The sequence below is a fragment of the Brachybacterium sp. J144 genome, from assembly GCF_036321705.1.
In the GTDB taxonomy this organism is placed as follows: domain Bacteria; phylum Actinomycetota; class Actinomycetes; order Actinomycetales; family Dermabacteraceae; genus Brachybacterium.
The window spans coordinates 225,176-280,996 of the sequence record NZ_JAZDCG010000031.1; the positions used below are offsets into that span (position 1 = coordinate 225,176).

The 55,821-nt window shown below is 72.8% G+C and carries 54 protein-coding genes (2 of these 54 only partly in view); 29 read left to right on the forward strand and 25 right to left on the reverse strand.

Features of this window, described 5'->3' with window-relative positions:
* Nucleotides 1-19, reverse strand: the 5' end (the start) of a protein-coding gene (locus tag V1260_RS12580) for a DUF2079 domain-containing protein (RefSeq protein WP_329747162.1). The gene continues 1,436 nt to the left of window position 1, outside the view; the window shows 19 of its 1,455 coding nt (coding positions 1-19); its start codon is at nt 17-19; its stop codon lies beyond the left edge, outside the window.
* A 49-nt stretch (nt 20-68) separates the two neighbouring features.
* On the opposite strand from V1260_RS12580, the gene V1260_RS12585 reads away from it, so the two are divergent.
* Nucleotides 69-938, forward strand: a complete 870-nt coding sequence (locus V1260_RS12585; protein ID WP_329747163.1) for a hypothetical protein — start codon at nt 69-71, stop codon at nt 936-938.
* A gap of 24 nt (nt 939-962) precedes the next feature.
* Here the strand turns inward: V1260_RS12585 and V1260_RS12590 are convergent, their stop codons facing one another.
* Nucleotides 963-2,552 carry an aspartate:alanine exchanger family transporter gene (locus V1260_RS12590; RefSeq protein ID WP_329747164.1) on the reverse strand — a complete coding sequence of 530 codons (1,590 nt, stop codon included), beginning with the start codon at nt 2,550-2,552 and terminating at the stop codon, nt 963-965.
* A gap of 230 nt (nt 2,553-2,782) precedes the next feature.
* Between V1260_RS12590 and V1260_RS12595 the strand changes: the two genes are divergently transcribed.
* Nucleotides 2,783-5,533 (forward strand): S8 family serine peptidase, encoded by a 2,751-nt coding sequence (locus V1260_RS12595; protein WP_329747165.1) that lies wholly within the window; start codon nt 2,783-2,785, stop codon nt 5,531-5,533.
* 104 nt (nt 5,534-5,637) lie between these two features.
* On the opposite strand, the gene V1260_RS12600 is transcribed toward V1260_RS12595, so the two are convergent.
* Nucleotides 5,638-5,844, reverse strand: a complete 207-nt coding sequence (locus tag V1260_RS12600; protein ID WP_329747166.1) for a hypothetical protein — start codon at nt 5,842-5,844, stop codon at nt 5,638-5,640.
* An 84-nt stretch (nt 5,845-5,928) separates the two neighbouring features.
* On the opposite strand from V1260_RS12600, the gene V1260_RS12605 reads away from it, so the two are divergent.
* The 3 genes from V1260_RS12605 (at nt 5,929) to V1260_RS12615 (ending at nt 9,301) form a co-directional block, all read left to right on the forward strand.
* Complete coding sequence (locus tag V1260_RS12605; protein ID WP_329747167.1) at nt 5,929-6,561, forward strand: DUF6318 family protein; 633 nt, start codon at nt 5,929-5,931, stop codon at nt 6,559-6,561.
* 517 nt (nt 6,562-7,078) lie between these two features.
* Nucleotides 7,079-7,576 (forward strand): PKD domain-containing protein, encoded by a 498-nt coding sequence (locus V1260_RS12610; protein ID WP_329747168.1) that lies wholly within the window; start codon nt 7,079-7,081, stop codon nt 7,574-7,576.
* Nucleotides 7,577-7,756: 180 nt separating this feature from the next.
* The gene (locus V1260_RS12615; protein WP_329747169.1) at nt 7,757-9,301 is read left to right on the forward strand and encodes an HNH endonuclease; all 1,545 of its coding nucleotides are present in this window, start codon (nt 7,757-7,759) and stop codon (nt 9,299-9,301) included.
* Between the two features lie 150 nt (nt 9,302-9,451).
* Here V1260_RS12615 and V1260_RS12620 read toward each other — a convergent pair whose 3' ends face one another.
* From V1260_RS12620 to V1260_RS12650, 7 genes are all read right to left on the reverse strand, one after another.
* Nucleotides 9,452-10,000 (reverse strand): hypothetical protein, encoded by a 549-nt coding sequence (locus V1260_RS12620; protein ID WP_329747170.1) that lies wholly within the window; start codon nt 9,998-10,000, stop codon nt 9,452-9,454.
* A complete protein-coding gene (locus tag V1260_RS12625; RefSeq protein ID WP_329747171.1) occupies nt 10,000-11,352 on the reverse strand; it encodes a DUF58 domain-containing protein in 1,353 nt (450 codons plus the stop codon). The genes V1260_RS12620 and V1260_RS12625 overlap by 1 nt, the downstream gene beginning before the upstream one ends.
* Nucleotides 11,349-12,404, reverse strand: coding sequence for an AAA family ATPase (locus V1260_RS12630; protein ID WP_329747172.1), 1,056 nt, complete (start codon nt 12,402-12,404; stop codon nt 11,349-11,351). The genes V1260_RS12625 and V1260_RS12630 overlap by 4 nt, the downstream gene beginning before the upstream one ends.
* A complete protein-coding gene (locus V1260_RS12635; RefSeq protein ID WP_329747173.1) occupies nt 12,401-12,895 on the reverse strand; it encodes a hypothetical protein in 495 nt (164 codons plus the stop codon). The genes V1260_RS12630 and V1260_RS12635 overlap by 4 nt, the downstream gene beginning before the upstream one ends.
* Nucleotides 12,892-13,611 carry a DUF4129 domain-containing protein gene (locus V1260_RS12640; RefSeq protein ID WP_329747174.1) on the reverse strand — a complete coding sequence of 240 codons (720 nt, stop codon included), beginning with the start codon at nt 13,609-13,611 and terminating at the stop codon, nt 12,892-12,894. Before V1260_RS12640 ends, V1260_RS12635 begins: the two co-directional genes overlap by 4 nt.
* Nucleotides 13,608-14,861, reverse strand: coding sequence for a class I SAM-dependent methyltransferase (locus tag V1260_RS12645; protein WP_329747175.1), 1,254 nt, complete (start codon nt 14,859-14,861; stop codon nt 13,608-13,610). Before V1260_RS12645 ends, V1260_RS12640 begins: the two co-directional genes overlap by 4 nt.
* A 99-nt stretch (nt 14,862-14,960) precedes the next feature.
* Entirely contained in the window at nt 14,961-15,947 is a 987-nt protein-coding gene (locus tag V1260_RS12650; protein WP_329747176.1) for an NADP-dependent oxidoreductase, read from the reverse strand.
* A 155-nt stretch (nt 15,948-16,102) separates the two neighbouring features.
* Here V1260_RS12650 and V1260_RS12655 point away from each other — a divergent pair, with 155 nt between their 5' ends.
* A complete protein-coding gene (locus tag V1260_RS12655; RefSeq protein ID WP_329747177.1) occupies nt 16,103-17,374 on the forward strand; it encodes a molybdopterin molybdotransferase MoeA in 1,272 nt (423 codons plus the stop codon).
* Nucleotides 17,375-17,448: 74 nt separating this feature from the next.
* Nucleotides 17,449-18,054 carry a PH domain-containing protein gene (locus tag V1260_RS12660; RefSeq protein ID WP_329747178.1) on the forward strand — a complete coding sequence of 202 codons (606 nt, stop codon included), beginning with the start codon at nt 17,449-17,451 and terminating at the stop codon, nt 18,052-18,054.
* A 144-nt stretch (nt 18,055-18,198) separates the two neighbouring features.
* Here the strand turns inward: V1260_RS12660 and V1260_RS12665 are convergent, their stop codons facing one another.
* Genes V1260_RS12665 through V1260_RS12680 form a run of 4 tightly spaced genes read right to left on the reverse strand, consistent with a single transcriptional unit; the run spans nt 18,199 to nt 24,057 of the window.
* The gene (locus tag V1260_RS12665; protein ID WP_329747179.1) at nt 18,199-19,914 is read right to left on the reverse strand and encodes an ABC transporter family substrate-binding protein; all 1,716 of its coding nucleotides are present in this window, start codon (nt 19,912-19,914) and stop codon (nt 18,199-18,201) included.
* A gap of 31 nt (nt 19,915-19,945) precedes the next feature.
* Nucleotides 19,946-22,045, reverse strand: a complete 2,100-nt coding sequence (locus V1260_RS12670; protein WP_329747180.1) for an ABC transporter ATP-binding protein — start codon at nt 22,043-22,045, stop codon at nt 19,946-19,948.
* Nucleotides 22,038-23,021, reverse strand: a complete 984-nt coding sequence (locus tag V1260_RS12675) for an ABC transporter permease (RefSeq protein WP_329747181.1) — start codon at nt 23,019-23,021, stop codon at nt 22,038-22,040. Before V1260_RS12675 ends, V1260_RS12670 begins: the two co-directional genes overlap by 8 nt.
* 4 nt (nt 23,022-23,025) lie before the next feature.
* Nucleotides 23,026-24,057 carry an ABC transporter permease gene (locus V1260_RS12680; RefSeq protein ID WP_329747182.1) on the reverse strand — a complete coding sequence of 344 codons (1,032 nt, stop codon included), beginning with the start codon at nt 24,055-24,057 and terminating at the stop codon, nt 23,026-23,028.
* Nucleotides 24,058-24,347: 290 nt separating this feature from the next.
* Between V1260_RS12680 and V1260_RS12685 the strand changes: the two genes are divergently transcribed.
* On the forward strand, nt 24,348-25,565 hold the full coding sequence (locus V1260_RS12685; protein WP_329747183.1) for a ThiF family adenylyltransferase: 1,218 nt from the start codon (nt 24,348-24,350) through the stop codon (nt 25,563-25,565).
* A 3-nt stretch (nt 25,566-25,568) separates the two neighbouring features.
* On the opposite strand, the gene V1260_RS12690 is transcribed toward V1260_RS12685, so the two are convergent.
* Entirely contained in the window at nt 25,569-25,826 is a 258-nt protein-coding gene (locus V1260_RS12690; protein ID WP_329747184.1) for a MoaD/ThiS family protein, read from the reverse strand.
* A gap of 1 nt (nt 25,827) precedes the next feature.
* Nucleotides 25,828-26,961: a GTP 3',8-cyclase MoaA gene (moaA, locus tag V1260_RS12695; protein WP_329747185.1), complete on the reverse strand. Its 1,134-nt coding sequence runs from the start codon at nt 26,959-26,961 to the stop codon at nt 25,828-25,830.
* Nucleotides 26,962-27,082: 121 nt separating this feature from the next.
* Between moaA and V1260_RS12700 the strand changes: the two genes are divergently transcribed.
* The 6 genes from V1260_RS12700 to V1260_RS12725 are packed head-to-tail and all read left to right on the forward strand — an operon-like array spanning nt 27,083 to nt 32,304.
* Nucleotides 27,083-28,354 carry a molybdopterin molybdotransferase MoeA gene (locus V1260_RS12700; RefSeq protein ID WP_329747186.1) on the forward strand — a complete coding sequence of 424 codons (1,272 nt, stop codon included), beginning with the start codon at nt 27,083-27,085 and terminating at the stop codon, nt 28,352-28,354.
* The gene (moaC, locus tag V1260_RS12705; protein ID WP_329747187.1) at nt 28,351-28,836 is read left to right on the forward strand and encodes a cyclic pyranopterin monophosphate synthase MoaC; all 486 of its coding nucleotides are present in this window, start codon (nt 28,351-28,353) and stop codon (nt 28,834-28,836) included. Before V1260_RS12700 ends, moaC begins: the two co-directional genes overlap by 4 nt.
* A complete protein-coding gene (locus V1260_RS12710) occupies nt 28,833-29,411 on the forward strand; it encodes a MogA/MoaB family molybdenum cofactor biosynthesis protein (RefSeq protein WP_329747188.1) in 579 nt (192 codons plus the stop codon). The genes moaC and V1260_RS12710 overlap by 4 nt, the downstream gene beginning before the upstream one ends.
* Nucleotides 29,408-29,875: a molybdenum cofactor biosynthesis protein MoaE gene (locus V1260_RS12715; protein WP_329747189.1), complete on the forward strand. Its 468-nt coding sequence runs from the start codon at nt 29,408-29,410 to the stop codon at nt 29,873-29,875. Before V1260_RS12710 ends, V1260_RS12715 begins: the two co-directional genes overlap by 4 nt.
* 55 nt (nt 29,876-29,930) lie before the next feature.
* Nucleotides 29,931-30,785 carry a metallophosphoesterase family protein gene (locus tag V1260_RS12720; RefSeq protein ID WP_329747190.1) on the forward strand — a complete coding sequence of 285 codons (855 nt, stop codon included), beginning with the start codon at nt 29,931-29,933 and terminating at the stop codon, nt 30,783-30,785.
* A 49-nt stretch (nt 30,786-30,834) separates the two neighbouring features.
* Nucleotides 30,835-32,304 (forward strand): hypothetical protein, encoded by a 1,470-nt coding sequence (locus V1260_RS12725; protein ID WP_329747191.1) that lies wholly within the window; start codon nt 30,835-30,837, stop codon nt 32,302-32,304.
* A 24-nt stretch (nt 32,305-32,328) separates the two neighbouring features.
* Here the strand turns inward: V1260_RS12725 and V1260_RS12730 are convergent, their stop codons facing one another.
* The gene (locus tag V1260_RS12730) at nt 32,329-32,511 is read right to left on the reverse strand and encodes a hypothetical protein (RefSeq protein ID WP_329747192.1); all 183 of its coding nucleotides are present in this window, start codon (nt 32,509-32,511) and stop codon (nt 32,329-32,331) included.
* Between the two features lie 428 nt (nt 32,512-32,939).
* Between V1260_RS12730 and groES the strand changes: the two genes are divergently transcribed.
* The 6 genes from groES to V1260_RS12760 all read left to right on the forward strand — a co-directional run bounded on the left by groES (nt 32,940) and on the right by V1260_RS12760 (nt 38,861).
* Nucleotides 32,940-33,236 (forward strand): co-chaperone GroES, encoded by a 297-nt coding sequence (gene groES / locus V1260_RS12735; protein ID WP_329747193.1) that lies wholly within the window; start codon nt 32,940-32,942, stop codon nt 33,234-33,236.
* A 14-nt stretch (nt 33,237-33,250) separates the two neighbouring features.
* The gene (gene groL, locus V1260_RS12740) at nt 33,251-34,837 is read left to right on the forward strand and encodes a chaperonin GroEL (protein WP_329747194.1); all 1,587 of its coding nucleotides are present in this window, start codon (nt 33,251-33,253) and stop codon (nt 34,835-34,837) included.
* A 238-nt stretch (nt 34,838-35,075) separates the two neighbouring features.
* On the forward strand, nt 35,076-35,774 hold the full coding sequence (locus tag V1260_RS12745) for a hypothetical protein (protein WP_329747195.1): 699 nt from the start codon (nt 35,076-35,078) through the stop codon (nt 35,772-35,774).
* The gene (locus V1260_RS12750) at nt 35,762-36,763 is read left to right on the forward strand and encodes a pseudouridine synthase (protein ID WP_329747196.1); all 1,002 of its coding nucleotides are present in this window, start codon (nt 35,762-35,764) and stop codon (nt 36,761-36,763) included. Before V1260_RS12745 ends, V1260_RS12750 begins: the two co-directional genes overlap by 13 nt.
* Complete coding sequence (locus V1260_RS12755; RefSeq protein WP_329747197.1) at nt 36,760-37,548, forward strand: hypothetical protein; 789 nt, start codon at nt 36,760-36,762, stop codon at nt 37,546-37,548. Before V1260_RS12750 ends, V1260_RS12755 begins: the two co-directional genes overlap by 4 nt.
* 35 nt (nt 37,549-37,583) lie before the next feature.
* Nucleotides 37,584-38,861, forward strand: coding sequence for a threonine/serine ThrE exporter family protein (locus V1260_RS12760; protein WP_329747198.1), 1,278 nt, complete (start codon nt 37,584-37,586; stop codon nt 38,859-38,861).
* A gap of 40 nt (nt 38,862-38,901) precedes the next feature.
* Here V1260_RS12760 and V1260_RS12765 read toward each other — a convergent pair whose 3' ends face one another.
* Nucleotides 38,902-40,548 (reverse strand): inorganic phosphate transporter, encoded by a 1,647-nt coding sequence (locus tag V1260_RS12765; protein WP_329747199.1) that lies wholly within the window; start codon nt 40,546-40,548, stop codon nt 38,902-38,904.
* A gap of 271 nt (nt 40,549-40,819) precedes the next feature.
* Between V1260_RS12765 and guaB the strand changes: the two genes are divergently transcribed.
* From guaB to V1260_RS12780, 3 genes are all read left to right on the forward strand, one after another.
* On the forward strand, nt 40,820-42,319 hold the full coding sequence (gene guaB, locus V1260_RS12770) for an IMP dehydrogenase (protein ID WP_329747200.1): 1,500 nt from the start codon (nt 40,820-40,822) through the stop codon (nt 42,317-42,319).
* Between the two features lie 166 nt (nt 42,320-42,485).
* The gene (locus V1260_RS12775; RefSeq protein WP_329747201.1) at nt 42,486-43,196 is read left to right on the forward strand and encodes an exonuclease domain-containing protein; all 711 of its coding nucleotides are present in this window, start codon (nt 42,486-42,488) and stop codon (nt 43,194-43,196) included.
* Nucleotides 43,197-43,236: 40 nt separating this feature from the next.
* Complete coding sequence (locus V1260_RS12780; RefSeq protein ID WP_329747202.1) at nt 43,237-44,346, forward strand: GuaB3 family IMP dehydrogenase-related protein; 1,110 nt, start codon at nt 43,237-43,239, stop codon at nt 44,344-44,346.
* Between the two features lie 40 nt (nt 44,347-44,386).
* Here V1260_RS12780 and V1260_RS12785 read toward each other — a convergent pair whose 3' ends face one another.
* Nucleotides 44,387-44,956: a hypothetical protein gene (locus tag V1260_RS12785; protein WP_329747203.1), complete on the reverse strand. Its 570-nt coding sequence runs from the start codon at nt 44,954-44,956 to the stop codon at nt 44,387-44,389.
* A gap of 179 nt (nt 44,957-45,135) precedes the next feature.
* On the opposite strand from V1260_RS12785, the gene V1260_RS12790 reads away from it, so the two are divergent.
* Nucleotides 45,136-45,711, forward strand: coding sequence for a hypothetical protein (locus V1260_RS12790; RefSeq protein WP_329747204.1), 576 nt, complete (start codon nt 45,136-45,138; stop codon nt 45,709-45,711).
* Here V1260_RS12790 and V1260_RS12795 read toward each other — a convergent pair.
* The 3 genes from V1260_RS12795 to pta are packed head-to-tail and all read right to left on the reverse strand — an operon-like array spanning nt 45,633 to nt 49,848.
* On the reverse strand, nt 45,633-46,457 hold the full coding sequence (locus tag V1260_RS12795; protein WP_329747205.1) for a pyrimidine reductase family protein: 825 nt from the start codon (nt 46,455-46,457) through the stop codon (nt 45,633-45,635). The genes V1260_RS12790 and V1260_RS12795 overlap by 79 nt on opposite strands.
* A 17-nt stretch (nt 46,458-46,474) precedes the next feature.
* On the reverse strand, nt 46,475-47,740 hold the full coding sequence (locus V1260_RS12800; protein WP_329747206.1) for an acetate kinase: 1,266 nt from the start codon (nt 47,738-47,740) through the stop codon (nt 46,475-46,477).
* Entirely contained in the window at nt 47,737-49,848 is a 2,112-nt protein-coding gene (pta, locus tag V1260_RS12805; protein ID WP_329747207.1) for a phosphate acetyltransferase, read from the reverse strand. Before pta ends, V1260_RS12800 begins: the two co-directional genes overlap by 4 nt.
* A gap of 142 nt (nt 49,849-49,990) precedes the next feature.
* On the opposite strand from pta, the gene V1260_RS12810 reads away from it, so the two are divergent.
* The 4 genes from V1260_RS12810 (at nt 49,991) to V1260_RS12825 (ending at nt 53,385) form a co-directional block, all read left to right on the forward strand.
* Entirely contained in the window at nt 49,991-50,806 is an 816-nt protein-coding gene (locus V1260_RS12810; RefSeq protein WP_329747208.1) for an SURF1 family protein, read from the forward strand.
* Nucleotides 50,807-50,809: 3 nt separating this feature from the next.
* Nucleotides 50,810-51,208: a DUF3817 domain-containing protein gene (locus tag V1260_RS12815; RefSeq protein ID WP_329747209.1), complete on the forward strand. Its 399-nt coding sequence runs from the start codon at nt 50,810-50,812 to the stop codon at nt 51,206-51,208.
* 18 nt (nt 51,209-51,226) lie between these two features.
* Nucleotides 51,227-52,810, forward strand: coding sequence for a glutamine-hydrolyzing GMP synthase (gene guaA, locus V1260_RS12820; RefSeq protein WP_329747210.1), 1,584 nt, complete (start codon nt 51,227-51,229; stop codon nt 52,808-52,810).
* Nucleotides 52,811-52,995: 185 nt separating this feature from the next.
* A complete protein-coding gene (locus V1260_RS12825) occupies nt 52,996-53,385 on the forward strand; it encodes a hypothetical protein (protein ID WP_329747211.1) in 390 nt (129 codons plus the stop codon).
* On the opposite strand, the gene V1260_RS12830 is transcribed toward V1260_RS12825, so the two are convergent.
* Nucleotides 53,354-53,656 (reverse strand): hypothetical protein, encoded by a 303-nt coding sequence (locus tag V1260_RS12830; RefSeq protein WP_329747212.1) that lies wholly within the window; start codon nt 53,654-53,656, stop codon nt 53,354-53,356. The two genes, V1260_RS12825 and V1260_RS12830, sit on opposite strands and share 32 nt — an antisense overlap.
* A gap of 105 nt (nt 53,657-53,761) precedes the next feature.
* Here V1260_RS12830 and V1260_RS12835 point away from each other — a divergent pair, with 105 nt between their 5' ends.
* Nucleotides 53,762-54,007 carry a hypothetical protein gene (locus V1260_RS12835; RefSeq protein ID WP_329747213.1) on the forward strand — a complete coding sequence of 82 codons (246 nt, stop codon included), beginning with the start codon at nt 53,762-53,764 and terminating at the stop codon, nt 54,005-54,007.
* A 146-nt stretch (nt 54,008-54,153) separates the two neighbouring features.
* Here V1260_RS12835 and V1260_RS12840 read toward each other — a convergent pair whose 3' ends face one another.
* Both V1260_RS12840 and V1260_RS12845 read right to left on the reverse strand, forming a co-directional pair.
* A complete protein-coding gene (locus V1260_RS12840; RefSeq protein ID WP_329747214.1) occupies nt 54,154-55,251 on the reverse strand; it encodes a GNAT family N-acetyltransferase in 1,098 nt (365 codons plus the stop codon).
* A 172-nt stretch (nt 55,252-55,423) separates the two neighbouring features.
* Nucleotides 55,424-55,821, reverse strand: partial view of an MDR family MFS transporter gene (locus V1260_RS12845; protein ID WP_329747215.1) — the 3' portion only. It continues 1,333 nt past the right edge of the window; 398 of the gene's 1,731 nt are visible here — the last part of the coding sequence; the start codon falls outside the window, past its right edge — the gene reads right to left on this strand; the stop codon is at nt 55,424-55,426.

Genomic DNA, 55,821 nt, shown 5'->3' on the forward strand with positions numbered 1-55,821 from the left:
TCGGGGCGGTGGAGGTCACCCCGTGAGGGTAGCGGGGCCCTCCCGGGGAACGGACCTACACTGCGGCCATGACCACTCCCTCCCCGGCCGCGCACCGCCCTGCGCCCTTCGGCGACCCCCGTCGGCTGGTGCGCGTCGGCCTGCTGGCCGGTGCCGTCGGCGCCCTCACCCTCGTCGAGCCGCGTCGCCTCGGGCCGCTCGGCCGCGGTGCCTATCGGGTGGGCGTCGCCGCGGTGAGCGGGCTGCTCGCGGCCGACACCGCGCGCACCTCGGGCGCGCTGCTGGATCCGGTGCGGGACGGCGTGGTCACCGGCGGGGCGACCCTCGGCCTGATGGACCTCGCCGAGGCCGCCGACGGACTGCTCGTGGACTTCCTGCGCCGGGCGGGCGTCTCCCGGCCACGCCCCGTGCTGGCCGCGGTCGGGGTCGTCGGCACCGTCGCCGCGTACGCCCTGCCGGGCCCGCTCGGCGGCGAGCGCTGGGGCTCGCTCGAGGAGGTCTTCTCCGAGAGCGAGACGCAGGAGCTGCCGGCGGAGGCCCGGGCGCTGCTCGAGGCGTTGCTCGCGCCGGGGCCCGACGGCGTGGACCTCCCCGGCGCGGCGGCGCTGCGCGAGCAGCTGGAGACGGTCCGCGCGGTCGACCCCGGCTACGCCACCTCCGATCTTCCGCTCGAGGTCGCCGCGCCCCGTCGCCGCGCCGTGCCGCATCAGCAGACCTGGCCGGTGACCGGGCGCTTCCGTCGCGGCGGGCGGGACTACGCGCTCGAGCTGACGATCTCCGAGGGCGCGCTCGCGATGCTCAGCGTGATGCTCGGCGAGGAGCCGTCGGACACGTTGGACGACCCGTATCTGGACCGGGCGCTCGAGGAGATGGCGTCCCCGGGGTTCCTGCTCCCCGATCCCGGGGAGCTGGTGCTGCACCGCGAGACCGAGGGCTGAGCCCGCAGCGCTCGGCGTCTCCGCTCACCACAGCACGATCAGCTGCACGACGAGGATCTTGACCACCATGCCCACGGCGAACAGGGCGGAGTAACCGGACTCGGCGCGCTCGTCGTCGGTGAACGTGGCCACGTGCCCCATGAGCACCGGCTGCCCGATGAAGCCCGCGAGCGCCCCGAGGGTGCGCGGCGCGGACATCCCCGCCCAGCGCCCGACGCCCCAGAGGGCGAGCAACGATGCGGCGGTGAGCCCCGCGGCGAGCAGCGCGACGAGCAGGCCCGTGCGGCTCGGCGCGGTCTCGGCGAAGCTCTCGCCGCTCGCGAGGCCGACCGTCGCGAGGAAGAGCACCAGGCCGAGCTGGCGGATGGTGAGGTTCGCGGAGCCGGGGATGGTCCAGATCAGCGGTCCGGTGCGCTCGAGCCGTCCCAGCACCAGGCCCACCACGAGCGGACCGGCGGCCGCCCCGAGGGCGAGGCTCGCTCCGCCGCCCAGCGGGATGCTCACGAGGCCCGCGAGGATGCCGAGGGCGATCCCGAGGCCCACGCTGATCCAGTCGACCTCGGTGATCCGCCGCTCCGAGTCGCCGAACAGGGAGGACAGCTCGCCCATCCGCTCGCGGGGCACGACCACCCGCACCCGATCGCCGAGCTGGAGGCGCATGTCGGGCAGCGCCAGCAGGTCGCGGTCGCCCCGGCGCACCCGGGTGATGATGCCGCCGAACCGGCTGGGGATCCGCAGCTGGGCGACGGTGCGCCCGGCCACCTCGGGATTGGAGACCACCCAGCGGCGGTAGTCGACCACCGAGCGGTCGTCGGCGAGGTCCCCCGGGGCGAGGTGGCCGAGGTGGGAGACGGCCCGGTCGATCGCCTCGGGGGCGCCGACGAGCAGCAGGTGGTCGCCCACCCGGAGGTCGTCCTCGGGCAGGGCGACCCGCACCGCCCCGTCCCGCAGCAGATAGGACATGCGCAGCTGCCCGCCCCGGCCTCCCGCGCGCGCCGCGATCCCGGGGATCTCCTGGACCCGCAGCGCCCGGTCGAGCTCGACGGTCGCGGTCCGCAACCCGGCGGCGGAGGCGGGGGCGGGGTCGCGGCGGCCGGGCAGGGGGCGTCGGCCGACGGCGGAGAGCACGAGGAGGGCGACGATCACGCCGACGGGATAGGCGATCGCGAAGCCGACGGCCGGCTCGGGGGAGCCGTCGAGAGCCCGGGTCGCGGTGTCCAGCGCCGGGGAGGCGGTGGTCATGCCCGAGACCATCCCGCCCAGGAGACCGGGGGAGAGGCCCAGCAGGCTGCCGGCCCCGAGGGCGAGCGCACCGGTGAGGACCAGCAGCACGCTGGCCGCGAGCAGCAGTCGGGTCTGGGTGCGCAGATCGCGCAGCACGCTCGCCCCGGCGGCGAGCCCCGTGGTGTAGACGAAGAGGGCCAGGCCCACGGCCTGCAGCAGGTCCAGACCCTCGCCGAGGCGCGGGTCGAGGGCGCCGACGGCGAGGCCGACGAACAGGGCGCCTGCGGCACCGAGCCGGAGCGGGCCGAGGCGGAGGGCGCCGAGCGCCGATCCGGCCGCCATCACCAGGACGAGGGTCAGGACGGGAGTGGCGGCGAGGAGGTCGAGCATGCTCTGAGGCTAGTCCCGCGAGGGCTGTCATCGCAGGTCACGGGGGTGGGGTGACCGGAACGTCACCTCCGCCCGAAGGTGACGTTCTGATAACGGTCTCAGCGGATCCCCAGGTTTCCGCCCGGTCATCGATCGGAGCCGCTTGACTGCCCCCACCGGTGCGCGTCGGGACCCCGTCCCGGGCGCGAGGACGCGCGGCGCACCGACCACCCCCGACCGGAGGATCGCCGATGCCGCTCACCCCCCTCTCCCCACCCTCTCCCGACCCTGCCCCCGACGCCGCCGGGCACTCCTCCGCCGTCGGCCGCGCCCCGGGCCGCCGTCGCTGGGGCCGCGCCCTCGCCGCCGGCACCGCGGGCGGCGCGCTCGTGGCGGGGCTCCTCACCGCCCCCGCCGCGCTCGCCGATCCCGGGGACCTGACCCCGCTCGGCACCGCCTCGGAGCTCGGCGTCGACGTCCCCGTGCAGGACGAGCTGCTGGACGGCTCCGCCGAGGCCATCCCCGGCCGCTGGTTCGTGCAGGTCGCCGGCGATCCGGTGCTGCAGGGAGGCTCCGCGCGCGCGAACACCACCACGCAGGAGCAGGTGCAGCGTCGCGCCGCCGACGTGTCCATCGACCTCGAGGTCGAGCGCTCCTTCACCGGCGGCTGGAACGGCATGACTGTGAGCATGTCCGATGCCGACGTGGCCGCGCTGCGCGGCGTCGCCGGCGTCGAGGCCGTCTTCCCGGTGCTCGCGGTCGAGGCCCCCGAGCCCGCCGCGACCTCCCCCGAGGACGCCCCGGCCAACGCCATGACCGGTGCGGACGTCCTGCAGGAGGTCGAGGGGCTGAGCGGGGACGGGGTCCGCGTCGCGATCATCGACTCCGGCATCGACTACAACCATCCCGATCTCGGCGGCTCCGGCACCGACGACGAGACCGCGGACTTCCCGAACGATCGCGTCGTGGGCGGGTACGACTACGTGGGCGACGCCTACGACTCCTCGACCGGGGTGCCCGCCGAGCCCGACGCCTTCCCCGACGACTGCGGCGGCCACGGCACCCACGTCGCGGGCATCGTCGGCGCTGACGGCGAGGTCACCGGTGTCGCCCCCGCGGCGGACCTCCTCGCGTACCGGATCTTCGGCTGCGACGGCACGAGCGACACCGACGTCATCCTCGCCGCCATGGAGCAGGCCCGGGCCGACGGCGCCGACGTGGTGAACATGTCCCTCGGCGCGAGCTTCATGACCTGGCCCGACTACCCGACCGCGCAGATGGCCGACTCCCTCGTCGACTCCGGGATCACCGTCGTGATCTCCGCGGGCAACTCGGGGACCTCCGGCACCTTCTCGAGCGGCGCCCCGGGCGTCGCCGCTTCGGCGATCACCGTCGCCTCGGTCGACTCGACCCATCGCCGCTCGCCCTACGCGACCGCCGCGGGCGCCGACGTGGCCTACTCGGCGGCAACCGGGGCCCCGACGCCGCCCACCGCGGGCGAGCTCGCGCTCGTCGCCGCGGGAGCGCCCGGCACCCCGCAGGCCCGGGCCTGCGATCCCACGGGCGTGGCCCCGGCCGAGGCCGGTCAGGCGCTGCTCGTCGAGCGCGGCACGTGCTCCTTCCGCGAGAAGGCCCTCGCGGGCGAGGCGGCCGGGTACGAGGCCGTGATCCTCTACGACAACGCCCCCGGCGTCGTGAACCCGACCGTCGAGGGCGATCCCGCCCTCACCATCCCCGTGGTGATGCTCGGCCAGGCCGACGGCCTCGCCCTGCAGGAGGCGCTCGCCGCCGGAGAGGTCACCTGGGCCTGGCAGGAGGGGACCACCGTGGTCGAGAACGAGACCGCAGGCCTCGTCTCGGACTTCTCCTCCTACGGCCTCACCGCGGATCTGCAGCTGAAGCCCGACGTCGCCGCCCCCGGCGGCTCGATCTGGTCCACCGTCCCGCTCGAGCAGGGCGCGCACGGCGCCAAGTCCGGCACCTCGATGGCCGCTCCGCACGTCGCGGGCGCCGCGGCGCTGCTGCTCGAGAAGTCCCCGGACCTCTCCCCGGCCGACGTCAAGGCCGCGATGATGTCCACCGCCGATCCGCTGACCTGGTCGCTCGTCCCGGACCAGGGTTACCTCGAGCCGGTCCACCGCCAGGGCGCGGGCATGCTCGACCTCGTCGCCGCGGCGAGCACCACGGCCCGGGTCGCCGAGCCGTCGATCTCCCTCGGCGAGGGCGAGGACGGTCCGAGCAGCGTGACCGTCACGGTCGAGAACACCTCCGCGGAGGACGTGACTTACACCGTCGGCGTCCGCCACGGTGTCGCGACGGGCGCCCCGACCCTCGACCCGGCCTTCTACGCCGCCGAGGGGATCGCGGAGCCCGCGGCCGAGGAGCTCACCGTCCCCGCGGGCGGGAGCGCCGACCTCGAGGTCACCCTCGGGGAGGACTTCGGCGAGGACGGCATCATCTACGGCGGCTGGATCACCCTCACCGCTCCCGACGCCGATCTCGTCGTGCCCTTCGCGGGCCTCTCCGGCGACTACCAGGCGCTGCCGGTGCTCGAGGAGGTCGGCCTCGGCCTGCCCGCCCTCGGGGTGTCCGACGGCGCCGGCGGCGTGCTGATCGACGCCGACGGCGGCCACGAGTACACGATGCAGGACGGCGACGTCCCCTACCTCGCGTACCACCTGGCCTACCCGGTGGAGACCTTCGAGGTGCGTGCCTACCAGCTCAACGGCGGCGGCAAGCCCAAGCCGGTCAACCCCTCCGTCGGCTCGGTGCTGTCCGTGGACCATCTCGGCCGCACCGCCGCGCCCGAGGTCTGGGCGTGGGACGGCACCTACGCGCTGAAGAACGAGAAGACCAAGACGGTCAAGAACGGCACCTACCAGCTCGAGCTGCGGGTGCTGAAGCCGCTCGGCGATCCCGCGAACCCCGACCACTGGGAGATCGTGCGGACGCCGACGTTCACCATCGCGAACCCGACCCCCGGGAAGCCCGGGGCGCACTGATCACGGTGATGCGCTGACCGCGGGGGGTGGGTCCCCCCACGCCACTGCCCCACCCCAGGAGGGGGGATCGGAAGAGCACACGTCTGAACTCCAGTCAAATACGCTCAGCCCGAGAGGGCCGCGAGCGTCCCCGCCTCGACGCGCAGGAAGCGGATCTCGCGCCCCTCGCGCCCCTCGCGCGATCGTGGATCCACGCCCGCTTCCTGGTCGGCGTGGGGACGGCAGATCTCGAGGGGGCCATCGGCCGGCGGGTCCTGCGCGAGGCGGTCGAGCGGCCTGCTCGGGGTGACGGAGACCCGACCCCGGTTCATCCACAATCCGCGGGAGCGGGTGGAGGGCTGTGGGCGGGCTGGGTAGGGTCACCGTGATCTGCTGCACATATGGAAGGCTCCCGCATGTCTCGTCGACTCCTGGCCGCTGTGGCCGCTGCCGCTCTGACCGTGGGGCTCGCCGCGTGCGGTGATCCGACGGAGGGGACGAAGACCGACCCGCCGCCCTCGATCGACATCGGACAGAGCGACGGCGGGGGCGATGGCGGTGCGAGCGACGGCGGAGGCGACGAGGGCTCGACCGAGGCTGCGCCGGATATCCCTGCGCCCGACCCCGCGGACTATCCGGGGATGGACGAGCAGACGCCGGAGGGGGCGGAGCAGGCGGTTCGTTTCTACTTTGCGAACGTCTTCTGGGGCTATCAGACCGGCGATACGAGGGTCCTCAACGGTCTGTATGACGACGGATGCGTGGGGTGCATCGGCTTTAGAGATCGTATTGAAGGGCAACCAGACGGTCAGTACTGGAGCGAAACGACGGTCTCCGATCTCGGAACCGACGTCCAGGAGGCGACTAATTATGACTTCGAGGTTGGGTATCTGTTCGTCGTTGGAGAGCATAGCGAGCCCGCCCCGAATTCGGGGAATGCGGTTGAGTATGCCGCGATCGAGTATATTTCTGTCGCCGGGGTGGAGTGGCAATCCGGGCGATGGGTGATCGCGGAATTGACTGTTTCGGAGTCGTCCAATGCTGAATAGAGCATCCACCAAGGCTTTCCTGGTTTCGGCTACCCTAATCGTTATGACGGGAGTGCTGCCTGGAGTCGAGGTTGCCGCCTGGGCGAATCCTCCGAGGACTTCGGGCTCGAACATAGAAACTGGTGCGAGTCCAGGGAAATTCGACCTCGGTCTCGCCGAGGCCCTGAATAATATCCGGAAGGATTCCAGCCCCAGTAGTGGTGGTTCGAAGGCTAGGCCCGACGTGTTCGTGACGTCCCGTGAACTCTCCAGCAATAGTAGACATTCCTGTGTAGACCTTTCCGAATCGGACTTCGATGCCACTCGATGTCACGTGGACAATATTGTGTGCATTGTCCGGGATGCGGCTTCTGGTGATGGGGATGGGTTCATAGCGACAGAGGTGTTGCGTGTCGACACTCGATCTGGTCGTGAGTCGGAGACCCTGCTCGATTACGAGTGTCGTGCGCGGGGTGGAACTCTCGTCCAGGGTGGTCAGCCCGTCGTGGTCACGGTGACTCTTGAGGATTTCGCGTCGATGCCCGTGCAGCCGCTCGTGGCGTCAGCGGGTCCGCCGGAGGGCTGGTTGCCGGTGAACATGGTCAACGTGCTCTATGCCGAGTCCGAGACTCAGACGATGGACATGACACTGCTGGGGACGCCGGTTCAGGTGCGGGCGATTCCGGTGAGTTATCACTGGGACCTTGGCGACGGGAACACGATCACGACCACGGATCCGGGCGCTCCGTATCCGTCGGAGCACGTGTCGGCGACGTACACGCAGGAGGGTTGGTATGACGTCACGTTGACCACCACCTTCAGCGGCCAGTTCTCCGTTGCCGGCGGTGCGTGGCAGGACATCGAGGGGACGATCGAGGTCGCCTCCGAGCCGATCGCGATCTTCTCGAAGTCGCTGGAGTCGCGGCTGGTCAACGGTGATGTTCCGATCGATGAGGACGAGGATCCGTGGGTTCCAGAGCGGACCGCGGAGACGGAGGGACCGAAGGATCCCGAGGCGACACACCGCGAGATCTGACCCCCGTCACACCGCTCTCGGACTCCGCCCGCCGGCCGAACGGTTCCTCCACAGAGCGCCTTCATCCCCAATCCGGTACCTGCACTCGCCTCCACCCCCGAGACCCCGCACGCTTGTTCGAGGAGGCCGTTCCACTCCAGGAACGGCAGAGAACGGCGAACGCGGACGAGGAGGTGCCCCATGGAGCAGGACGCACAGCGCTGGACGACGCGACTCACGGCGCTCCTCGATAAGGCGCCTGACTCCGAGGACCTGACCCTCGAGACAGAGTCTGCGCTGGTCGACCTCATCGCCGCGACGGAGAGGGCGAAAGCTCGCGTCGCCGCCGTCCAGGCCCGGGCGGAGAGAGCCTTCTGGACCGCTCAGATCCGCACGCAAAAGCAGCAGGGGGTCTCCCGCGATCAGCGCGGACGAGGCATCGCCGACCAGGTCGCACTCGCACGACGCATCACGCCCAAGCAGGCGTCCGACGAGGTCGCCCTGCATCGCGTACTCCTGGACTCGCTGCCTCGGACCTCGGCACTCCTGGACGCCGGCGAGATCAGCGAGCTCGCTGCCCGCCGCGTCGCGGAGAACGTGCTCGTGCTCGACGACGAGGATCGGGCGAGCGTCGACGCCGCCGTGGCGGACAGCCTTCCCACCGTCACCGCGCGGCGCGCGGGAGACCTCGCTCGAGCGCGGGCCCAGGAGCTCGACCCCGAGGCGGCGGTGAGGCGGCACCAGCGCGCCGTGGCCGATCGCAAGGTCACGCTGCAGCCTGCCGTCGACGGGATGTCTATCCTCCGCGCAGTCCTCCCCGTCCAGGAGGGCGTGGCGGTGTTCTCCGCGCTCACCGATGCCGCGAAGACTGCCAAGGCCGGCGGCGATCAGCGCACGAAGGGCCAGATCATGGCGGACGCCTTGGCCCGACGCATCACCGGGCTCGAGCAGCCGGAGGACCTCGCTGTCGAGATCCAGCTGCTCATGACCGATACGACGCTCCTGGGTGATGAGGTGCAGACGGCGTGGATCGACGGCCATCCGCTGCCTGGGCCCGTCGCACGCGACCTGGCCCTCGGCGTCCGCTCATCGAACCCCAGCGGGGAGCCGGCCCACCGTGACGGGGGATCGGACCCGTCGCGCCGCCCGGGCACCGCAGAGGAACCACCCTCACAGCTCACACCACCCGAGATCACGCAGGCCGCCCGATGGATCCGCCGCCTCTACACCGATCCCCGCACCGGGGAGCTCCAGGAGGCCGACCCCCGTCGGCGCCTATTCCGCGGGGCCACCCGACGCTTCATCCTGCAGCGCGACCAGCGCTGCCGCACCCCCTGGTGCGATGCGGCGATCCACGACGTCGACCACGTCCACCGCTTCGCGGACGGCGGCAGCACCGATGCCGCCAACGGGGTGGGGCTCTGTCAGCGCTTCAACCTCGCGAAGGAGATGCCCGGATGGCGCACGGATCTCGAACCCTCGAGCGATGGGGTACCGGGGCGGCTCACCATCCGTACCCCCACGGGTCACGTCTACACGTCCACCTCGCCCGCTCTGCGCACGATGGCTGATGCGCTCGGTGCGGAGATCCTGGAGGAGGCGCCCGCCGCGACACCGGACGGGGCGGGGGCCGACGGTGGGACCGGCGTCCCCTCGGAACCCCTGCCGGGCGATCCGATGGACGGCACGGACTTCGCCGGGGACCCCGTCGACCAGGGACGGGAGCCGCCACCGGCGGCAGCCTGACGGTGCCCGCGCGGCACGGTCCGGGGCGGACAGGGCGCACCGCAACCCAGCAGCCCAGCAGCACAGCAGCCCAACCGTCCATCAGTCGCGTCCCGACCGTTCGTCAGCCTGCCTGCCGGGCGACGCGACCGATCCGGTCCGAACCGTCCGTCATCGCCTCCGCGGCAGGAGCAGCACGACCAGACCCAGCACCGCGAGCACCGCCACGGAGATCGTCCACGGTCCGAGGTCGACGAGGGACACCATGGCCAGGACCAGACCGGCGATGACGGAGAAGCCGATCACCGCCAGCAGCATCCGCCCCCACAGCCGCCACGCGGACCGCTCGAGCGTGCCGTGGGCGGGAATCGTCGCTGCCAGCGCGAACACGGCATGCGCCACCAGCAGGGCGACCCCCACGAGCGCCGCCCTGCCCATCGACAGCCCCGGCTGTGGCACGAGCACGGCGAGCACCGCGATCGGAGCCAGGACCCCGATCTCGCTGTCCGGTCGGAGCACGAGCGCGAAAGCGCCGACCATCACGAGCAGCGAGACGATCCCCGTGCCGAGGTTCGCGAGGGGTCCGGCTGGCATGGCCAGCACGGTGGCGACCGCGAAGCTCACCACGCCGAGCCCCCGCAGCGCCCACTGGGTGCCGCTGATGCGGCGCAGGTCCAGCAGCCGCTCGGCGATCGGATCGAGCATCCGAGGCGCGCGCATCAGGACCTCCTCCGTCGCGGAGCGGTGCGCGCGGCGGCGAGGGAGAGCAGCACCGGCGTCAGCGAGGACGGCCCCTCCCACGGGATCACGGGCACACCCGACTCCCGCAGCTCCCGCACGGTCGTGCCGCGCAGCAGCCGCCGCAGCGCCCACGCCTCGGCCCAGAACCGCTCGGAGACCGTCCCGTCGACCCGCAGCGGCTTGCCGGTCAGCGCGGCGACCTCCCCGATGCTCGGCGGCAGGGTGTCCACGACGATCACGTCCGCCCCATGGGCCACGAGCACTCCGATCTGGGCGATGGCCTGGTCGTTCAGCAGCGGCGAGCAGACGACGGCGAGAGTCCCGGCGCGCACCCGACCCAGCCGGTGGATCGAGCGGGCCGTCCCGTCGTCACGGCCCGCCCGGGCGAGCGCGTCGGTGAGCACCCGCAGCTGTCGCGGTCCCGTCCCCGCCCGCACCGGGCCGATCAGCTGGCCGATGTCGAAGACCGACACCCGGTCCCCGGCGGCCAGATAGTGCCGGGCCACGGCAGCGGTCGCCCGGACGGTCATGTCGAGGCTCGTCGGCGCATCGGCCTCGGCCCACGGGGCGGGCTGCACATCGGTGATCGTGTCGGTGACCAGCAGGACGTCCGTGTCCTGCTCGGTGAACGTCGCATTGGTGTGGAGCCGCCCGGTACGGCTGGTGACGCGCCAGTTGATGCGATGCAGCCGATCCCCGGGCCGGAACTCGCGCACCTCGCTGAGCGCCGTCCCGTCTCCCCGCCGCCGTGACAGGTGCGCACCGCTGACGCCGATCGGCGTGGGCACCTCCACCGGGGCGTCGAGGACGGTCGCGGAGGGCACGACCCGCACATCCACCGGCGGAAGGGTCTGCTCGGTGCGGAAGGCGCCCAGCCCGTCGGCCTGGACCACGTGCAGCGGGCCCACCCGTACCCGTCCCCAGCGGTTCGCGCTGACCCGCATCCGCACCTCGCCGTCCCCGGCCGCGGCGCCCAGCTTCGGCGAGAAGCGGGCCCCGGAGCGCAGCGGCACGGCGAGGGCCGTCAGCGTGCCAGGGGCGGTAGACACCGCGACGGTGGTGGTCCCGCCCTCTTCGAGCGTGCGACGCCCGGTCGCGATCGTGGGCGCTGCCCCGGGCTCGTCCTCGCCGCGGAGATGCCGCCGACCGAGGGCGAGGGCCACCCACACCAGCAGCGGCAACGCCGCGATCACCACCTGCGGGCGCCCCACCAGCACCGCGAGACCGAGCGCGACGGCGACGGCGAGCACGGCGCGCACGAGCGCCGGGGTCGCCCGGAGGGCGCCGCGGGTCGTGGGCGCGCTCGCGTCGCCGGTCGCCGAGGAGCTCACGCCGCGCCAGCCGCCCCGCCCGACGCCTCGGCGGCCGCCGGGACCGGGACCTGCGAGAGCACGGCGTCGACGACCCCGGCGCCGGTGGCGTTCTGCAGCCACAGCTCGGGCTTGACCGTGACCCGGTGGTCGAGCGCGGCATGCGCGAGGGCCTTGACGTCCTCCGGCACGACGTACTGCCGCCCGCGGATCAAGGCGAGCGCCCGGGCGCAGGTGATCAGGGCGAGGGTGCCGCGCGGGGAGGCCCCGACGAGCGCGTGCTGGTGCTGCCGGGTCGCCGCCACGAGCGAGACCGCGTAATGGCCGACCGCCTCGGTCACGTGGACCTCCTCGACCGCGGCCTGGACGGCGAGCAGCCCCTCCGCGTCGAGGACCTGTGCGACCTCCTGCTCCTCGCGCCGACGGTCCAGGCGCCGCGAGACCACCGACCACTCCTCCTCGGGGCTGGGATAGCCGAAGCTGAGCCGGAGCAGGAAGCGGTCGAGCTGCGCCTCGGGCAGCGGATAGGTGCCCTCGTGCTCGACGGGGTTCGCGGTGGCGAGCACGTGGAACGGCTGCGGCAGCTTGCGCGTCGTGCCCTCGACCGAGACCTGCCGCTCCTGCATCGCCTCGAGCAGCGCCGACTGGGTCTTCGGGGGCGTGCGGTTGATCTCGTCGGCCAGCAGCAGACCGGTGAACACCGGGCCCGGGCGGAACACGAACTCGCCGGTGCGCTGGTCGAAGACCTCCGCGCCGGTCAGGTCCGCGGGCAGCAGATCCGGCGTGAACTGGGCGCGCGTGAACGGCAGGCCGAGCGCCTGGGCGAAGGAGCGAGCGGCGAGGGTCTTGCCGAGGCCGGGCAGGTCCTCGAGCAGCACGTGCCCGCCGGCGAGGATGCCGGTGAGGACCTTCTCGAGGGCCGGGCGCTTGCCGACGACGGCGGTCTCGACCGCATCGAGCACTCTCTGCGCGGCGGCGGTCGCCTCGGCGGGCGAGATGGCGTGTGAGACGGCAGGCGGGACGGCGGTGGCGGGGGCCGACGGGTCGGCAGGTCGTTCTGTCTGGTCCTTCATCGGTCCCTCTCCTCGCGCGCGGCGAGTTCTCGGATGTAACGGTGCAGGTCACGGCGGTCGATCGCCCGGATCGGATGGGCCTCGGCATCGGGATGGCGCGCCTCGTCGAGCAGCTGCGCGAGCTGTGCGCCGAGCGGCGGGGCCGACGGGTCGCGGTCCTGCTCCTCGGCGATCTGGCCGAGCACCCGGCCGAGGCCCCGGGCGGTCATGCGGCGGGACGGCTGGGCGCCGTGCACGAGGTCCTCGAGGCGGCGCACCCGCATGTCCTGGGCGTGGGGGAGGGCGTAGTCCGCGTCGAGGTCGAGATCCGGGGCGTCGAGCGACTCCGGACTCTCGATCCCGCGACTCAGCAGCCACCAGCCGCCGCCGATCGCGAGGGCAAGCGCCACGGGGAGCGGCAGGGCGAGCTCGAGGCCCCAGAGCCGGAACAGCCCCACGAGCACCAGGGCGCCGGCGACGCAGCCCCCGAGCCGGAGCAGCAGACCCTTCATCGCGGGGCCCCCTCGTCCAGGCCCTCGAGCAGGGCGTCCAGGAGCGCCGCCGCCTCGCCGCGGTCGGTCTCCGCGAGCGGCTCGGGGTCGAACAGCGCCCGCCGGTACAGGTGGGCGAGGCGGTCCAGCGCGGCCCGGTCGAGGTCGAGCGTCCCCAGTACCGCGACGACGAACTCGAGCGTGGTCTGCGCCGGGTCGCGGCGCACACCCGCCGCGGCGATCGCCCGCTCGACGGCGAGCCAGGCCGCGATCACCGCGTCCTGGGCGTCGATCTGGGTGCCGAGCAGCTCGCGGGCGTCGTCGAGGGCGGCGCGGGCCTGCTCGACGGTGAGCTCCTCCTCGCCGGCCTCCTCGGCCTCGAGGGGGCCCGGGCGGGCGAGGGACCGCAGGCGCCACAGCAGGATCACCACCGCGGCCGCGGCGACGAGTCCCAGGAGCACGAGCAGCACCGTCATGATCGATCCCGCGACCCGCTGGGCGACCGGGTTCGCGGTGGGCCGCTCCTGCTCGCCGAACTCGGGCTCGGCGAAGGAGATCTCGGGCGTCGGCATCGGCCGCACGGACCGCGTCCCCTGGTCGTGCACGATCGGTGCGGGTCCCCGGTCCGCGGAGGCGCCGAGCATCGCGACGCTCGCCCCGACCAGGACCAGCACCGCGAGCAGCCACACTGTGAGGCGGCGGCGACGGGCGAGGTCCGGGTCGGGGGCGGCGGTCATGCGGTCGCGCCGTGCGGTGAGGCGACGATGACGGACTGCTCGCCGGCGATGCGGGTGAGGATCAGCGTCGCGGACTCGTCGCCGTACTTCCGCGGACGCAGGCGGCGCCGCAGCTCCTCGGGTTCCACGGCGGTGCCGCGCTTCTTGATCTCGAGCACTCCCAGGCGATGCTCGCGCAGGTAGGCGGCGAGGCGCTTCATCCCGAAGGGCATCACGTCCCGCACCGCATAGCCGCGCGCGAAGGGGGTGCTGACGCGACGATCGCCGCTGAGGTACGCGATCGTCGGATCGAGGGTGCGGGCCTCGAGCCGGGCGGCGAGCGTGCCGATCAGCCCGGCGCGGATCACGGCGCCGTCGGGCTCGTAGAGGTGGTCGCCGAGCGGTCCGGGCTGCGGGTCGGCGGGGGCGTCGGTCCCGCGGTCCAGGCGGTGGGCGCCGTCGCGGTCGATCAGCAGCGCCGAGGAGCGGACGCCCTCGCGGGCGAGCGGGCCGCACCAGAGCGCCGCTTCGAGCACCTGGCCGTGGAAGGACAGCCACTGCGCCTCGACCTCGGCGGGCAGCGCCGCCCGGTCGACGGCCGGGCCGAGCTTCGCGCCGAGCGGCCCGAGCGCGCCGTCGCGGCCGAGCCGGCGAGCGAGCTCGAGCACGGTCGACAGCGGCGGCTCGTACTCCTCGGGGTCGTGGAGCCGACGGGTGCCGCCGCGGGCTGGAGCCCGCCGGGCGGGGTCCAGCCAGATCCCCTCGGTGTCGTGCGGGTCGTGGCCCTCCGCGGTGCCGAGCCGCACCTGGGCAGTGGGGAAGGGGCGCAGGTTCACGGTCGCGACCGCCACGGTGACCGGGTCGCGGTCCACGGCGGTCACGTCGAGGCCCAGGCCCGCGAGGGCCATCGAGTCCCCGCCGATCCCGCAGCCGAGGTCGGCGACGGAGTCGACGCCCGCCCGCTGGAAGCGCTCGGCGTGCAGCGCGGCGATCGGCAGGCGCGTCGCCTGCTCGAGCCCGTGTGGGGTGAACAGCATCGACGCCGCGAACTCGCCGAACTTCTCGGCGCCCTTCGCGCGCAGCCGCGCCTGGGTCATCACGGCGGCGACCAGCGCGGGGGAGTGGCCCGCCTCCCGCAGCCGCGCTCCCTGGCGCAGGGCGTCCTTCTCGACGTACGGGGGGAGGGCGTTCAGCAGGGTCCAGCCGTCCCGCTGCAGCACGGGTTCGAGGGTGCGCAGTGCCGCGTCGGCGTCTTCGGTGGGCGGAGCCATGCAGGCCAGGCTACCCGCTGGGCACCGGAGCCCGTGGCCCGGACCGACGTGCGAACACGTGGCGCGGGCACGTCGTGCGAACCCGTCGTCGGGGAGAGCTCAGGCGCGGGCGTCGAGCACGAGCTTGCCGCGGGTGTGGCCTTCCTCGAGCTGGCGGTGCGCCGTCGCGATCTCGCCGAGCGGCAGGACCTGGGAGACCTCGAGCGGCAGACGCCCCGAACGGACCCCGTGCACCAGATGGTCGAGTCGCTCGCGGCTGACGACGATCCCCGGGATCCTCGCGTCGATCCCGCGTTCCCGGGCGGGAGCGAGGTCGGCGAGCGACGGCAGGGCGACGATCCGGCCGCCGTCGGCGACCACGTCGAGGCTCGGCAGGAAGGTCTGGTGGTAGTGGGTGTCGAGCACGAGGTCGACGCCGCGGCCGTCGGTGAGGCGCTCGATCTCCCGCGCCCAGTCGCCGGTGTCGTACGGGATCGGCTCGGCGCCCAGCTCGCGGATCCGCTCGGCGTTCGCGGCCCGCCCGGTCGCCCACACGTGCGCCGCCCCCGCCTCGCGGGCGAGCGGGATCAGCAGCTGCCCCACGCCGCCCGAGCCGCCGTGGACCAGCACGGTCTGCCCCTCGCGCAGCTCCGCGGCGTCCTGCACGGTAGCGATCGCCGTGAGGCCGACGAGGGCGAGACCCGCCCAGCGCGGCAGGTCCTCGTCGGGGATCTCGCCGGGGATCGGGGCGAGATCGTCGGCGTCGAGGGCGACGACCTCGGCGGCGGTGCCGCGGGAGTCCGACGGGCCGCGCATCCCGAACACGCGCGTGCCGACGCTCAGGCCGCGCGAGCCGAGCTCCGCCTCGTCGAGGTCGGCGCCCGCGCCGATCACCACGCCGGCCATCTCGCGGCCGGTCCCCGCGGGGAGGGCGAGGTCCTTCGCCCGGCCGGACGAGCCGTCGCGGATCTTGTAGTCCAGCGGGTTCAGGCCCACGTAGGACACCTGCACCAGCACCTCGCCGGGGCCCGGCTCAGGGACGGGGGCGTCGGTGTGGAGGGTCAGGACCTCGGGGCCGCCGAAGCGGTCGAAACGGATCTCGCGCATAACTCCATCATGCACCCGGTATCCGGGCGTCGGGGGAGAGGGGCGGGGGAGCGAGCTGGGAAGGGCCGCCGGGGAGCGGGAGCCAGGACCCGCGGAGAGCAGACGAGATGGCAGGATGCGGGGATCAGCCCCGAGACCTGCAGGAGAGTCCGGACATGTCCGCCGAGCGCACCGATCCGTTGTCCTGGCGCGAGCTGCTCCGCCGCGAGCTGACCCCCGTGCCGCGGACGGTCGAGGTGCCGCTGACGGAGGCGCTCGGGCGGGTGCTCGCCGCCGACGTGACGAGCCCCGAGGATCTCCCCGCGGAGCCGCTCTCGGCGATGGACGGCTTCGCGGTACGGCGAGCGGACCTCGGCGCGGGCACGCCGACGGGTGAAATCGACATGGTGCTGCCGGTGCTCGCCGAGCTGCCGGCGCGGCCGGGGCGCGTCGGCGCCCTGCCCCCGGGGGCGGCGGCGCGGATCATGACCGGCGCTCCCGTGCCGGAAGGCGCTGACCTGGTGATCCCGGTCGAGGACACCGATGCCGATCCCGTCGGCCCCGCCCCGGAGCGGGTGCGGATCCGGCTGGCCGGCATGCCGCGGGTCGGGCGGCATGTCCGCCGCCGCGGTGAGGAGGTGGCCCTCGGTACTGTGCTCGCGGAGCGCGGACGACGGGTGGGGCCCGGACTGATCGGGCTCGGCCGCGCCCTGGGGATCGGGACCCTCCCGGTGCTCGCACCGCCGCGCGTGGTCGTGGTGGTGACCGGTGACGAGCTCACCGGGACGCAGGAGGTGACGGCGGCGGGTGCCGTCCGCGAGTCCAACGGCGAGATGCTGGTCGCCGCGCTCGCCGCCGACGGGGCCGACGCCTCCTGGAGGCACAGCGGCGATGACCCCGCCGCTCTGCGCGCGGTGCTCGAGCGGGCCGCCGCGGAGGCGGACCTCATCCTCACCACCGGCGGGATCGGCAGCGGCGCGTACGACGTGGTCAAGCAGCTGCTCGGCGAGCACGGCGCGGGCACCAGCCGCTTCGCCCATCTCGCGCTGCGACCGGGCGGGCCGCAGGGCTGGGGCCGACTCCCGGGCGGCACCCCCGTCGTGCACCTGCCGGGCACACCCGTCGGTGCCTTCGTCGGCCATCACCTGTTCGTGCGGCCGCTCCTGCCCGGCGTCGACCCGGCACCGCGGCGGCTCCCGCTCGGCGCCGACGGGGGAGATCGGGGAGACCGCGCCGACGGGGGAGACGGGCGTGACGGGGGAGGCCGGGCCGACGGGGTGGGCCGGGCCGACGGGGTGCTCCGCGCCCTGCCGGGTCTGCTGCGCCGGGACGTCGAGGGCCGGGAGAGTGTCGACGTCCTCCCCGGCAGCCGCCTCGCCCCCTACGGCCGGGCCGACGCGCTCGTGCTCCGCGACGGCGGCCCCGGAGCGCTCGTCCTCCCGCTGTGAGGACCCGATCTCCCGCTGTGAGGGACCGCGCCCGCTGTGAGGGGCGATGCCGCTCCGCCGATACCCTGGGCCGCATGTCCCCGTTGCACCTGCGCCCCCACGGCGCGACCGTCCTCGCGATCGTGGTCTGGGTCGTGCTCGGCCTGCTCGCCGTCGAGGCGCTGCTCTCCGCCGGGGTGCGGGGGCTCGGCGTCGTACCGGGTCTCGCACTGATCGCCGGGCTGATCTGGCTGCTGCTATGGGCACCGCGGGTCGTGCTCCACGAGGAGGAGGTCGAGGTGCGCAACATCCTGCACACCCACCGCCTGCCTTTCGCGGCGATCACCGCCGTGCGCCTCGGGGCGATGCTCCGCCTGGACACCCGCGCGGCCGACGGGTCACCGCGCACGATCTCCGCCTGGAACGCCCCCGGCATCGGCCGCGACAACCCGCTCGCGCGGGCCGGACGCGACGAATCCGGTGCGGGCGGGACCGACCGTCGGCGGCGGCTCTCCCGTGGGGAGCGGCTGCGCCGTGACCAGGAGCGCAGCCGCTCCGCCGTGGTCCGCGACCGCTGGGAGAGCTGGGCCGAGCACCACGAGGAGGACCCGGGCGTGGTGGGGACCTCGCGCCTGAACGTGCGCGAGATCGCCGTGTTCGGGGCTCTCGTCGCCCTCGTCGTGCTGCGCCTCGCCCTCTGAGGGCCCCGAAGACTTGGAGATCCTCGAGGGCCCCGAGGTCCTCACCCTCGCGCGACGCGGGGAAGCCCCGGACGCCGGACGGGCCCGACCGCCACTCGGCGATCGGGCCCGTCCGCTGCGGGATGCAGGCGCGGATCCGGAGGATCAGGCCTTCATGCCCACCTGGGTCCAGTCGACGTTCTCGAACTGCGAGGCGCCGTAGTTCACGATGCCGGTCTTCACGCCCACGATGTTCGGGGTCGCGTAGAACGGGATGATCGCGAAGGACTCGGCGATGACGGTCGAGATCTCGTTGGCCACCTTCTTGCGCTCGGCGTCGTCGAAGGCACCCTTGATCTGGCCGTCCAGATCGCCGAGGCGGTCATCGGCGAAGTTGGTGAAGTTCTGGCCGGAGTCGAGCGGGTACACCAGGTTCACCGAGGAGGACTCGGGGAACTGGCTGCCGACCCACGAGAAGGTCACCGCGTCGAAGTTCTTCGGAACCACGTACTCGTCGAAGTACGCGTCCGAGGGGACGGTCTCGACGGCGACCTTGAAGCCGATCGCGTTGAGGTTGGTGACCACCTGGGCGGCGCGGTCCTCGTTGGACTTGGTGTCCGCGGGGACGATGATGTTGAAGGCCAGCTGCTTGCCGTCCTTCTCGCGCACGTCGCCGTTGAGGGTCCAGCCGGCCTCGTCGAGGATCGCCGCAGCACCCTCGGAGTCGAAGTCCAGGCCGCCGAAGGAGTCCTCGTAGCCGTCCTGACCGGGCATGTAGACGAAGTTGTCGACCAGCACGATCGGGGCCTCCAGCGGGCCGATGACGGCGTTGCCGATCGCGGTGCGGTCGATGCCGCGGGCGATCGCCTCGCGCACCTTCACGTCCGCGAGGGCGCCGTCGCCGCCCTGGGTGTTGATCGTCAGGTGGGTCCAGGTCAGACCGTTGGTCACCTGGATCGCCGCATCCGAGCGACCCTTGGCCTGGGCGAGCTCGTCGCCGTTGGCGATGTCGTAGGCGTCCAGCTCGCCGTTGGCGAAGGCGGCCGGGGCCTGCGACTGGTCGGTGACCTTGTAGATGATGGTCTCGAGCTTCGGGGCGCGGCCCCACCACAGCTCGTTGCGCACCAGGGTGACGACGCCGCCCGCGGCGTCGATCGAGCCGACCTTGAAGGGACCGGCGGACGGGGTGGCCTGCGAGGTGTACCCCTCGTTGAAGGCCGCGACGTCGCCCGAGATGGAGGCGGGCAGGGTCGGGTAGGCGACGGTGATCCAGTCGACGAAGGGCGAGGAGAACTCGATCTCCGCGGAGAACTCGTCGTCGGTCTGGCGGATCTCCTTGATCTGGTCCCAGCCCACGGAGGAGACGATCAGGTACTCCTCGTTGGTGGCGTTGAGGGACTTCCACTCGGCGATGAGGTCGGCGACGACGATCGGGTCGCCGTTCTCCCAGACCGCGTTGGGGTTGAACTTGACGGTGACGATCTGCGGATCCTCGCTGGTCAGCTCCGCGCTCTCGACGTAGTCGGGGTTCATGGTCTTCTCGCCCGACTCCGAGTACAGGATCGCGTGGCCGTAGCCCATCGCGTCGCGGATCTTGGTGAGGTCGGCGAGGTTGCCGTCGGTCTGGTTGGAGTTCCAGTTGTTGGGCAGCTGCGAGACGGCGAGGGTCAGGGTGCCGCCGTCGGCGACCGCGTCGTACTCGGCGCGCTCCCACGCGGTCGAGGGCAGGGAGGCCTGCTCCTCGGCGGCCTCCGAGTTCTCCTCGGCGGCCTGCGAGGCCTGCTCCTCGGCGGACTGCTGACCGCAGGCGGCGAGGGCGAGGGCGGTGCCCGCGGCGGCGGTGCCGCCCAGGAACAGACGGCGGGTGCTGGTGATCTTCATGGTTTTCCCTCTTCCGTGATGGGGAGTGCCGTCACGCGCTGGTGACGGAGGAGGTGGAACCGGCGTCGACGGTGTCGAGCCGGTGGATCGAGTCCACGTGGTGGCAGGCCACGCGGGAGCCGCCGTGGGCGGTCGGGGTCGGGTCCTCGGCGCGGCAGCGGGCCTGGGCGTCGGCGTCGAGGAGGGGGAGCAGGGGACAGCGGGAGGCGAAGGAGCATCCCTGGATCTCCTCGGCGGGGCTCGGGAGGTCCCCGCTGAGGATGATCTGGTTGCGCTCGCGCTCGACCTTCGGATCGGGCACGGGCACGGCGGACATGAGGGCGCGCGTGTACGGGTGGCGGGGCGCGGAGAAGACCTCCGCGACCGGCCCGTACTCGACGATGCGCCCCAGGTACATCACCGCGACCTGGTCCGATATCTCCCGGACGATCGCGAGGTCATGGGCGACGAACAGATAGGACAGGCCTAGCTGGTCGCGCAGGTCGGCGAGCAGGTTGATCACGCCCGCCTGCACCGACACGTCCAGGGCCGAGACCGGCTCGTCGAGCACGAGCAGCTTCGGATCGGTCATCAGCGCGCGGGCGACGCCGATGCGCTGGCGCTGGCCGCCGGAGAACTCGTGCGGGTAGCGGTCGGTCATCCGCGGGTCCAGGCCCACCAGCTCGAGCTTCTCCCGCACCAGGCGGTTCCGATCGGCCTTCGGGGTGCGGGTCAGGGTCAGCGGCTCGGCGATGATGTCGCCGACGGGCAGGCGCGGGTCGACCGCCGCCATCGGGTCCTGGAAGACGATCTGCACGTCGCGGCGCAGCGCGAGCCGCTCCTTCTTGCCGAGGGCCCCGACGTCCTTCCCACCGACGGTGAGGGTGCCCGCCTGGGGCCGCAGCAGCTCCATGATCTCCAGCGCCGTCGTGGACTTGCCCGAGCCGGACTCGCCGACCAGGCCCAGGGTCTGCCCGGGCATGATCTCGAAGTCGACCCCGTCGACGGCGCGGACCGTGCCGACGGCACGGCGGAACACCGATCCCTTGTACAGCGGGAAGTGGCGCACCAGCCCCTCGGCGCGGACCACCGGCTCCTGGCCGGTGTGGTCCTGCGGCGGGCGCGGCTCGAAGGCCGGGCGCGGGAAGATGTCCGGCGCGGCGAGGGTCCCCGCGGCGATCTCGTCGCTGCGGTGGCAGGCCACCCGACGGGAGGCACCGTGATCCTCCACGAGATCGGGCTCGCGCTCGTGGCACAGGGAGATCGCGGCCGGGCAACGGGGCGCGAACGGGCAGCCGGGGGGCAGCTCGGAGAGCACCGGAGGACGCCCCTCGAGGGGGACCAGGCGGTCCTTGCCGGCGCGGAGCATGTTCGGCACCGAGCGCAGCAGACCCATCGTGTAGGGCATGTGCGGCTTCTCGAAGATCTGGTCGACCGGACCGGTCTCCACCAGCTTGCCCGCGTACATCACCGCGACCCGGTCCACGTTGCCGGCGACGACGCCGAGGTCGTGGGTGATCAGCACGACGGCCGCCCCGGTGACCTCCTTCGCTTTCTGCAGCACCTCGAGGATCTGTGCCTGGATGGTGACGTCGAGGGCCGTGGTCGGCTCGTCGGCGATGATCAGGGTGGGGTCGTTCGCCATCGCGATCGCGATCATGGCGCGCTGGCGCATACCGCCGGAGAACTCGTGCGGGAACGCCCGGGCCCGACGTTCGGCCCCGGGGATGCCGACGATCTGCAGCAGCTCGACCGCGCGCTTGTGGGCGGCGGCCGCGCTGATGCCCCGGTTGTGCAGGGTCAGCGCTTCCTCGATCTGCTGGCCGATGGTGTAGACGGGGGTCAGGGCGGACAACGGATCCTGGAAGATCATCGCCATGTCCTTGCCGCGCAGTCGCGACAGCTGGGAGTCGGACATCCCCAGCAGCGACTGGCCGCGGTACTGGATGTCCCCCTCGATCTTCGCGGAGCTGGGCAGCAGGCCCATCACCGCGAGGGAGGAGACCGACTTGCCCGAGCCGGACTCGCCGACGATGCCGAGGAACTCGCCCTCGCGCACTTCGTAGTTCACCCCGCGCACGGCCCGGACGTCGCCGGTCGCGCTCGGGAAGGTCACGGTCAGGTCCTTGACCCGCAGCACGGGATCAGCCACGGTTCACCTCACTGGTGGGATCGATGGCGTCGCGCAGGGCGTCACCCAGCAGGGCGACCGCGGTCAGCAGCGCGACGAGGAAGAACGAGGGGAAGTAGAAGGACCAGGGGCGGGAGATGACCCCGGACTGGCCGTTCTGCAGCAGGGCCCCGAGGGACACCTGCGGGTACTGGATGCCGAGACCGAAGAACGACAGCGAGGTCTCGGCGAGGATCGCGCTCGCGACGCCGAGGGTGGCGTCGATGATCAGCAGCGAGGCGACGTTCGGGATGATGTGGCGGCCCAGGATCGTCAGCGTGCCGACGCCCATGTAGCGGGCGGCCTTGACGAACTCGCGCTCCTTGAGGGACTTCGTCTGGTTCTTGACGATCTGCGCCATGATCATCCAGCCGAAGCACGCCAGAGCCAGCACGATCAGCATCCACGAGGGCATCAGGGCCAGCTGGCGCAGCCCGCCGGGCAGCGACTCCGGCGCCTGGATGGCGGGGGAGAGGATCAGCAGGATGTAGAACACCGGGAGCACCAGGAACAGGTTGATCACCCAGGTGATCACCGTCTCGACCCAGCCGCCGAGGTAGCCGGCGAGGGCTCCCAGGAGGGCCGCGAGGAGGGTCGCGAGCGGTGCCGCGATGAAGCCGATCAGCAGCGACATCCGCAGGCCCTCGACGATGCCCGCATAGAGGTCGCGGCCCACGGCGTCGGTGCCGAACCAGTGCTGCGCCGACGGGGCAGAGTTCTGGTTGAAGGAGTCGGTGTCGGCGTACGAGTAGATGTTCGGGAGGTTCCCGAACAGGGCGAACAGCACGATCAGGCCGATGACCACGGCGCCGATCCAGAAGTTCGGCTTCCGCTTCAGACGCAGCCACACGAGGCGGGTGCGGGAGATCGGGGTGTGCTCGTGCTGCGGGTCGATCGGAGCTGCCTCCGGGATGTCCGCGGGAGGGTTCAAGGCGGCTTCCGCCTGCTGGGACGACATGGGGTCACATCCTCACGCGGGGATCGAGGGCGGCGTACAGGACCTCGGACAGCGTGGAGCTGAACAGCACCAGCACGGAGGTGAAGCAGACGACGCCGGCCATGGCGTTGATGTCGGAGGTCTGCACCGCGGTGATGCCGTACTTCCCCATCCCCTCCCACGAGAAGATGATCTCGAGGAAGGTCGATCCGGCCACGAGGGTGCCGAACTGGTAGGCGAAGTAGGTCGACATCGGGATCAGCGCGACGCGGACGCCGTGCTTGATCAGCGCGCGGTTGCGGGTCGCGCCCTTCGCCCGGGCGGTGCGGATGAAGTCCGAGCCGAGCACGTCGAGCATCACCGCTCGCATGTACCGGGAGTAGCTCGCGGCGCCGAAGAGCATCAGCGCGATCGTGGGCAACAACAGGTGGTTGAGCAGGTCGAGGAATTCTCCGAAGCCCTCGTAGCCGGGGGTGTAGGCGCCGGAGAATCTCAGCACCTGGTGGCCGACGAGGCGGTTGAACTCGGTCGCGAGGATCATCAGCATCAGGCCGCCCACGAAGGTGGGGGTCGAGAAGAGGATGAACGAGGCGTAGGAGATGATCTGGTCCGAGGCCTTGTACTGGCGGACCGCGCCCCACACGCCGAGGATCACTCCCAGCAGCGCCCCGAGCAGCGCGCCGATCAGCAGCAGGCGCAGGCTGATCCCGGAGCGGCCGAGCCACGCGATGTCGAAGGGGTTCAGCGCATTGCCCGGCGTGCCGAGCATGTCGGTGATGACCCAGTTGTTCGTCAGCGCCTTGCCGAGCTTCTGCTCGAACGGGGCGGTGAAGATGTTCTGGACCCAGTTCCAGGTGCGCAGCGCCACGGGGTCCCCGTGGTAGACGCCGTAGCCGCGCATGAGGTTCGCGATCGAGTCCTCGGGCACCGGAGGGTTGCGGCCCTGGTACTTCTTCGCGGGGTTCAGGAAGGTCGACGCCGCGACATACGCGAAGGTCGTCGCCACGCACGTGAGGATCAGGTAGTTGAGGAAGCGCCGGATCACATACAGGGTCATCGGGACCCTCCGGTGATCGGGGCGATCGCACGGCCACGGGCGGACGGGGTGTCCTGCCTGCGGCGCGCGGATGCGCGGTGGTACTGCGTCACGAAGATGTCCTCACGTGGTCGGTGCGGGTCCGCGGCACTGCGGACCGGCGAGTAAGTTCCTCGAACTGTAGGCCAGGCCACAGGGCCTCACCGCCCGGAGTGACGGACCATGTCCGAATCGTTATGCAGCACGTCACCGGGCTGCCGTGCGGGAGACTACCTCACATGGTGGAAAGCGGTGGACGGACAGGGCCGGATGTGCACGGAGTCAGCGACGCGGGAGACGGGGTCGGGGGCGAGCGCTACACCCGGCAGATCCGGCTGCCGGAGCTCGGGACCGCGGGGCAGGCCCGGCTCGGTACCGCGCGGGTCGCGGTGATCGGCGCCGGCGGGCTCGGGGCGCCGATCCTCACCTATCTCGCGGCCGCCGGGATCGGCCGGATCACGGTGTTCGACCCCGACGTCGTCGAGCTCACGAACCTGCACCGGCAGGTGCTGTTCACGGCGGCCGACGTGGGCCGGCCGAAGGCCCTCGTCGCCGCCGAGCGCCTCGCCGCGCTCAACCCCGAGGTGGCGGTGCGGCCGGTGACCTCCGCCGTCACCCCGCAGAACGCCCTCGAGCAGCTCGGGGGCCACGATCTCGTCCTCGACGGCAGCGACAACTTCCCCACCCGCTATCTCGTCTCCGACGCCTGCGAGATCCTCGACCTCCCCCTCGTGTGGGGGTCGATCCTCGCCTTCTCGGGCCAGGTCAGCGTCTTCTGGGGTGAGGGCGGCCGGGGCGTCACCTACCGCGACGTCCACCCCGTGCCGCCGCGACCGGGGGAGGTGCCCAGCTGCGCCGAGGCGGGCGTGCTCGGCATGCTCTGCGGGACCATCGGCGCGACCATGGCGATGGAGGCGGCCAAGGTCCTCACCGGGATCGGGGAGCCGCTGCTGGGACGCCTCGCCCTCTACGACGCGCTGCGCGCCCGCTGGGACGAGCTGCCGCTGGCCCGGGACCCGCAGCGCGCCCCGGTCACCGCGATCGAGGACCTCGAGGCGACCTGCGGCCTGCCCGGACCGGGGGTCGCGGAGGCCGGGACTGGGAGGTCTGGGGAGCCCGGGGCCGGGGAGTCCGGGGGAAGCAGGGCCGTCCCCGAGGTCACCGCCGCCGAGCTCCCGGCCCTGATGGCCGACGGGGTGCGGGTGGTGGACCTGCGCGAGAGCACCGAGCTCGGGGTCGGCCGTATCGCGGGCGCCGAGCACCTGCCGCTCGGGCGGCTGCTCGACGAGGCCGGCGCGGACCTCGACGGCGCGGTGCTCTATTGCGCCTCGGGCCGACGTTCGGCGAGCGCCGTCCGCTTCCTCGCCGCACGCGGCATCACGGCGCGCTCGCTCTCCGGCGGCTTCGCCGGGCTCGGCGGCAGCGAGGTGCCGGTGGAGCCAGCGGAGCCAGGTGAGCAGGCGGAGCCGGGGGAGCAGCCGTCTCCGTAGAGCTCAGCCGCCGGCGAAGGGCGGCAGCACGTCGACCCGGTCGCCGTCGGCGAGGGGATGGCTGAGGTCCGGTCGGGCGACGGCGTTGACCAGGAAGCTCGAGCGGCCGATCACCCGTGCCGCCTCGGCGGAGCCGTCGGCGGTGAGCGCGGCGACCAGCTCTTCGAGGGTGCGGGCGGGGACCGTCGCGGCGTCGGCCCCGAAGGCGGCGGCGGCACCCGCGAACAGGCGCACCGCGATGGTGGGGGTCGGCGTGGTCATCTCAGCCTCCAATGGCGCTCATGGGTCGGTCCGGGGGCCGGAAGTCGGCGGAGTCCATGCCGTGCCCGGCCTTCTTCCCCCAGTGGGCGGCCCGCCAGCGGCGGGCGATCTCCTCGTCGTCGGCCCCGCCGCGCAGCGCCCCGCGCAGATCGGTCTCCTCGCGCGAGAACAGGCAGGTGCGCACCCGGCCTTCGGCGGTGAGCCGGGTCCGTCGGCAGTCCGCGCAGAACGGCCGGGTCACCGAGGCGATGACGCCCACCCGCCCGCGGGGGCGGCCGGTCGCCCGCTCGGACACCTCGAACAGCTCCGCCGGGGCGCCGTCGCGCGGCTCCTCGACGGGGGTCAGGGCGAAGCGGCCGGCGAGCAGGGCGTGGGCGTCCGCGGCCGTGACCATCCCGTCGCGTTCCCAGATCCGATCCGCGTCCAGCGGCATCTGCTCGATGACGCGCAGCTGGAGGTCGCGGTCGAGGCACCAGTCCAGCAGGTCCGGCAGCTCGTGGTCGTTGACCCCGGGCAGCAGTACGGCGTTGACCTTGATCGGCGCGAGCCCGGCGGCGCGGGCCCCGTCGATGCCGGCGAGGACGCGGTGCAGCAGGGGCCGACGGGTCAGGCGCTCGAAGGTCTCCGAGACCACCGAGTCGAGAGACACGTTGATCCGGTCCAGTCCCGCCTCGCGCAGGCCCGCCGCACGATGGTCCAGGCCGATCGCATTGGTGGTCAGCGAGATGTCGGGGCGGCGCTCGAGCGCCGCAACCCCCGCGATGATCTCCTCGAGATCGGGCCGGGTCAGGGGCTCCCCGCCCGTGAAGCGCACCTGCTCGATGCCCAGTCGCTCGACACCGATCCGCACCAGGCGCACGATCTCCGCGGGGGACAGCAGCTCGTCGCGGCCCAGGAAGGTCAGTCCCGAGGCGGGCATGCAGTAGGTGCAGCGGAGGTTGCAGAAGTCCGTCAGCGAGAGCCGCAGATCCGTCGCGGCGCGCCCGAAGCGGTCGGCGAGCGCGGGGGTGGCCGGTCGGTCCGAGGTGTCGGGGAGGGCGTCCCCGAGGCCGTCGGTGCGGCGCGGGACGGGGATCCCGAGGGACACGCGACGGGAGCCCCGGGGGGTCGCCGCGGCAGAAGCGGGGGTCGACATGCGCTCACCTCCTGGGCTGCGGACGGTGCCGGCGTCCGACCAGGATAGGCCGTGGCACGGCCATACTGGACGAGTGCGCGCCGCGCACCGTGAAGGGCGAGCCGCGGAGGGAGTGGGCGAGATGGCCGGTCGGAGGCGGATCCCGTTGCGCGATCACGTGGACGACGCCGTGGCGCTACTCGCCGCCGTGCGCGGCACCGAGGTGATCGGGCTCGGCGCGGCGGCCGTGGGACGCGTCGCCGCCGAGGACGTGCGCTCCCGGGTCGATCTGCCCGGTCTCGACGACTCCCAGATGGACGGCTACGCCGTAGCCGCCGCGGACCTCGCGGACGAGCACGCGGAGGTGACCCTCCCGCGGGGACCGATGATCGCCGCCGGCGATGCGCCGGGACGGCTCGAGCCCGGCACCGCGCGGCCGATCATGACCGGGGCGCCCCTGCCCGACGGCGCGGACCTCGTGATCCCCGTCGAGGAGAGCGGGGAGGGACGGTTCGCGGCGGTCGAGGGCGCCGCGCTGACGAGCGTGGTCCTGCGCCCCGCCGAGGTCGCCCCGGGGCGCTTCGTGCGGCGCCGCGGCTCGGACACCCGCCGTGGGGACACCGTGCTGCGCGCGGGCCGCCCCCTCACCCCGGCCCGCATCGCCCACCTCGCCGCCTGCGGACTGCGCGAGGTCGAGGTCCACGCCCCCGTGCGGGTCGTCGTCCTCTCCACCGGCTCCGAGGTGCGCCCCGCCGCCGACGGCACCCCCGCACCGGGCATCCGGCACGACGCCAACGGACCCGGGATCGCCGCGGCGCTGACCGAGGCCGGGGCCGAGGTGGTCCACGTCGGCACCGTGCCCGACGATCCCGCGGTCCTGCTGGGCCGACTCCGGGAACAAGTTGCCGCGCACGACGCGGACCTCGTGATCACCAGCGGCGGCGTCAGCCAGGGTGCCGTCGAGGTGGTGCGCCTCGCGGCCGAGCACCCGGGCGTCGTGCTCGCCTTCCCCACCCTCGCCCTGCAGCCCGGCGGCCCCCAGGGCATCGGCACCCTCGAGGTCGGCCCCCGCCGCGTGCCCTGGCTCGCCCTCCCCGGCAATCCCGTGTCCTCCCTGCTCAGCTGCGAGCTGATCGTGCGCCCCGCCCTCGGGGCCCCGGACCGTCGGCGCCTGCACCTGCCGCTCCAGCTCGAGGGCCCGGAGGCGGTCGAGACCTCACCCGAGGCGCTGGACCAGTACCGGCGGGCGCGCGTGCTGCCCTCGGGGACGGTGCGCCTGCTCGGCGGGGCCTCCTCCCATCTGCTCGGCGGCTACGCCGCGGCCGACGCCCTGGTGCGGATCCCCGTCGGCGTCGGCGCCGTGCACGACGGCGACCTGCTCGAGACCCTGCTGATCCCCGGAGGAGAATCATGAGCGAGGACCTCTCGCACGTGCGGGCCGACGGCTCCGCCCACATGGTCGACGTGACCGGCAAATCCGTCACCGCACGCGAGGCGACCGCCGCCGCCGTGCTCCGCACCCGCGCCGACGTGGTCGCGCGGATCGCGAACGGCGACCTGCCCAAGGGCGAGGCGCTCGCCACCGCGCGCCTCGCCGGGATCATGGGTGCCAAGCGCACCAGCGAGCTGATCCCGCTGTGCCATCCGCTGCCGCTCACGGGCATCGAGGTGGATCTCCTGCCGCGCGGGGACCGGGTCGAGATCACCGCGACGGTGCGCACGAAGGGCGTCACCGGCGTCGAGATGGAGGCGCTCACCGCCGTCAGCACGGCGGCGCTGACCCTGTACGACATGATCAAGGCCGTCGACCACCACGCCGAGATCGGCGATATCCGGGTGCTCGCCAAGTCCGGCGGACGCAGCGGGGACTGGCACCGCGAGGAGGACCCGCGATGAGGGAGATGCCCGCCCGGCGCACTGACGCCGACTGCACCGCCCGCGAGGATCCGGGCGCCGCACCGCTGCTCCGGGGAAGGGGCCTCGTGCTCATCGCCTCGACCCGCGCGGCCGACGGCACCTACGAGGACCGCACCGGCCCGCTGCTCGAGACCTGGCTCCGCGAGCGGGGACTGGACCCGGTGGAGCGGCAGGTCGTGCCCGACGGCCCCGCGGTGGGCCGCGCGCTCTCCGCGGCGATCGGGGCCGGCGTTGACGTGGTGATCACCTCGGGCGGCACCGGGATCAGCCCCACCGACGTCACCCCCGAGCAGACCGCGCCGCTGATCGACCGCGAGATGCCGGGGATCCTCGAGGCAGTGCGTTGGCGCGGCGCCGAGAAGACGCCGACCGCCCTACTCAGCCGCGGACTCGCGGGCATGGCGGGCCGCACCTTGGTGGTCAACCTGCCCGGCTCCCGCGGCGGGGTGAAGGACGGCATCGCCGTGCTCGACCCGCTGCTGGACCATCTGCTCGAGCAGCGCGACGGCGGCGGGCACGAGGACGACACCGGCACGGAGGGCACTGACCGATGAACACAGACCCAGCAGTGGACCCGGCCCTGGGCCCCGCCCCCTCGCGGACCCGGCACGCGAGCGTCGGCGAGGGGGAGATCCGGACCACGGACATGGCCGCGGCCGTCGCCGATCCCCGCTGCGGCGCCGTCGTCACCTTCGACGGAGTGGTCCGTGACCACGACGACGGGCGGGGGGTCGCGCGCCTCGAGTACACCGCCCACCCCTCGGCGCAGCAGGTCCTCGCCGAGGTCGCGGGCGAGATCGCGCGGCGTCACCCGGACGTGCTGATCGCCGTCGCGCACCGCGTGGGCCCGCTCGCCATCGGCGACTCGGCGCTCGTGTGCGCCGTCGCGGCGGCCCACCGCAAGCAGGCCTTCGCGGCCTGCGACGAGCTCGTCGACACCGTCAAGCAGCGGGTCCCGATCTGGAAGCACCAGGTCTTCACCGACGGGACGACCGAATGGGTGGCCGCTCTCGGCTGAGCCCCGGCTCCGCCGCGTCACCTCCCGGTCACCTGGCGCGGCTACGGTTCCCGGCATGCGCATCCTCCACCTGACCGACACCCATCTCTACGGCGATCCCGCGGCCCGCCACTACGAGCGGATCGACACCGGCGCCGCCCTGCGCGGCCTGCTGGGCCGGCTCGAGGGGCTCGCCGACGTCGACGTCGTCGTCCACACCGGCGACGCCTCCGAGGACGGCACCGCCGCGAGCTACCGCCTGCTCCACGAGATCCTCGACCCCTTCGCGGCAGGGCTCGGCGCACCGCTCGTCGTGGTCATGGGCAACCACGACGTCTCCGCCGTGTACGGGGAGACCATCGCGGCGGGGGAGCGGAAGGCCGAGAGCCAGGATCGCGTCGTCCCCCTGGAGGGCGGGGCGCGCGTGGTCGTGCTCGACACGAGCGTGCCCGGCGCCGGCTACGGCCATCTCGACCCCGAGCAGCTCGACTGGCTGCGGGGCGTGCTCGCCGAGCCCGCGCCCGGAGGGACCGTCCTCGCCCTGCACCACCCGCCTCTCGTCGCCGCCACGACCCTGCTGCGCGGCCTCGACCTCGACGGGCTCGACGAGCTCGCCGCGGTGCTGGCCGGGAGCGATGTGCGGATGGTGCTCTCCGGCCATTACCACCACGAGATGACCGGGGCGATCGGTGGGATCCCGGTGCACGTCGCACCGGGCGTGACCAACGTCGTCGACCCCGTCGGGGCGGGGGAGAGCGAGCAGTCCCTCGCCATGTCCGGGGCGAGCCTGATCGCGCTCGGCGACGGAGTGCCGCGCGTGGTCACCTCGGTGTTCCCCAATGCGGGCGACACCCTCGGCGATCCGGGCGCGCCGGTGTACCGCTTCGACGCCGGCCAGGTCGCGGCGATCGTGGCGGCCGCGGGGCGCTGAGCAGGACGCCGCGGCCCCGCCGGGGCGGTCCCTCGGGCAGGATGTCCCCATGTTCGAGCCGCTGATCGACCGCTGGGCCGAGAAGCACCTCGGCCCGGGCCGTCCCGTGCCCCGCTGGATGCGCGGCCTGCTCGACGAGACCTTCCTCTGGGTCGCCGCCGGGCAGCTGCTGATCGCCCTCCATGTCCCCCGGGAGTCGGTGCGTCGCCTCACCGTGCTGCAGGGGATCCTCGAGGAGTACCGCGATCTGCTGCGGGAGCAGGGCGTCGAGGTGCGCCGCCTCGAGGACGTCCGGACCCTCGAGGACCTCGACGGCCTCGCGGAGGGGGAGGCGATGCCGAGCCTCCCCGTCGGCCTCCCCGCCGATGCGACCGACGAGGAGACGCTCGCCCTTCTCGCCCGGCAGCTCCCCGCGACCACCCTCGCCCGCTGGATCGAGGACGGCGCCGCGGTGGTCCTCGACCTCGCCGAACAGACGCTCGAGGGTCTGCGCCGCCGGCGGGTGCGCCCGGAGCTCGTCGGGGTGGATCCGGCGGCCGTGCAGGAGCTGATCCGGGAGCTGCGGAGGCGGCTCGCCGCGCTCGAGCTCCCGGCGCTGGGTCGCGCCGGCTACCCGGTGATGATGCCGCGCCTCGAGGAGGCGGCCCGGGAGGTCGAGCAGCTCGACCTGATGCGCGGGCTCGAGGTGGCTCCCCGGGCACCGCGTCCCGGCGAGGTGCAGCGGATCGTCGGGATCCTGCAGGATCTGCCAGCGCCGACCCGTGAGCGGCTGATCCCGGTCTCGGTGCTCCGCTCCCGGCTCGTGCTCGCGCCCCTGCTCGCCCGGGTCCTCGCCGACCTGCGCGCCGGCTGGATCGGTCCCGCCGAGCGCCCCGAGCCGCCCTCGGACGAGGAGGCGGCGGCGATACGGGCCCGGTCCGCGGCCGACCGCCGCGAACGGACGGCGCGGGAGGCGAGCCGCCGGGAGCTGGGCCGTCTCGCCGTGCGGCGCACCGCGATGCGCCTCGCGGCACAGGGAGCGGCGATGCTGATCGTCGCCGCCACCTGGGTGCAGGTATGGGTCCTGGGCACTCAGCCCGACAGTCTCCGGGAGCTCGGCATCCCACGGATCGGGGCGGCCCAGGCGACGGCCCTGCTGCTCGCCCTCGTGGTGGTCGGCGCGCTCGCCGGACCGGCGCAGCTCGGGCGGGACCCGCTCGCGGTGCATGAGAGCCCGACCGGTCGGCTCCGGGCCGACGTGCTGCGCGTCGTCGGCGGCCTCGGCGATCTGCTGCTGCTCGTCAGCTGCCTGGGGGTGTGGGCGCTGCTGCCCACCTCGCCGCTGCGGGGCAGCGAGTGGTACCGCCGGGAGCACGGGGATGCGCTGCTGGCGCTCGAGATCGGAATCGACGGAGCCGTCGGCGCCCTCGACCCCGGGGTCGTGCTGATCATCGGGGTGATCGCCGCCGCGGTGCTGGGGATGATCCTCGGCCACCTCGGGCAGCGCCGCCTGCGACGACGGGCGGGACTCGGCCCCTGAGGCGCGTCCGCGGTGCGGGGCGCCTCAGCGGTTCATGCCCAGGGAGGTCACGCCCTGGTTCGAATGCGCCTTGGTGAGCGCGGCGAAGTTGCCGCCGACCCGACGGCCCGGGACCAGATCGGGGCGCTCGACGTCCTGCCCCTGCATGCGGTCGGCGCCGCGGGAGAAGCGGTGGAGGGAGTCGCGGAGGGAGCGGAGCAGAATCATGATCGGCAGATCCTTCGAGTCGGAGCGGGGTGATCGGCCGGGCCCTGGATCGCAGGTGCGCCGGCAGGTTCTCTGCGTCCGTTCTACCGCGCCGGGGACCGGCGGTCACGGGACCGAGGTCACCCGGTTGCCAGGTTCACAAAAAGTGTGTGACCTGGGGCTCTCCGGAGCGGCCGCGGGCGACGGTGGGGCGAGGCGAGGACCCGGCGTCGGGGGCGACGGCGACGGGTCAGGACCAGGGGTTAGCACTCGTCTTGCGTGAGTGCCAGCTCGGTCCTAGAGTGGTCGCCGTTGGCAGTCGACGGCCGAGAGTGCCAGAGGCTGCCAGTCAGGGAACGCCCCGTTCGGCACCGCGACGACGACCGGGATCCGCGCTCCCTGGTTCCCCGAACTCATCAGAGTCAACTCTTCATGAAGGAGTGAGCCGCATGTCGGTCTCCATCAAGCCCCTCGAGGATCGCGTCGTCGTCAAGCCGCTCGAGGCCGAGCAGACCACCGCCTCCGGCCTGGTCATCCCGGACACCGCGAAGGAGAAGCCCCAGGAGGGCGAGGTCGTCGCCGTCGGCGCCGGTCGTTTCGACGACAAGGGCGACCGCATCCCGATGGATGTGAAGGTCGGCGACAAGGTCGTCTTCTCCAAGTACGGCGGCACCGAGCTCAAGTACGGCAACGAGGAGTACCTCGTCCTCGGCGCTCGCGACATCCTCGCGATCATCGAGAACTGAGCGAGAGCATCCCTATGGCCAAGGAGATTCTGTACAACGAAGACGCGCGTCGCGCCCTCGAGCGCGGCGTGGACAAGCTCGCCAACACCGTCAAGGTGACGCTCGGCCCCAAGGGCCGCAACGTCGTCCTCGACAAGAAGTGGGGCGCCCCCACCATCACCAACGACGGCGTGACCATCGCTCGCGAGATCGAGCTCGAGGATCCGTACGAGAACCTCGGCGCGCAGCTCGCGAAGGAGGTGTCCACCAAGACCAACGACGTCGCCGGTGACGGCACCACCACCGCGACCGTCCTCGCCCAGGCGCTGGTTCACGAGGGCCTGCGCAACGTCGCCTCCGGCGCCGCTCCCTCCGCCCTCAAGCGCGGCATCGAGAAGGCCGTCGAGGCGGTGTCCGAGAAGCTCGGCGAGCTGGCCACCCCGGTGGACGGCAAGGCGCAGATCGCGAACGTCGCCGCGGTGTCCTCCCAGGACCGCGAGATCGGCGAGCTGCTCGCCGAGGCGTTCGACAAGGTCGGCAAGGACGGCGTGATCACCGTCGAGGAGTCCTCCACCACCGCGATGGAGCTGGACTTCACCGAGGGCATGCAGTTCGACAAGGGCTTCATCTCGCCTCACTTCGTCACCGACGCGGACCGCCAGGAGGTCGTGCTCGAGGACGCCCAGGTGCTGCTGCACCAGGGCAAGATCTCGGCCGTGGCCGACATCCTGCCGCTGCTGGAGAAGGTCGTCGAGGGCGGCAAGCCGCTCTTCGTGATCGCCGAGGACGTCGACGGCGAGGCCCTGTCCACGCTGGTCGTCAACAAGATCCGCGGCGCCTTCAAGGGCGCGGCCGTCAAGGCCCCGGCCTTCGGCGACCGCCGCAAGGCCATGCTGCAGGACATCGCGGTGCTCACCGGCGCCCAGGTCGTCACCTCCGACCTCGGCCTCGACCTCAAGACCGTCGGCACCGAGGTGCTCGGCCACGCCGGTCGCGTGGTCGTCACCAAGGACTCGACCACCATCGTGGGCGGGGCTGGCGACGAGCAGGCCGTGGCCGACCGTGTCGCGCAGATCCGCGCCGAGATCGCGAACACCGATTCCGACTGGGATCGCGAGAAGCTCCAGGAGCGCCTCGCGAAGCTGGCCGGCGGCGTGTCCGTCATCAAGGTCGGCGCGCACACCGAGGTGGAGCTCAAGGAGAAGAAGATGCGCATCGAGGACGCGGTCTCCGCGACCCGCGCTGCCATCGAGGAGGGCATCGTGGCCGGTGGCGGCTCCGCCATCGTCCAGGCCTCCGCCGTTCTCTCCGAGGATCTCGGCCTCACCGGTGACGAGGCCGTCGGCGCCCGCGCCGTCGCCGTCGCCGTGGTCGAGCCGCTCCGCTGGATCGCTGAGAACGCGGGCCTCGAGGGCTACGTCGTCGTCGAGAAGGTCAAGGAGGCCGAGGCCGGGCACGGTCTCGACGCCGCGACCGGCGAGTACGTCGACCTCGTGGCCGCCGGCATCATCGATCCGGTCAAGGTCACCCGGTCCGCGCTGCGCAACGCCGCCTCGATCGCCGGTCTGGTGCTCACCACCGAGACCCTCGTGATCGAGAAGAAGGACGAGGACGAGTCCTGATGCTCCTCTGATCCTCGCGTGATCATCGCGGGACAGACCGCCGACGGGCGGGCCATCCGGGAGACCGGGAGGCCCGCCCGTCGTCGTGTCCGGAGACGACGGGGACGACGGAGACAGGACACATCCGGCCGCGAGCGGGAGGCCGGGGATGTCCGGGGGCTGCCGGTGGTGCTCGCGAGGGGGCGGCTCGGCCTAGGATGACGCTGTCCCACCGGATCGAGCCGCCTCAGGAGGAGTGGTGACCAGCAGCACGGACGCCACTCCGCTCCCGGACGACGACCGCCCCACCCGCACCTTCGGGCCGCCCGCCCCGGTGGTGCTCGGCACCCTCGGGGTCGCGCTGGTGTTCGTGATCGTGCTCGAGTTCCTCGTGATCATCAGTTTCGTGGGTCAGCGGCTGTGGACCGTCCCCGCGCTGCGCGAGTCCTTCCTCTTCCAGCTGCCGCTGCTCCTGTGGGCCCTGGTGGTGATCGCCTCCGTGGTGGGGGTGCTGCGCGTTCTGACCGCCTGGCTCCAGGTGGACTCCGACGGCTTCACGCTCCGCGGCCTCGCCCGCCGCACGCGCAGCGCCCGCTGGGACGAGGTGGGCGGTGTGCTGGCCGTGCGCGCCATCGAGCGGGGGGCGGGTTCCGATGAGGGGCTCGACCTCTCGGAGACCGCCTATGACGGGGTGTACCTGCTGGACGCCGAGGGCCACCGCCTCGTCGCCGTCTCCAACCGGTTCTTCGGGCCGCGCGCACAGGAGGCGTGCCTGCGCCACGCCGCGGCGGCCGGGGTGCGCATCGACCGGATCGACGCCATCAGTCCCGCGGAGCTGCGCCGGCAGGCCCCGTGGGCGCTCGGCGTCGTCGACCGTCATCCCACCCTGGTGGCGCTGTGCCTCGCCGTCTTCTACATCGGCCACAACGTCCTGACCTTCGCCGTGTGGGGGCTGTGAGCGGCAGCGCCGCCGCGGCAGGGGGCCGCGGCCCCGCCGAGCGCCCGGGCCGGGCCGCGAGGCGCACCGCACGGCGTCGGCCGGCGCCCCTGCCGCAGCGGCACGGGCTCGACCCCGTCGGCTGGGCCCTCCCCCCGGAAGCCATCACCGGCCCCGCGCTCGAGGCGTTGCTGGCCCGCTTCCCCGCACTCGCCGACCCCGAGGCGACGCCGCTGCGGGACCGCTTCGCCGCCGGGGAGATCGTCGACGCCGACGGGCGGGCGCTCGCGGCGGACACCCCCGTCGGCCCCGGTGACCGGCTGTGGTTCCATCGCGAGCTGCGGGCCGAGGAGGTGCCCGAGGTCGCGCTCGACATCCTCCATGCCGACGAGCACCTGCTCGTCCTCGACAAGCCCCACGGCATGGCGACCATGCCCCGCGGTGCCCATGTGCTCGGGAGCGCCCTCGTGCGGCTGCGACGGGAGACGGGTGTCGCGACCCTCGTGCCGCTGCACCGCCTCGACCGGCGCACCGCCGGGGTGCTCGCCTTCGGGATCGTGCCCGCCGAGCGCTCCGTCTACCAGCAGCTGTTCGCGCGCGGCGAGGTCGACAAGGAGTACCTCGCCCGCGTCGACCCGGGACCCGGCGTGACGATCCCGCGGGAGCCGGGGGAGCGGGCCGAGCTCCGCGACCGACTCGTCAAGCCCCGCGGCGAGCTGACGACGCGGCGCGAGGCAGGGGAGCCCAACGCCCTCACCGAGCTCGAGGTGCTGACGGCCGACGCCGACTCCTCGCTGCTGCTGCGCCTCCGCCCCCGCACCGGCCGCACGCACCAGCTGCGCGCCCAGCTCTCGCTCCGCGGCGCCCCGATCCGCGGCGACGACCTCTACCCCTCGCCCCGCCCCGAGCCCGCCGAGCCGCTTCAGCTGCTGGCCCGCGAGCTGGCGTTCACCGATCCCGTCACCGGGGCGGCGCGCCGCGTCCGCAGCCGACGTACGCTGACCTCGTGACCAGCCCCTCCGCCCCCGTCGACGCCGCGCCGCCCGTCCCGCGGCGCACCCGCGGCGGGGCGGTGCTCGTGGGGCCGTCGATCCGCTCCCGCTACCTGCCGCTCGCGCTGTGGGGGCTGCCGCTCCTCGCCGCCGTGCTCTCACCCTTCGGCGGCGTCGCGATCCAGCAGCTGCGCCGGAGCCGGCTCGCCGCCGGGCACGACGGCGTGCTCGAGGCGGCCCTCGACTCCGCGGTGGTGCAGCTGCTGCTGGGCGGCCTGCTGCTCTGGGCGCTGTTCGCACTGTGGGCTCTCGTGCCGGTGCTGCTCACGCGCCGCCTCGTGCTGCTCGACGAGGCGGCGGGCACGCTCGTGCTGCGACGGGGGCTGCGCACGTCCGGCCGCGCCGCCCTCGCGGACGTCGTGCACGCCGTGGGGGAGCCCGAGCGGGGCAGCCTCGCGGTGATCGGCGTGCGGTCCGGCGGGGGTGTCGCGCGCGGCGGGGGCGACGGCGACGTGACGGACTGGATCATCCCCGAGATCGGCTGGGACGAGGCGTCGTTCGACGGGCTGCGCGCCCTGCAGGCCGCGGCCGGGCTGCGGCCCGCGCCGCCGCGCCGGGAGCTGCTCGCCGCCCGTCGGCAGGACCGCCGCGCCCGCGCGCACCAGGAGCTCGCGGAGCGGCTCGGTATGCCGTGGCGCCCCGAGTACACGCACGACGAGGCGGCCTTCCAGGCCGAGTTCGACCGGGTGCGGCGCGTGCTCGGCGGCAAGGAGGAGCCGCGGGAGGGGGACCCGACGCCGTGACGGAGGAGGAGGGGCGCCCGCCGCGGCGCGAGCCCGTGCCCACCACGACCAGCCCGATCGGGATGCCCGACTCGCTCACGGTGCGCTCCGAGGCGGCAGCCGCCGTCGGCGCCGAGCTGCTCTCCGCCGGAATGGCGTCCTACCGGGTGCGCTGGGCGATGAGCCGCACGGCACGGGCACTCGGCCTCGACTCGTTCACCGCGATCGTCACCTACACCGACATCACGGCGACCGCGACGCTCCACGGCCGCTACCGCACCCGGCTCACCCAGCCCCGCCACGTGGGCGTCGACGTCGACCGCCTCCACCGCACCCAGCGCTTCGTCGAGGCGCTCCCCGACGACGGCACCACCGCCGCCGAGGTGCACGCGGCACTCGACGCCCTCCGCGCCCGCGGCCCCCTGCACGGCCGAGTCACGAACGCGCTCGCCGCCGGCTTCGCCTGCGCCGCATTCGCCGTCCTGAACCAGGCCGGCCCCCTCGAGGCCGTGGCCGCCGGGATCGCCGCGACCGTGGGCCAGGCGGCGCGCCGCACCGCCCAGCTGCGCGCCTGGAACCACCTGCTGACCACCGTGATCGGCGCCGTCGTCGCCGCCTGCTGCTACCTGCTGGCCGTCGGCGGGGCGGGCGCCGCGGGCTGGGCGACGGGAGACCTCATGGGCGGCTATCTCGCCGCCGTGCTCTTCCTCGTGCCCGGCTTCCCGATGATCACCGGTCTGCTGGACCTCGTGCGCGCCGACTACTCCGCCGGGCTGCAGCGCCTCACCTACGCGGCGCTGATCATCCTCGCCGCCGCCTCCGCCGCGTGGACCGTGAGCCTCGCCGTGGGCGTCGAGCCGGTCGTCGCGGAACCGCTCGGCCTCTCCCCTCCCGTGCTGCTCGCCGTGCGCGCCGCGGCGACCTTCGTGGGCGTGCTCGGCTTCGCCCTGATCTTCAACTCGCCGTGGCTGATCGCGCTCGCCGCCGCGGCGGTGTCGCTGCTCGCGAACTCCGGCCGCTTCCTGCTCGCCGAAGCCGGAGTGCCGATCCAGGTGGCGACCCTCGCGGCGACCGTGCTGGTGGGCCTGCTCGCTTACGCCGTCGCCCGCACCCGCCACGTGCCGCGCACCGCGATCTCGGTGCCGGCCGTCGTGATCATGGTCCCCGGCTACGCGATGTACTCCGCGTTCACCCTCGTCAACGCGGGCCAGGCCGCGGCGGCCGCGACGCTCACCCTCGACGCGCTGCAGACGATCATCGGCGCCGCCTTCGGTCTCGCGCTCGCCCACCTCGCGACGTCCCCGGCCTGGCGGAGGGTCGAGCAGCCGCGGTGAGCGGGTACCGCGGCGCTCCGGGTGGACGCCGCCCCAGGGGTCAGAAGATCGCGCGCAGCACCAGCACCACGACCGCGCCGATCCCCGCCGCGGCCGGCAGGGTGATGATCCAGGCGAGCGCGATGGGGCGCATGAGCCTCCAGTTCGCGGCATGGTTCACGACGCCGACCCCGAGCACCGCGCCGATGAGGATGTGCGTCGAGGAGACCGGCAGGCCCAGCACCGAGGCGAGCAGCACGATCGTCGCCGCCGCGAGCTCGGCCGCGAAGCCGGAGGAGGGGTGCATGGCCGTCAGGCCCGACCCGACGGTGTGGATCACCTTCCGGCCCACGAACCACAGACCCGACACGAGGGCGATGCCGAAGGCGACGAGCGCCGCCGTGGGCACCGCCGCCTCCGAGGAGATGGCCCCGGTGCGCAGCACGTCCAGGACGGCCACGAACGGCCCGATCGCGTTGGCGATGTCGTTGGCGCCGTGCGAGAAGGCGAAGGCGCAGGCGGTGAACACCTGCATCCAGCTGAACATGATGAAGGTCGCGCGGGAGATCGTCTGCTTCTTCAGCGCGCGGGCGAAGATCGTCGTCGCCATCCACACGCCGAGCGCGATCATCGCCAGCGCGAGGAGGCCGCCGGCCAGCGGGATCTGCAGCCCCAGGTTGTTCAGGCCCTTGAACACGAGCATCGCGGAGAGCAGCATGGCCGCGGCGGCCGCCAGCGGCGGGACCCGCTTCTCGAGGGCGTGGTAGGCGGCGCGGCGCTCCACCTTGCGGGCGGCCTTGCGCTCCTTCTTGGACAGGGACGCGGCGCTCTCGACGAGCTCCGCGCCGGGGCCGCCCGGGGTGAGGTCGAGCGCCGCGGACTCCGCGAAGGCCGACTGCTGCAGCTCGGTCATCCGCTCGGTGACGGGCATGTGGTGCTGCTCGCCGTCCTCGGACTCGTCGTTCTCGTCGTCGTCCTCGTCGTCCTCCGCGTCGTCGTAGCCGCGGGAGCCGAGCGCGATCGCGCGGGCGGCGGGCGCGAGGATCTGGCGCTTGATCGCCCCGAAGAGGAGGAAGGAGGCGATGCCACCCAGCAGCGGGGAGAGCACCCAGGAGACGGCGATCTTCCCGATCTCTCCCCACTGCACCATCGCGAGGCCGCCGGTGCCGGTGACCAGACCGGTGGTGACCGCCGCGCCGACGATGCCGCCGATGATCGCGTGGGTGGTGGAGACCGGCCAGCCCATCCTGGTGGCCAGCAGCAGCCACACCGCCGCGCCCAGCAGGGCCGACATCATGATCAGCGCGAAGCCCAGCGGGTCGACGGTCAGGCCGTCGAGGTCCACGATCCCGCTGCGGACGGTCTCGGTCACGGAGCCGCCGGCGATCACCGCGCCGGAGACCTCGAAGACCGCCGCGACCACGAGCGCCTGCTTCATCGTCAGCGTGCCCGCGCCCACGCTCGTGCCGAAGGAGTTCGCCACGTCGTTGCCGCCGATGTTGAACGCCATGAACAGCCCGAAGGCGATCGCGAGGATCAGGAGGAAGGCGTTGACGTCGCGCCCGGCATGGAGGAAGGACCAGATCGTGAAGGCCACGACGGTCGCGACGGTCATCAGACCGGCGCCGAGATGCCAGGTGCGATCGGGGCCCAGCAGGCCCGTGGCGACGGGCGTCTCGGCGGAGGTCTGCGAGTGGATGCCTGGCATCTGCGTGTCCCGTGGGTGAGGAGGATCGGGGGCCGCGGCCACTCTAGGCCCAAGATGGCGGAGGAGTTAACAGGAGGGGGACGACGGATGAACGACAGCCCCGGCGTCGCGGCCCGCGCGCCGACGTGATCCTCGGCTCGTTCCGTCCGCGGCGTGCATGGATATCGCGGCCCGTCAGGGCGTCCAGGCAGGTCAGGCGGGATCCGGAGCGGGCGGGAGGACGTGGCGAGCGACACTGCACCCCCTCGCCGTGCGCGGCTACCATCGGTGCATGACGAGCGCGGATCCCTTCGGTTTCATCGGACTCACCTACGACGACGTGCTGCTGCTGCCGGGGGAGACCGACGTGATCCCCTCCGAGGCGGACACCTCCAGCCGGCTCACCAAGGAGATCACCCTGCGGATCCCGCTGGCATCCGCCGCGATGGACACCGTGACCGAGTCCCGCATGGCGATCGCCATGGCCCGCCACGGCGGCATCGGCATCCTCCACCGCAATCTCTCGATCGAGGACCAGGCCCACCAGGTCGACCTGGTCAAGCGCACCCAGACCGGTCGCATCACGAACCCGGTCACCATCGGCCTGGACGCGACCCTCGAGGACTTCGACGCCGTCTGCGGTCAGTACCGCGTCTCCGGCCTGCCGGTGGTCGACGAGGACAAGCGCCTCCTCGGCATCTGCACCAACCGCGACCTGCGCTTCATCCCCGTCGCCGAGTGGGCCACCACCCGCGTGGGCGAGGTGATGACCACCGAGGTGTTCACCGCCCCCAGCGACGTCTCCCACGAGGAGGCGACCGCCCTGCTGCGCCGGAACAAGCGCGAGCGCCTCCCCCTGATCGACGCCGACGGGAAGCTCACCGGGCTGATCACCGTGAAGGACTTCGTGAAGTCCGAGCAGTTCCCCGACGCCTCCAAGGACGCCCAGGGCCGCCTGCTCGTCGGCGCGGGCGTCGGCTTCTTCGGCGACTCGCTCGAGCGCGCGGGGGCCCTGCTCGATGCCGGCGTCGACGTGCTCGTCGTCGACACCGCCAACGGCCACGCCCGCCTGGCGCTCGAGATGATCGCCCGCATCAAGGCAGATCCGGCCTTCGCGGGCGTGCAGGTGATCGGCGGCAACGTCGCCACCCGCGCGGGCGCGCAGGCGCTCGTCGACGCGGGCGCCGACGCGGTCAAGGTGGGCGTGGGACCCGGCTCGATCTGCACCACCCGCGTGGTCGCCGGCGTCGGCGTCCCCCAGATCACCGCGATCCATGAGGCCTCCAAGGCCACCAAGCCCGCGGGCGTCCCGCTGATCGGCGACGGCGGCCTGCAGTACTCGGGCGACATCGCCAAGGCCCTCGTGGCCGGCGCCGACACGGTCATGCTCGGCTCCCTCCTGGCCGGCACCGAGGAGTCCCCGGGCGAGGTCGTCCTCGTCGGCGGCAAGCAGTTCAAGGCCTACCGCGGCATGGGCTCGCTCGGTGCGATGGCCTCGCGCGGCAAGAAGTCCTTCTCCAAGGACCGCTACTTCCAGGCCGACGTCTCCAGCGACGACAAGATCGTTCCCGAGGGCATCGAGGGCCGGGTCGCCTACAAGGGGCAGCTCGGATCGGTCGTGCACCAGCTCGTCGGCGGCCTGCACCAGTCGATGTTCTACGTCGGCGCGCAGAACGTCAGCGAGCTCAAGGAGCGCGGGCAGTTCGTGCGCATCACCCCGGCCGGGCTCAAGGAGTCCCATCCCCACGACATGGCCGCGATCATGGAGGCCCCGAACTACTCGGCGCGCTGAGCCGGGGCGGCCTCGTCGCCGCCGTGCTCGAACCCGATCAGCCACAGCACCTCGAAGCGGTCGCGGACCTGGCCGCCGGAGGGCGATCATCCCTCCCCAGGACCGTGCCGTCCACCGCCGCGACCGCGGGGCGTCGCCCGTGGGGGCGTGCCCCTAGGGTGGGGGCATGAGCACCCCCTCCTGGCTGGACCGCCCGCTGCTCGGTTTCGACACCGAGACCACCGGCACCGACGTCGCCGCGGATCGCATCGTGACCGTGGCGCTCGTGCACTCGGTGGGACCGGGTCGCGCGCACGAGACGGTCGCGACCTGGCTGATCGACCCCGGCATGGACATCCCCGAGCCGGCGCAGCGGGTGCACGGCATCTCCACGGCCCACGCCCGGGAGCACGGCATGGAGCCGTCCGCGGCCCTCGCCGAGGTCGCCGAGATGCTCGCCGACGCGCTCCGGAAGGACGTGCCGATCGTCGCCTTCAACGGCAGCTTCGACCTGCAGATCCTGGAGAACGAACTGCGCCGCCTGGGCCTCCCCACCCTCGCCGAGCGGCTCCGCCACGACATCGCCCCCGTCGTCGACCCGCTCGTGATCGACCGGGCCCTGGACCGCTGGCGCAAGGGCAAGCGCCGCCTCGTGGACCTGATCGAGCTCTACGGGGTGCAGCAGGACGGCGCGCTGCACACGGCGGACGTCGACGTCTCCGCGACCCTCGACGTGCTGCGCGCGCTCGCCGCGAAGTTCCCCGAGATCGCCCGGGCGGACCTCGCCGAGCTGCACCAGAAGCAGATCTCCTGGCACCGCGAGAGCGCCGAGAGCTTCAACCGCTACCTGCAGAAGCAGGGGAAGACCCCGGACGCGAAGGAGACCTGGCCGCTGTGAGCGTCCCGGATCGGCACGCGCCGATAGACTGCCCCGCGTGATGAACGAGATCGAGATCGGCCGCAACAAGCGGGGACGCCGCAGCTACAGCTTCGACGACGTGGCGGTGGTGCCCTCCCGGCGCACGCGCGACCCCGAGGACGTCTCGACGTCCTGGCAGGTGGACGCCTACCACTTCGACATCCCGATCTTCGCCGCGCCGATGGACTCCCTCATGTCGCCCGATACGGCGATCGCGCTCGGCCGTCACGGCGGGCTGGGCGTGCTCGACCTAGAGGGCCTGTGGACCCGCTACGAAGACCCGACGGCCCAGTTCGATCGCATCGCCGCCGCCTCCGACGAAGACGTCGTCGCCGTCATGCGCGAGGCCTACTCCGCCCCGGTGCAGGCCGAGCTGATCCGCGACCGCATCCGCCAGCTGCGCGACGCGGGCGTGACCGCCGCAGGGTCCCTCTCCCCGCAGCGCACGCAGGAGCACTGGAAGACGGTCGTCGACGCCGGTGTGGATCTCTTCTTCATCCGCGGCACTACGGTCTCCGCGGAGCACGTCTCCACCGGTCGGGAGCCGCTGAACCTCAAGCGTTTCATCTACGAGCTCGACGTGCCCGTCATCGTCGGCGGCTGCGCGACCTACACCGCGGCCCTGCACCTCATGCGCACCGGCGCCGCGGGCGTGCTCGTCGGCTTCGGCGGCGGCGCCTCGCAGACCACCCAGGAGACCCTCGGCATCACCGTCCCGCTCGCGAGCGCGGTGGCGGACGTCGCGGCGGCGCGCCGCGACTACATGGACGAGTCCGGCGGCCGCTACGTGCACGTCATCGCCGACGGCGGCCTGGGCCGCTCCGGCGATCTCGTCAAGGCGATCGCCTGCGGGGCCGACGGCCTCATGGTCGGCGCGGCCCTCGCCCGCGCCGAGGAGGCGCCCGGCCGCGGCCACCACTGGGGCAGCGAGGCACACCACCCCACCCTCACCCGCGGCCACCGCGTGCAGGTCGGCACCGCCGGATCGCTCGAGCAGATCCTCTTCGGCCCGTCGATCGCGGCCGACGGCACGACCAACCTGGTCGGAGCCCTGCGCCACGCGATGGCGACGACGGGCTACACGGACCTCAAGGAGTTCCAGCGCATCGAGGTCGTCACCACCGCCTGAGAATCTCCGAGCCGTCCCCGGTGCCGGGGGGAGGGGTCGCTCAGGCGGAGCGGATCAGGGCGACGATCCCCCAGATCAGCATCACCAGCGCGATGAACCCCAGCACCACCGGGAGCACGATGCCGACCCCGACGGAGAGGAGCAGCCCGCCCATCCCCGCTCCCCACAGCGCGACAGCCTCACCGCCGGTGCAGGTCACGTTGACCTCCTGATCACCGGAGACGGTCACCGTGTACAGGTCGTAATAGGGCACGCCGTCGACCGATCCCAACGACGTGTCCGACGGCTCGGCGCGATCGACCGAGATGTCCTCGCCCTCGATCTCGCAGGTCGTCGTGTCGAGGTCCTCCTGCGGCACGGCGATCGTGTACATCGACCAGGTCGAGGCCTCGAAGCTGTCCCCGGCAGGATCCAGCGGAGTCATCTCGGTATTGGCGGAGTAGAGCACCACGCCGCTGAGGAGCGCCGCGACGATCGGCATCACGACCAGTCCGACGGCATTGGCGACCAGCCCGAGCGCGCCGAACACCGTGCGCTTCACCCCTCGGCGTCGACGTGGCGGGAGCTGGGAGTAGTCAGGAGTCAGGCCGTAGACGGGCGGATAGGACATCGGGTCCCCTTCCGGTCGTGTGGATGCGGAGCTCAGGATAACCAGCGGCCCGACGGGGCGGCGGGGCGGTGGGGCGGTGGCGCGTTGTCGTGCGGCGACGGTGCCTGGCACACTGACTCTGGTCCGGTCCGGTCCGCCGAGAGGCGGCGGGACGTCAGCGGGAGACAGGGGGAGCGGCGATGGAACCATTCGTCGTCCTGATGCTGGTGGTGTTCGGGGTCATCGCCGCCGTGGTCAAGATGGTGAGCACGGGGGACAGCAGCCCCGGCGGTGATTCCCGGAAGGATCGGGGAAGGCCCCGCACGACGGTCACCCGGACCACGACCGTCCAGCGCACCCGGCGGGTCGTGACGAGATCATCGACCGCCGACGCGGCGACGGCGGACAGATCGACGGCTCCGCGCGGTTCCGCGGCGTCCCACGACCGGGCCCGCGCCGCCGCTCTCGCCGCTGTGGCCTCGGTGCTCGCCGCTGCCGCGGCGCGCCCGGCGGCGGCGGCGCGCTCCGCCTCCAACCTGCGTTCCGCTGCGGGAGCGCGCTCCGTGCCGGAGTCGGGCGATTCCGAGGAGTTCCCGCCGGAGGCTCCCCGCACCGAGCCCGCGGCCTTCGAGCGCAACGCCAGCTCGGTGTACACCCCGTCCGCGTCGTCCTACAGCGTCTACACGCCCACCTCCGTCTACGAGAGCGGCGCGTCGATCCTGGACGAGGCCGAGTCCTCGGACGCGCTCGAGTCCTCGGACGCGCTCGAGCGCTGAGGGTCGCCGGCCTCCCGCGTGTAGCGCAGCAGCAGCTCGTCGCCGCCGCGGAGGATCCCGGCGAGCCGCATCGCGGTCGGCGCGGACTCCGGGGAACGGGCGATCAGGCCCACGCCCCCGGCCTCGAGCGTCGGGGCGAGGGTGAGGCACAGCTCGTCGACCGCGCCCGCGGCGAGGAAGGTGCCGAACAGGGTTGGCCCGCCCTCGGCGTGGATCCTTCCGAGGCCGCGGTCGGCGAGCACGGCGCGGGCCGCCGTCGGATCGACCACGGAGGTCCCGGCGTCGACCACCTCGGCCACCTCCGCGATACGCTCCCTCGCCCGCCGCGGCGCCTCCTCGACGGTGAGCACGAGGGGGCGCACCGGGGCCTCGACGAAGAGCGGGGAGGACGGGTCGAGGTCGAGCCGCCCCGAGACGAGGGCGAGGACCGGCTGCTCCGCGAGGCCGTGCGCGCGGCGCCAGGACGCGGCGTCGACGGAGAGCCGCATCGCCCCGTAGCCCTCCGCGCGCACCGTGCCGGCCCCGACCAGGATCACGTCGGCCCACCACCGCATCAGATCGAAGACCCGACGGTCCGCGGCGCCGCCGAGGCCGCCGGAGAGCCCCTCCCGGGTCACGGCCCCGTCGAGGCTCTCGACGAAGTTCATCCGCAGCCAGGGGACCTGCGGCGGCGCGTAGGCCGCGAGGATCTGCTCCTCGCGGAGATCCTCGGCGGCCTGCGGCCACAGCGCGTCGATCCGGGTCACGGCGGGCTCCTCGGCCCTCAGCCGCGGACGACCGCGAGGGCCTGCTGCGCGATCGCGAGCTCCTCGTCGGTCGGGACGATGAGCACGGTCACCGCGGAGTCGCCGGCCGAGATGACCCGCACCCCCTTCGCCCGCTCGGCGTTGCGGGCCGGGTCGAGCCGGATCCCGAAGCCCTCGAGGTCCGCCAGCACCCGCTCGCGCACCTCCGGCACGTTCTCGCCGATCCCGGCCGTGAAGGTGATCGCGTCGAGCCCGCCGAGCGCGAAAGCGTAGGAGCCGATGTACTTGCGCAGGCGGTGCACGTAGACCTGCATCGCGAGCTCCGCCTCCTGGTTCCCGTCGCGGATCGCGGCGGTGATGTCGCGGAAGTCGCTCATGCCGCACAGGCCCTGCATGCCGGACTGCTTGTTGAGCAGGGTGTCGATCTCGTCGATGCCCATCCCCGCGCTGCGGGAGAGATGGGCGTACACCGAGGGGTCGATGTCCCCGGTGCGGGTGCCCATGACCAGGCCCTCGAGCGGGGTGAGGCCCATTGAGGTGTCCACCGGCTCCCCGCCGCGCACCGCCGAGGCGGAGGCGCCGTTGCCGAGGTGCAGCACGATCTGGCGCAGCTCGGAGGCGTCCATCCCCTGGGCTGCGAAGTGGGCGGTGACCTGCTCGGAGACGTAGCGGTGGCTGGTGCCGTGCGCGCCGTAGCGGCGGATCCGGTACTCGTCGGCGACCTGCTTGTTCAACGCGTAGGTGCGCGCCGCCTCCGGCAGGGAGGTGAAGAAGGCGGTGTCGAAGACCGCCACGTGCGGGATGTCCGGGAACATCCGACGAGCGGCGTCGATCCCGTCGACGGCGGCCGGGTTGTGCAGCGGGGCGAGCGAGCCGAGATCCGCGATCTGGTCCCGCACCCAGGAGTCGATGAGGGTGGGGGAGGAGAAGCGCGCGCCGCCCTGGACGACCCGGTGCCCGACGGCGACCACGTTCGCCTCCTCGAGGGAGAGACCGGCCTCCTCGAACAGCTGCATGACCACCTGCATGCCAACCACGTGATCGGGCACCTCGCCCTGGTACGGCTGGGTGACCGAACCGGCCTCGAGCCGGGCGCTGCCGGAATCCTGGCCAATCCGCTCGACGATGCCGGAGGCGAAGACCTCCTCACGGGCGGGGTCCAGCAGTTGGAACTTCAGCGAGGAGGAGCCCGAGTTCAGCACCAGCACGGTCGCGGCGTCGGGGATGCGGGGGGCGCCCTCCGCACTGTCGGAGGAGGTGCTGGTCGACGGGGTGAGGCTCATGCGTGGTCCTTCTGCTCGGTGGGGGCGGTCGCGGACTCCGCGTCGGCCGCCTGGGCCTGGATCGCGGTGATCACCACGGTGTTGATGATGTCGTCGACCAGGGCGCCGCGGGAGAGGTCGTTGACGGGCTTGTTCAGGCCCTGCAGCACCGGACCGATCGCGATCGCGCCGGCGGAGCGCTGCACCGCCTTGTAGGTGTTGTTGCCGGTGTTCAGGTCGGGGAAGACGAACACCGTCGCCCGCCCGGCCACCGAGGAGTCGGGGAGCTTGGTCTTGGCGACCGAGACGTCCACCGCGGCGTCGTACTGGATCGGGCCCTCCACGTCGAGCGAGGGATCCGCGGCGCGCACCAGCGAGGTCGCCTCGCGCACCTTGTCGACGTCGGCGCCCGTGCCGGAGGTGCCGGTCGAGTAGGACAGCATCGCCACGCGCGGCTCGATGCCGAACTGGGCGGCGGTGACGGCGGACTGCGCGGCGATGTCGGCGAGCTGCTCGGCCGTCGGATCCGGGTTCACGGCGCAGTCGCCGTAGACCAGCACGCGGTCCTCGAGTGCCATGAGGAACACCGAGGAGACGATCTTCGCACCGGGCTTGGTCTTGATGATCTCGAAGCTCGGACGGATGGTGTGCGCCGTCGAGTGGACGGCGCCGGAGACCATGCCGTCGGCCTCGCCCATCTGCACCATCATCGTGCCGAAGTAGGAGACGTCCTGGACGATGTCCCGCGCCTTCTCGAGGGTCATGCCCTTGTGGGCGCGCAGCCGCGTGTACTCGGCGGCGTACTTCTCGAGCAGGTCGGGATCCTGCGGCGAGACGATCCGCGCCTCGGAGACGTCGTGGCCGAGCTGAGCGGCCTTCGCGCGGATCGCCGTCTCGTCGCCGAGGAGGATGAGCGCGGCGACACCGCGTGCGAGGATCGCCTCGGCCGCGGCGAGGATGCGCGGCTCGTCGCCCTCGGGCAGCACGATGATCTTCTTCTCCCCGCGGGCGCGGGCCAGCAGCTCGAACTCGAACATCATCGGTGTGACCACCTCGCTGCGGGCGACGTCGAGCACGCCCAGCAGCTCGGCGGCGCGCAGGTGCTCGCCGACGGCGCGGCGGGCCGCGTCGACCTTCTGCGGGCTGCCCGCCGAGAGGCGGCCGCGAGTGCGGGAGACCCGCAGTGCCGTGTCGAAGGTGTCCAGTTCGGTCGCGACGATCGGCAGATCCTGCTGCACGCCGGCGATCAGGCGGTTGACCTCGTCCGGCACGTCGTAGCCGCCGGTCAGCACGATCGCGGCGAGCGAGGGGAAGGTGCCCGACTGCTGCGCCATGACCAGGCCCGGCAGGAGGTCGTAGCGGTCCCCGGGGGCGACCACGGTGCAGTTCTCGGTGAGCCGACTGAGCACGTTCGGCAGACTCATCGCGGCGATCACGGTGCCCGTCGAGACGCGACCCAGCCACTCCTCGCTGCCCTGCAGCAGGGTGCCGTCGACCGAGTCCTTGATGGCCTGCACCGTCGGGGCCATCACCACGGGGTTCTCGGGGATCGCGGCGACCAGCGGCACCTCGACCCGGTCGGCCACGGCACGCTGGATCGCCTCGAGCGAGGCGGGGTCGGAGCGGTTCACGACCACCGCGATCGGGCTCGCATGGTGCGAGGTGAACTCCCCGATGGAGACGACCGCGAGGGCCGCCAGCTGATCGGGGCTGCGCTCCATCCCGGAGAGCACCACCACCACCGGGGCGCCGATGTTCGCGGCGACCTCCGCGTTGAAGGACAGCTCGGTGGGGTTGGCGAGATCGTCGTAGTCCGAGCCGAGGACCACCAGCAGCGAGTACCGCTCGGCGAGGTCGCGGTGGCGGCGCAGGATCTGCTCGTGGGCGGCCTCCGGGTCGGACAGCACCAACTGGTGGTCCACCCCGACGGCGTCCTCGTAGGACTGGGTGACCGCCGGGTGCGCGGTCAGGAGGTCGATCGCGTAGTCGCGGGCCTCGTCGGCCTTGACCACGGGGCGGAACACCCCGACGCTATCGGAACGGGAGGCGAGGGCTTCGAGGAGGCCGAACGCCACCATCGACTTGCCGGTCATCCCCTCAGGGCTGGCGATGTAGACACTCTGCGACACGCCCTCCAGCCTACGGCGGCGGGAGCGGGAGGGGGAGGCCCGAGGTCCCGCCGAGCGGCGTCCCCCCGGATCTGTCGTGGCAGGTGTGAGGACCCGCACCCCGGTCGCCGCGCCTCACAGGGCGCGCTCCTACGATGGGCGCATGCTCCGCACCGCCCTCCGTCCCCGCTTCCTCGGGTTGCTCGCCCTGATGGTCGCGGCGACCGTGGTGTGCGGGCTGCTCGCCACCTGGCAGTGGGACCGGGCGCATCGCGCGCTCTCCGATCGGGTGGACGGCCCCCAGCAGCTCGGCGAGATCCAGCAGGTCCTCGGGGTGGGCGATGCGGTGACCAACCAGATCGTCGGCGACATCGTCACCGCCCGCGGCGAGTTCCTCCCCGGCGAGCAGGTGCTCGTGCCCGGCCGGCTGATCGACGGCACCGAGGCCGTGATCGTCGTGTCCGCCCTCGAGGTCGTCACGGCCGACGGCACGACGGCGCGGCTCCCCGTCGCGCGCGGTTGGGTGCCGGCCGCCGAGGTCACTGGGGCCGACGGGGAGATCGACCCCGCGCTCGCGCCCGCCGCCCCCGCCGGGGAGGTCGAGGTGACCGGGCGGCTCGAGGCGAGCGAGTCCGCGACCGGCGGAGTGACGGACGGCGTCGCCGCCGAGATCGCCACTCCGCTGCTGGTCAACGAGTGGGGTGCCCCGATGTACGCCGGGTACGTCGCCCAGACCGACACCGCCGAGGGCCTCCGCCCGATGCCTGAGGGCGGCTCCGCCTTCACCCGCGGACTGGACTGGCAGAACATCGGCTACTCCGCGCAGTGGGTGCTCTTCGGCGCCTTCTTTCTCTACCTGTGGTGGCGCTCCGTGCGCCAGGCGTACCTCGACGAGCTCGCCGCGCAGCGGGAGGCGCTCGAGGAGCGGCTCGCGGCCACGACCCCCGCCCCGATCCAGACCCCGACCAAGGACGTGTGACCCGTGCCCACCCCCCGCCCCCTCGACGCCACCGCCGCCCGCACCTCCTTCGCCCGCTTCCGCGTGGCCTCGATCGTGGAGGGCATCGCGCTGCTGGTGCTCGTGGGCATCATGACCATGCGCTACCTGGTCTTCGGCGGCGACGCCTGGTTCACCTCGACCTCCCCGACCTGGGAGCACATCTCCTCGATCTGGTCCCCGATCCACGGGCTGATCTACATGATCTACGTGATCCTCGGCTTCGACCTGTGGATGAAGATGCGCTGGAGCCTGCCGCGCATGCTGCTGCTGATGCTCTTCGGCGTCGTGCCGGTGCTCTCCTTCTTCGGCGAGCGCTGGACGCACCAGGCCGTCGAGCGCGATCTCGCGCGGCGTCCCACCCTGCAGGACCAGGACGCCTGAGCACGTAGACTCATCCGGGTGACTGACACCGACCAGCACCCCGTCCTCGTCGTCGACTTCGGCGCCCAGTACGCCCAGCTCATCGCCCGTCGCGTGCGCGAGGCCCGCGTCTACTCCGAGGTCGTCCCGCACACCATGAGCGTCGCGGACGTCCTGGCCAAGGAGCCCCGCGCGATCATCCTCTCCGGGGGCCCCTCCTCCGTGTACGAGGAGGGCGCGCCGCGCCTGGACCCGGCGCTGCTCGAGGCCGGGGTGCCCGTGCTCGGCCTCTGCTACGGCTTCCAGTCGATGGCCGCCGCGCTCGACGGCACCGTCGCCCCGACGGGCGTGCGCGAGTACGGAGCGACCCGGCTCGAGGAGATCGACGCCGAGTCGCAGCTGCTGCGCGCCCAGGACCTCGACCAGAACGTGTGGATGAGCCACGGCGACTCCGTGACCGCCGCCCCGTCGGGCTTCCGCGTGGTCGCGACCTCCGCGGGCGCGCCCGTCGCCGCCTTCGAGGACACCGAGCGGCGCCTCTACGGCGTCCAGTGGCATCCCGAGGTGGGCCATTCGGATCGCGGCCAGGAGGTGCTGGAGAACTTCCTGCACCGCGGCGCGGGCATCGAGCCCACCTGGACCACCGGCAATGTCATCGAGGAGCAGGTCGAGCGGATCCGCGCCCAGGTGGGCGAGGGCACCGCGATCTGCGGCCTCTCCGGCGGGGTCGACTCCGCCGTCGCCGCCGCGCTCGTCCAGCGCGCCATCGGCGACCGCCTCACCTGCGTGTACGTGAACCACGGCCTCATGCGCCAGGACGAGTCGGAGCAGATCGAGAAGGCCTTCGGCGAGTCCACCGGCGGCGCGAAGCTGGTCATGGTCGACGCCGAGGAGCAGTTCCTCACCGCGCTCGCCGGGGTCACCGATCCCGAGCAGAAGCGCAAGATCATCGGCCGCGAGTTCATCCGCTCCTTCGAGGGCGCCCAGGCGGAGATCCTCCGCGAGCAGGGCGTGCTGGACGGCGACGACCACAAGGCCTTCCTCGTCCAGGGCACCCTCTACCCCGATGTCGTCGAGTCCGGCGGCGGCGAGGGCGCGGCGAACATCAAGAGCCACCACAACGTGGGCGGCCTGCCCGAGGACCTCTCCTTCGAGCTCGTCGAGCCGCTGCGCGCGTTGTTCAAGGACGAGGTCCGCGCCGTCGGCTCCGAGCTGGGCCTTCCCGACGAGATCGTCTGGCGCCAGCCCTTCCCGGGCCCCGGCCTCGGCATCCGCATCATCGGCGAGGTCACCAAGGAGCGCCTGGACATCCTCCGCACGGCCGACGCGATCGCCCGCGCCGAGCTCACCGCCGCGGGCCTGGACCGCACCATCTGGCAGTGCCCCGTCGTGCTCCTGGCCGACGTGCGCTCCGTGGGCGTCCAGGGCGACGGTCGCACCTACGGCCACCCCGTGGTGCTGCGCCCCGTCACCAGTGACGACGCGATGACCGCTGATTGGGCCAAGGTGCCCTACGAGGTGCTCTCGCGGATCTCGACCCGCATCACCAACGAGGTCCGCGAGATCAACCGCGTCACCCTCGACATCACCTCGAAGCCCCCGGGGACCATCGAGTGGGAGTGAGCGCGGCGGTCTGAGCCGCGCACTCCGAGGACTAACCGGGGCCCGGGCCGCCGCATCGCGCGCAGGCTCGGGCCCCGGCTCGTTCGTGTGCGCCATCATGCCCCCGTGAGTAGGCTGGAGAGGTGTTCCATCGATTCCAGAGCGCGGTCCCGAATGGGCGGGGCAGGTTTCCCGGCGTTTTCGCGATGACCAACGGCCTCCGCCGAGCGGGCCTGCTGTCCGCTGCGGACGAGGAATGGGTGCGCCAACAGAACGCGCGCGCCGAGCTCGCCTACACGGATCCGAGCAGCGAGATCCGGGACTGTTACAGCCCGACGACGAACCCGGGCGCGCGCTCCTGGTTCAGGGCGGAGGCCCGCGAGCTCCTGGACATGACGAGCGGATACATAGCGCTGCTGGACCGCTACGAGATCCCCTGGGTCGAGCTTCGGACCGAGAAGCCGGGTCGGATCGTCTACGAGGACGAGGTCCAGGTCGTCGCCGTCCCGCTCACGCACGAGGAGAACTGGCCGCTGCCCGTCCCCGGCGCGCGGACGGCCGAGGTCAGCGGAGCAGATCGGGCTCGACGGCGCTGAGGACCTTTCCGCGGGACCTCGCGTAGTCGATCTCCCGACGCGTCGCCTCTCCGAGGCATCCGTCGACGCTGATGATCCGCACCTCGTCTGCGAGATCGATCCTGCGCAGGTGCAGCTCTCCGAGCATCGCGCGATGCTCGGCGGTCAGCTCATGCTCCGTCTCCTCCGGACCCAGGACGATCACGCCCTGGGCCGTCAGACGACGCCTCTCCGCGCGGAACAGCGCGGCGAACCTCAGCGAGCCGCACAGGCACACCACCTGGGGAGCCATGACGGGGGCGCTCAGGCCATCGGCGGCTCGGGCAGCCGCGTGGGGTGGGACAGAGCAACGGCGTGCCGAGAGCGGGTCCGCTCGAAGGTCTCCCGGCCCATCGTCGTGGCTCTCGCGATCCAGCTGAGGGAGGAGCTGGTCGGCCGCGAGCCGTGCGACCTCGAGAGCGTCACCCTGGCCGGGGCGCAGCAGGAGGTCGACATGCGTCTGCTCCGGTGTCGTGACCAGTGCTCGGCCGAGCTCGGTGTTCTCGAGCACGGCGTCGAGGCGTTCAAGGTCGCGGTGGACAGGCGGAGGAGGGCGCCGCTGGCGACGAGCGAGTCCAGCTGGCGCCACGTGTTCGTGCCGTGAGCCTGCAGGTCCCGGAACCGCATCGTGCGCAGGGGAGCTCTCGCGATCGTCCTCACGAGCTCGAGATCTTTCACGACGACTCCCTTTACTGAGCTCCAGTATACGTCTGGCGTATGTTCACGCTCAGTTGATGGGCGGAAGTGGTCTTACATCGCCGATGGCGGCTCGAGCAGCCGCGAGGGATGCGCGGGGGCGACGGCGTGCCAGGAGCGGGTGCGCTCGAAGGTCTCCCAGCCCATCGAGGCGTAGATCCCGTCGGCGCCGGTGGGGGAGTCGTCGTCGACCTCGAGGTCCACGAACTCGCGTCCGCGCTCGGCGGCGTCGCGGATCGCGGCGCGCAGAAGCGACTTCGCGATCCCGTGGCCGCGGGCGCTGCGGTGCACGCCCAGGTACTCCAGGTACGTGCCCGCGCCGCGGGTCGGGGTGGCCTTCATCGGGGCGGCGACGAGGCCGCCAGCGGGCAGCCAGCGCCCCTCCCGTTCGATCTCCGCGATCCACCAGTGGTCCCAGTCCGCCTCGTCCGGGGCCTCGATGAGGCGCTGGACGAACTCGGCGAAGGACTCGCGGTAGGAGTTGAAATGGTCGGCGAAGGACTCCTCGAGCATCCGGTGCACAGTGCGGACGTCCTGCGCGACGGGCAGTCCCGAGTCGTGCCGATGCACGCGCCGCACCCGCGTGCCCTCGCGCGGGGCGGGTAGCGAGGTCGCCTCCTCGGGGGCGACGGGGCGGCGCATGTGCAGCCAGGAGCGCACCATCTCGTAGCCGGCCGCGGCGAGGAGCTGCGCACGGTCGGTGTCGAGCTCGTTCGCGTCGGTGGTGAGCTTGGTGGCCTCCACGCCGCGGGCACGGGCGAAGGAGCCGCCGACCTCGACCGCCCAGTCCAGCAGCGAGGCGGCGAGGGCCTCCCGCTCGGGAGCGTCGGCGGCGATCATGAACTGAACGTTGGTGCGCCCGCTCGCGCGGTCCTCGAGTGCGATCCAGGCCAGCGGCGGCTGGTCGAGGGAGGGGGAGCCGTCGGCGCCGACGGGCACGACGACCACCTGGCGGCGGGACCAGGACTTCAGCCCCACCATGCGGGAGCGCAGCGCGGTCTCGTCGGCCGCGGCCTCGGGGTCGTGGCGGCGCAGCGCGGCGGTGAGCAGAGCGGTCACCGGGGCGACGTCGGCCGCGAGCGGCAGGCGCGTGGCGAGCCGGTCCGCGAGGGTGGCGGGCAGGATGGGCGGGAAGTGATCCACGAGCAGCATCCGTCCATCGTGTCATGGAGGCCTGTCCGGACTTCGGCCCGCGACCACGCCGCGCGGACCCACGGACGCGTCGCTTGTCCCGCGCATGCACCGGGGCCGAGAAGGACGAGACCACCGACCCTCCGGGACGGGAGGAGCGGTGGTCTCGAGGATGAGGCCGAGCAGGCGGTGATCAGCGTCGCGCGGGATCGCCCTGCTGCGCGGCCGCGGGGTCGACCACGCGGATCTCGCCCGTGGTGGTGACGGACTCGCTCGCCCCCACCGCGGCCAGGGCGCCCGTGGTGGTGTCAAGGAGCTCGTGCTCCGTCTCGGCATCCTCCCCTGAGGGTGCGTCGTGCAGGGTGTCGCGCAGCGGGACCTGCTTGACGAACAGCGAGAGCAACAGCGCGAGGACCACGAAGGGCACTGCGGTGAGGAAGACGCCGTGCATCGCGTCGCCCATGCCCGCGCGGATCGGCTCCACGAGGAACTCCGGCAGCTGCGCGAGCGCCGCGGGATCCAGCACGGAGGCCTCGAGCGAGGAGGCGTCCGCGCCGCCGCCGGACTGCTGCAGGGCAGCGAGCTGCTCCG

Coding starts and splice junctions, on each gene's coding strand:
- V1260_RS12630 (WP_329747172.1), bottom strand. CDS start 12,404: ATGAAGGACCAGACAGAACGACCTGCCGACCCGTCGGCCCCCGCCACC.
- V1260_RS12790 (WP_329747204.1), top strand. CDS start 45,136: ATGGAACCATTCGTCGTCCTGATGCTGGTGGTGTTCGGGGTCATCGCC.
- V1260_RS12810 (WP_329747208.1), top strand. CDS start 49,991: ATGCTCCGCACCGCCCTCCGTCCCCGCTTCCTCGGGTTGCTCGCCCTG.
- groL (WP_329747194.1), top strand. CDS start 33,251: ATGGCCAAGGAGATTCTGTACAACGAAGACGCGCGTCGCGCCCTCGAG.
- V1260_RS12675 (WP_329747181.1), bottom strand. CDS start 23,021: ATGTCGTCCCAGCAGGCGGAAGCCGCCTTGAACCCTCCCGCGGACATC.
- V1260_RS12775 (WP_329747201.1), top strand. CDS start 42,486: ATGAGCACCCCCTCCTGGCTGGACCGCCCGCTGCTCGGTTTCGACACC.
- V1260_RS12655 (WP_329747177.1), top strand. CDS start 16,103: ATGTCCGCCGAGCGCACCGATCCGTTGTCCTGGCGCGAGCTGCTCCGC.
- V1260_RS12710 (WP_329747188.1), top strand. CDS start 28,833: ATGAGGGAGATGCCCGCCCGGCGCACTGACGCCGACTGCACCGCCCGC.
- V1260_RS12615 (WP_329747169.1), top strand. CDS start 7,757: ATGGAGCAGGACGCACAGCGCTGGACGACGCGACTCACGGCGCTCCTC.
- V1260_RS12765 (WP_329747199.1), bottom strand. CDS start 40,548: ATGCCAGGCATCCACTCGCAGACCTCCGCCGAGACGCCCGTCGCCACG.
- V1260_RS12620 (WP_329747170.1), bottom strand. CDS start 10,000: ATGCGCGCGCCTCGGATGCTCGATCCGATCGCCGAGCGGCTGCTGGAC.
- V1260_RS12645 (WP_329747175.1), bottom strand. CDS start 14,861: ATGGCTCCGCCCACCGAAGACGCCGACGCGGCACTGCGCACCCTCGAA.
- V1260_RS12725 (WP_329747191.1), top strand. CDS start 30,835: ATGTTCGAGCCGCTGATCGACCGCTGGGCCGAGAAGCACCTCGGCCCG.
- V1260_RS12650 (WP_329747176.1), bottom strand. CDS start 15,947: ATGCGCGAGATCCGTTTCGACCGCTTCGGCGGCCCCGAGGTCCTGACC.
- V1260_RS12660 (WP_329747178.1), top strand. CDS start 17,449: ATGTCCCCGTTGCACCTGCGCCCCCACGGCGCGACCGTCCTCGCGATC.
- V1260_RS12590 (WP_329747164.1), bottom strand. CDS start 2,552: ATGCTCGACCTCCTCGCCGCCACTCCCGTCCTGACCCTCGTCCTGGTG.
- V1260_RS12720 (WP_329747190.1), top strand. CDS start 29,931: ATGCGCATCCTCCACCTGACCGACACCCATCTCTACGGCGATCCCGCG.
- guaB (WP_329747200.1), top strand. CDS start 40,820: ATGACGAGCGCGGATCCCTTCGGTTTCATCGGACTCACCTACGACGAC.
- V1260_RS12680 (WP_329747182.1), bottom strand. CDS start 24,057: ATGACCCTGTATGTGATCCGGCGCTTCCTCAACTACCTGATCCTCACG.
- V1260_RS12700 (WP_329747186.1), top strand. CDS start 27,083: ATGGCCGGTCGGAGGCGGATCCCGTTGCGCGATCACGTGGACGACGCC.
- V1260_RS12600 (WP_329747166.1), bottom strand. CDS start 5,844: ATGAACCGGGGTCGGGTCTCCGTCACCCCGAGCAGGCCGCTCGACCGC.
- V1260_RS12800 (WP_329747206.1), bottom strand. CDS start 47,740: ATGAGCCTCACCCCGTCGACCAGCACCTCCTCCGACAGTGCGGAGGGC.
- V1260_RS12840 (WP_329747214.1), bottom strand. CDS start 55,251: ATGCTGCTCGTGGATCACTTCCCGCCCATCCTGCCCGCCACCCTCGCG.
- V1260_RS12730 (WP_329747192.1), bottom strand. CDS start 32,511: ATGATTCTGCTCCGCTCCCTCCGCGACTCCCTCCACCGCTTCTCCCGC.
- V1260_RS12715 (WP_329747189.1), top strand. CDS start 29,408: ATGAACACAGACCCAGCAGTGGACCCGGCCCTGGGCCCCGCCCCCTCG.
- V1260_RS12640 (WP_329747174.1), bottom strand. CDS start 13,611: ATGACCGCCGCCCCCGACCCGGACCTCGCCCGTCGCCGCCGCCTCACA.
- V1260_RS12595 (WP_329747165.1), top strand. CDS start 2,783: ATGCCGCTCACCCCCCTCTCCCCACCCTCTCCCGACCCTGCCCCCGAC.
- V1260_RS12635 (WP_329747173.1), bottom strand. CDS start 12,895: ATGAAGGGTCTGCTGCTCCGGCTCGGGGGCTGCGTCGCCGGCGCCCTG.
- V1260_RS12780 (WP_329747202.1), top strand. CDS start 43,237: ATGAACGAGATCGAGATCGGCCGCAACAAGCGGGGACGCCGCAGCTAC.
- moaC (WP_329747187.1), top strand. CDS start 28,351: ATGAGCGAGGACCTCTCGCACGTGCGGGCCGACGGCTCCGCCCACATG.
- V1260_RS12610 (WP_329747168.1), top strand. CDS start 7,079: ATGCCCGTGCAGCCGCTCGTGGCGTCAGCGGGTCCGCCGGAGGGCTGG.
- moaA (WP_329747185.1), bottom strand. CDS start 26,961: ATGTCGACCCCCGCTTCTGCCGCGGCGACCCCCCGGGGCTCCCGTCGC.
- V1260_RS12690 (WP_329747184.1), bottom strand. CDS start 25,826: ATGACCACGCCGACCCCCACCATCGCGGTGCGCCTGTTCGCGGGTGCC.
- V1260_RS12785 (WP_329747203.1), bottom strand. CDS start 44,956: ATGTCCTATCCGCCCGTCTACGGCCTGACTCCTGACTACTCCCAGCTC.
- groES (WP_329747193.1), top strand. CDS start 32,940: ATGTCGGTCTCCATCAAGCCCCTCGAGGATCGCGTCGTCGTCAAGCCG.
- V1260_RS12585 (WP_329747163.1), top strand. CDS start 69: ATGACCACTCCCTCCCCGGCCGCGCACCGCCCTGCGCCCTTCGGCGAC.
- V1260_RS12825 (WP_329747211.1), top strand. CDS start 52,996: ATGACCAACGGCCTCCGCCGAGCGGGCCTGCTGTCCGCTGCGGACGAG.
- V1260_RS12605 (WP_329747167.1), top strand. CDS start 5,929: ATGTCTCGTCGACTCCTGGCCGCTGTGGCCGCTGCCGCTCTGACCGTG.
- V1260_RS12665 (WP_329747179.1), bottom strand. CDS start 19,914: ATGAAGATCACCAGCACCCGCCGTCTGTTCCTGGGCGGCACCGCCGCC.
- V1260_RS12830 (WP_329747212.1), bottom strand. CDS start 53,656: ATGGCTCCCCAGGTGGTGTGCCTGTGCGGCTCGCTGAGGTTCGCCGCG.